This is a genomic window from Pseudaquabacterium rugosum, from assembly GCF_038066575.1.
Lineage (GTDB): Bacteria > Pseudomonadota > Gammaproteobacteria > Burkholderiales > Burkholderiaceae_C > Pseudaquabacterium > Pseudaquabacterium rugosum.
On the sequence record NZ_JBBUTF010000019.1, the window covers coordinates 1 to 56,653 of the forward strand.

Sequence of the window (56,653 nt, forward strand, 5' to 3'; positions counted from 1 at the left end):
GCAGTCCGATCCAGGCGTTCCGCGAGATGATGCAGACCGTTGCCGAACAGGACGTGGCAGCGGTTCATTGATGATGCAGCAATCCGGTGGGGTGTTGCATTTCGGACTTGAGACCGCCCACCCTAAACTGAACCGCCCGGGTCTCGCGGAGGCCTGTTGGTTTAAGTAGTCACGCCGCTTGGGCCGATGGCTCGGCGGGTTAGCGCCAGTAGTTTGCCGCGACCTCCGCCGGTGGGATGTAGCCCAGCGGGCCCATCAGCCGGTGGTTGTTGAGCCAGGCGACCCAGGTCAGGCTCACCAGCTCCACGGCCTCACGGACCAAGCCATCCAGCAGGATCACGTGTCGGTCCTCATGGCATTCAGATCGCCCTCCCAGCGCAGATGGCCGCGGAGCTGGCGCAACGCCTCTTGCTTGCGCAATCGCAGCAGCAGCGTGCGCAAGCCCATGTCGACAGCCTCCTTCCGGCTCTTCAGCCCGGTCAGGCGGAGCACTTCGCGCATCAGCGCGTCGTCAATCTCGAGGGTGATGCGCATGGTGGTGACCGTCAGGGACATGTGGACAGATGGTGGCCTCTGCAGGCCCAGGCCACAAGCAGTCGGCGGTCTTGCGCGTGGGCGATGCGTCGCTCGTCACAGCCGGCTCTTCCGTGGTGCAGCCTCCATCCCCCCAGGCACCACCTTCGTGCCAAGCCCAAAAAAAACCCCCGGACACGGCCGGGGGTGGACGAAAGGGCTGAGGCCCCGCTGAGGAGATAGAACGGTGCCGTTGCCGGCACAGTCTCACTTCAGCAAGCCGTGTGCCAGAGGCCTGTGCCCCGCATCAGGGCGCGCTCAGGGCCCTCAGGCCGCTTAGCGCGCTCAGGCCACCTTCACGCCGCCTTCTGCTGCGGCCGCCCGTGCCGGGTGTACAGAAAGTCCAGCACCGCCTTGCGGTAGTGCACGTACTGCGTGTCCTCGGCCAGCTCCACCCGGTTGCGCGGGCGCGGCAGTTCCACCTTCAGGATCTCGCCGATGGTCGCGGCCGGGCCGTTGGTCATCATCACGATGCGGTCGCTCAGCAGCACGGCCTCGTCCACGTCGTGGGTCACCATCACCACGGTGCTCTGGGTGCGGGCCACGATCTTCAGCAGCTCGTCCTGCAGGTGGGCACGGGTCAGGGCGTCCAGGGCGCCGAAGGGCTCGTCCATCAGCAGCACCTTGGGCTCCATGGCCAGGGCGCGGGCGATGCCCACGCGCTGCTTCATGCCGCCGGAGATCTCGTGCGGGCGCTTGGCCAGGGCGTGGCTCATGCCCACCAGTTCCAGCGCGGCGGTGGTGCGGTCGCGCAGCTGGGCCTTGCTCTCCTTGCCGCCGAAGACGCGCTCGACGGCCAGCAGCACGTTCTCGAAGCAGGTCAGCCAGGGCAGCAGGCTGTGGTTCTGGAACACCACCGCGCGCTCGGGGCCGGGGCCGGCGATCTCCTTGTTGTCGCACAGCAGGGCGCCGCTGGTGGGCAGCGTCAGGCCGGCGATCAGGTTCAGCAGCGTGCTCTTGCCGCAGCCGGAGTGGCCGATCAGCGTGATGAACTCGCCCTTGGCGACGTCGAGGTGGATGTCGCGCAGGGCGTGGAAGCGGCCCTTCTTCGTGTTGAAGACCATCTCGGCGGACTGGACCTGGATGAAGCGTTCCATGGGGACTCCTGGGGTGTCTGGCGGTGCGGTTGGCGGGGCAGGGCGGTGGGGTGTGCGGCGCGGTGCCGTGCCCGCTCAGTCGTCGAAGGAGAAGCGCTTGGCCAGGGCCATCAGCGCCTGTTCGAGCGCCAGGCCGACGATGCCGATGACGAAGATGGCGATGATGATGTGCTGGACGTTGAGGTTGTTCCACTCGTCCCAGACCCAGAAGCCGATGCCCACGCCGCCGGTCAGCATCTCGGCGGCGACGATCACCAGCCAGGCCGTGCCCACCGACAGGCGCACGCCGGTCAGCATGTAGGGCAGCACCGAGGGCAGCAGGATCTTGGTGATGACCTTCCACTCGGACAGGTTCAGCACGCGGGCCACGTTCAGGTAGTCCTGGGGCACGCGCTGCACGCCCACCGCGGTGTTGACCACCATCGGCCAGATCGAGCAGATGAAGATGGTCCAGATGGCGGCCGGGTTGGCGCTCTTGAACACCAGCAGGCCGATCGGCAGCCAGGCCAGCGGCGAGACCGGCTTGAGCAGGCTGATCAGCGGCGAGACCATGCGGCTGACGAACTCGAAGCGGCCGATGATGAAGCCCAGCGGGATGCCGACGAGGGCGGCCATGCCGAAGCCCAGGCCCACGCGCTGCAGCGAGTTCAGGATGTTCCAGCCGATGCCCTGGTCGTTCGGGCCGTTGCTGTAGAACGGGTCGGCGAACAGCTTGACCGCGGCGTCGAAGGTCTGTGCCGGGGTGGGGAAGGTGGTGCTGTTCATCGTCGCGACGGCCCAGATCGCGATCAGGGTGGCCAGGCCGAGCACCGGCGGCAGCACGGCCATCCAGAAGCCGCGCCAGTCGCGGGCCGGCCGGGGGGCGACGGGGGCCGGTGCGGTCGCGGTGGGTGCGTCGGCCGTGGTGGCGGCGGCAGCGCCGGTGGCGGCGGGGCGGGCCGCGGCGCCGGGCTCGACGGTGTTCAGCGGGGAGTGGAAGACGGCACTGACCATGGGGATCTCCAGTTGCTCGTGCGGGACACGTCAGGTGTGGATGGGCGGGGTCGTCCGCGGCGCTGCCGCACACGACCCGCGTCAGGCTCAGGCCTTGATCTTGAAACCGTCGGCGTACTTGGCCGGCTCCTTGCCGTCCCACACCACGCCGTCGATCAGCTTGCTGCTGCGCAGATCGCTCTTGGGCACGCTGATCTTCAGGGCGCCGGCGGCCTCCTTGTAGAGCGCCGTCTGGTTGATGGCCTTGGCCACGCCCAGGTAGTCCGGGTGGCTCTTGAGCAGGCCCCAGCGCTTGTGCTGGGTCAGGAACCACATGCCGTCCGACAGGTACGGGTAGGTCACCGCGCCGTCGCCGAAGAACTTCATGTGGTTGGGGTCGTCCCAGGTCTTGCCCAGGCCGTTCTGGTAGCGGCCCAGGATGCGCTGGTTGATCGCGTCGACGCTGGTGTTGATGTAGGCCTTCTGCGCCACGGTCTCGGCCATCTTCATCTTGTTCTGCAGGCCGGCGTCGATCCAGCGGCTGGCTTCGAGCACCGCCATCATCACCGCACGTGCGGTGTTGGGGTACTTCTGGACGAACTCGCCGGTGGCGCCCAGCACCTTCTCGGGGTGGTCCTTCCAGATGTCCTGGGTGGTGTTGGCGGTGATGCCGATGCCGTCGATGATGGCGCGGTGGTTCCAGGGCTCACCGACGCAGAAGCCGTCCATGTTGCCCACGCGCATGTTGGCCACCATCTGCGGCGGCGGCACGGTGATCAGCTTGGCCCCCGACAGCGGGTTGATGCCGGCGGCCGCCAGCCAGTAGTGCATCCACATGGCATGGGTGCCGGTGGGGAAGGTGCCGGCGAAGGTGTATTCACGCGGGTTGGCCGCCATCACCTTGGCCAGCGACGGGCCGTCGACGGCGCCCTTGTCGGCCAGCGCCTTGGACAGGCTGATGGCCTGGCCGTTGTTGTTCAGCGTCATCAGCACGGCCATGTCCTTCTTGGGGCCGCCGATGCCCAGGTGCACGCCGTAGACCAGGCCGTAGAGCACGTGGGCCATGTCGAGCTCGCCGTTGACCAGCTTGTCGCGCACGCCGGCCCAGCTGGCCTCCTTGGTCGGGATGATCTTGATGCCGTACTTCTTGTCGAAGCCCAGCACGCTGGCCATCACCACGCTGGCGCAGTCGGTCAGCGGGATGAAGCCGATCCGGACTTCTTCCTTCTCCGGCTTGTCGGAGCCGGCGGCATACACGGCGGCCTGCAGGCCGGGCACCATGCCGGAGGCGGTGACGCCGGCCACGCCTGCGGCGGCGGCCTTGATGACGGTACGGCGGCTCATGTCGGGGGTTTCCTTGGCGGGCTTGGACAGGGAAGACATCGCGGGGGCTCTCTCGCTACGACGGAAAAACAAAAAGGCGTCCGCACCGGACCGCCGCGGATGCCGCGACAGAGGGTGGGGACGCCGTCGTCCTGGGCGGGTCACTCCGACGTTGGAGTGGCCTGTCCTGTGAGGGAAGATCGCCGTTGACCTTCTTGCAGAGTACTAAGCACGGGGCGTGCCAGCCTGGATCTCCCGCGGTCCGGCACCCCATGCACCGCGGCAGGGAGGCCGTGCGCGGGCCGTGGCGCGCCGGTCCTGCTGCAATGCACCATCCCGGGGTGCCTGCGGTCGGCGCTGGTGCGTGGCCCGGCGCCGCAGGGGGCGGATCAGCCCAGCAGCTCGCTCGCGTCGATCAGGCGTTGGGCGAGGTCGGCCATCTTCAGGCCCTTGTCCATCGCCGTCTTGCGCAGGCGGGCGTAGGCCGCGTCCTCGTTCAGGCCGTGGCGCGTCATCAGCAGGCCCTTGGCCCGTTCGATGATCTTGCGCTCGCCGAGCTGGCTGCGGGCGTCGGCCAGCTCGCGGCGCAGGCCTTCCTCGACCTGGAAGCGGGCCATGGCCACGTCCAGCACCGGCTTGACCCGCTCAGCCGCCAGCCCCTGCACGACATAGCCCGTCACCCCGGCGGCGATGGCCTCGCGCATGTGGGTCGGGTCTTCCTCGTTGGTGAACAGCACGATGGGGCGCCGCGCATCCCGCGTGGCCATCACCACGTGTTCCAGCGTGTCGCGGGCCTGGCTTTCCGCATCCACGATGATCAGGTCGGGCTGGATCTGCGCGATGCGCTCGGGCAGGTAGATGTCCGAGGGCAGCACCGCCACGATGTTGTAGCCGCCCTCCAGCAGACCGATGCGCAGGCTGCGCGAGCGGTCGGCCTCTTCCAGCAGCTCGGCATCCATGTCCGGGCCGGGGCTGAGGTTCTCGGGGGCGACGATGACGATGCGCAGCGTGGAGACGGATGTCTTCATGGCGCAATCCCAAGCAAGTGACGCGCCAGTGGCCGGCCCGATGCACCAGGCCGGGCCGGTCCTGCATGGGTGTGGTGCGGTTCGGGTGCGGCGCTGGTGTGCGTTGGTGCGCCTGGGTGCGGCGCCGTCGCGACCCGCCATTGCGACCCGCCATCGCGGCCAGCCGGTGGCGGCGGTCTGGATACACTCGCGCGCCATGAATGTGCTGGGCATCGAATCATCATGTGACGAGACCGGGGTGGCGGTGGTGACCCTGGCGTCGCCGGCTACCGCCGGGGCAGGCACCGGGGCCGGTGGCGGGCCCATCGTCTGGCCGCGCCTGCGCGCGCACGCGCTGCACAGCCAGGTCGCGATGCACGAGGCCTATGGCGGCGTGGTGCCCGAGCTGGCCTCGCGCGACCACATCCGCCGCGTGCTGCCGCTGACCGACGAGGTGCTGGCCGAGGCCGGCCTGAGCCGCGCCGACATCGACGTGGTGGCCTACACCCGCGGCCCGGGCCTGGCGGGCGCGCTGCTGGTGGGTGCCGGCGTGGCCTGCGCGCTGGCGCTGGCGCTCGACCGGCCGACGCTCGGCGTCCATCACCTGGAAGGCCATCTGCTGTCGCCCTTCCTGTCGGCCGATCCGCCGGAGTTCCCCTTCGTCGCGCTGCTGGTCTCCGGGGGCCACACCCAGCTGATGCGGGTCGATGGCGTCGGGCAGTACGCGCTGCTGGGCGAGACCATCGACGACGCGGCCGGCGAGGCCTTCGACAAGAGCGCCAAGCTGCTGGGCCTGGGCTATCCGGGCGGGCCGGCGCTGTCGCGCCTGGCGCAGCAGGGGCGGGGCGATGCCTACGCCTTGCCGCGCCCGCTGCTGCACAGCAAGGATCTGGATTTCTCCTTCGCCGGCCTGAAGACGGCGGTGGCGGTGCAGCTGCGCAAGCTGGGCCCCGCGCCGACGGATGTCGAGCGGGCCGATCTGGCCGCCTCGACCCAGGCCGCCATCGTCGAGGTGCTGGTGCGCAAGAGCCTGGACGCGCTCAAGCGCACCGGGCTGAAGCGGCTGGTGGTCAGCGGCGGCGTCGGCGCCAACGCCGCGCTGCGCGCCCAGCTGGACGAGGCGACGCGCAAGCGCGGCTGGCGCGTGCACTATCCGGAGCTGTCGCTGTGTACCGACAACGGGGCGATGATCGCGCTGGCCGCGGCCATGCGGCTGCAGACCGGCATCGCCACCGCCCGGCCCGACTACGCCTTCGACGTGCGCCCGCGCTGGCCGCTGGATGAGCCGCAGGATCGGCCGCCGGTGGGGCCGGCTCCGGTGCCCGCCATCCCGTCCCATCCCCTGACCTGATGCCCGGCGGCCGCGTCGCGCCGGCCTGAACCCATGTCCGCCCAGACCGTCCAGACCGTCCTGTCCGACCTCCCGCCTTCCCGTCGCCGCTTCCTCGGTCAGCTCGTCGGTGCCGGCGCAGGGGCGGCGGCCGTGGTGGCCGCCCCGGGCGTGCGCGCCCAGACGGCGGCCCCCGGCGAGCCGATCCGGCTGGCCATGATCGAGGCCCTGTCCGGCCCGCTGGCCGCCGGCGGCGAGGCGGCCTGGCGCAACCTGCTGTGGGCGGTCGAGCGGGTGAATGCCCGCGGCGGCGTGCGCCTGCCCGGCGGCGCGCGGCCGCTGGCGCTGCAGCGCCTGGATCACCAGGGCAGCACCGACGAGGCGCTGAACCTGCTGCGCCTGGCGGCCGACCAGCGCATCGGCTGGGTGCTGCAGGGCAACAGCTCGGCCGTGGCCGGCGCGCTGATCGACGCCATCAACCGCCACAACCAGCGCGATCCCGAGCGCCGCCAGGTGCTGCTGAACTACGCCGCCGTCGAGCCCGCGCTGACCAACGAGCGTTGCAGCTTCTGGCACTTCCGCTTCGACGCCCATGCCGACATGCGGCTGGGCGCGCTGATGTCGGTGCTGCAGGACGACCGCCAGCTGCGCAAGGTCTTCCTGATCGGCCAGGACTACAGCTTCGGCCAGTACGTGAACCAGCAGGCGCGCGCCGAGATCGGCCGCCGCCGGCCCGACATCCAGATCGTCGGCGACGAGCTGCACCCGCTGGGCAAGATCAAGGACTTCCTGCCCTGGGCCTCGAAGATCCGCGCCAGCGGGGCGCAGGCGGTGGTCACCGGCAACTGGGGCCCGGACCTGACGCTGATGATCAAGGCCTGCCGCGAGCTGGGCCTGGACCTGCGCTTCTACACCTTCTACGGCAACGCGCTGGGCGCGCCGGCGGCCATCGGCGAGGCGGGCGTCGGCAAGGTGCTGGCGGTGGCCGAGTGGCTGCCCAATGTCGGTGGCGCGGCGGCCGATGCCCTGGTCGGCCAGTTCCGCCAGCGTTATCCGCAGCCGCGCGACGACTATCTGCACGCCCGCATGCAGGCGCTGATCGAGCTGCTGGTGCAGGCGATGGAGAAGGCGCGCAGCGCCGATCCGCTGGCGGTGGCCCGGGCACTGGAGGGTCTGCAGCTGGACACCACGCGGCTGGGCCCCCTGCGCGATTTCCACGAGGGCGTGATGCGCGCGTCCGACCACCAGTTCCAGCAGCCGCTGCTGGTCGGCGTGATGGACCGGGTCGGCGCGCGCGGGGTCAAGCACGAGGTCGAGGGCTCGGGTTACGGCTTCCGCGTGATGCGGCGCTTCGAGCCACGGCAGGTCGAGCTGCCCGCCAGCTGCAAGATGGTGCGGCCGGGCTGAGCCCGGTCGGCACCGTGCGCGGGCGCCCTGGGCGCGCAGTCAGCGGTGAGCGTCCCGGCGAGGGTGTCGGCGAGCGCGCCGGCGCGCCCGACCGGCTGTCGCCCCATCATCGACCACACCCTGTCATCCGCAGAACCTCCACCCCCATGAGTCCGCCCGTGCCGCATCTGCCCGATCTGCGTCCGACCATCGCCGCCCTGCCGGGCAGCCAGATCCGCGCCGTGGCCAACGCCGCGCTCGGCCGCCCCGACGTGCTGGCCTTCTGGTTCGGCGAGAGCGACCAGGTCACGCCCGAGCCGGTGCGTGCGGCCGCCGCCGAGTCGCTGGCCCGCGGCGAGACCTTCTACAGCCACAACCTCGGCCTGCCCGAGCTGCGCCAGGCCCTGCGCCAGTACCTCGCCGGCCTGCACGGCGACCCGGGCGACGAGCGCATCGCCGTCACCTCGTCCGGCGTGACGGCGCTGATGACGGCCATGCAGCTGCTGCTGTCGCCCGGCGACGAGGTGGTCTGCGTGGTGCCGGTCTGGCCGAACCTGCCGGCCCAGCCCGCCATCCTCGGTGCCCGGCTCACGCGCGTGCCGCTGGCGCCGGACGCCCACGGCGCCTGGCGGCTGGACCTGCAGCGCCTGCTGCAGGCCGTCACCCCGGCCACCCGCGTGCTGCTGCTGAACGCGCCGAACAACCCCACCGGCTGGACGCTGACGCGCGACGAGCAGCAGGCCATCCTCGACCACTGCCGCCGCACCGGCACCTGGATCGTCGCCGACGAGGTCTACGACCGCCTGTGGTACGGCGACGGCCCGGCGCCGGCCGCCGGTGGCGCGCGGCCGGCATCCCCGGCCTGTGCACCGAGCTTCGCCGATCTGGCCACGCCGCAGGACCGGGTGATCGTCGTCGGCAGCTTCTCCAAGGCCTTCCTGATGACCGGCTGGCGTCTGGGCTGGCTGCTGCTGCCGGCCGGGCTGATCGGGCCGACCGGCACCTTGATCGAGTTCAACAGTTCCTGCGCGCCGGTCTTCGTGCAGCGCGGTGGCCTGCAGGCGCTGGCGCTGGCCGACACGCTGGTGCCGCCGCTGGTGGCCCATCTGCACCACTGCCGCGACACGCTGTGCGATGCGCTGGCGACCGTGCCCGGTGTGCACCTGGCGCGTCCGCAGGCCGGCATGTACGCGTTCTTCAGCATGCCCGGCAGTGGCGACTCGCTGGCCTGCGCCCAGGCCCTGGTGGCCGAGCACGGCCTGGGCCTGGCGCCGGGCGCGGCCTTCGGCGCCGAGGCCCAGGGCTGGCTGCGCTGGTGTTTCGCGTCACGCGATCCACAGCGGCTGCTGGACGGCGTCGAGCGCCTGCGCGGCGCGCTGCGCATATAATCCGCCGGTTCTGCTCCGCAGGGGGCTTCGCGCGTGCGCCACCGGCCTGCGTGCGGGGTGCCACGGGGCAGGGCATCAGCACGGCGCGGGTCGGTTTCACCCGCTGCCGCAAGTCGTCAACGGAAACCGACATCGTCGCCCGCCGGCCTCCCGGCGTCCGTCCATCGCCCCGTGCGGTGCGGCGGTCGCTCCACAAGCCGGCAGCCACGCGGTTTCCACCCCACCAGGAAACACCACCATGTCCGTGGCCGACATCAAGCGCGCAGAGATCATCAAGGGCAACGCCCGCAGCGAGAACGACACCGGTTCGCCGGAAGTCCAGGTCGCGCTGCTGACCGCGCGCATCAACGAGCTGACCCCCCACTTCAAGACCCACGCCAAGGACCACCACGGTCGTCGCGGTCTGCTGAAGATGGTCAGCCGTCGCCGCAAGCTGCTGGATTACCTCAAGGGCCGCACTCCCGAGCGCTACACCGCCCTGATCCAGAAGCTGGGCCTGCGCAAGTAAGCCCGCCGCGGGCCGTTCGCGGCCCGCACCAGCGTCCGCCACACCACCGCCCCGTGCGGTCGGCGTGAGCGGTCGTGGCAGGTGGGGCGGGGCGCAGGCCCCGTCACCCGCCCGCCGATTCCGGAGTCCCTGTCCACCACCCCGCCACGGCCATGCTGTGTCATTCCAGGGCCGCCCGCTTCGGGTCGCGCTGGAATGGCATCGAAGCCAGCGGAAGGGTCCGCAGGTCAGCTCCCGGTTCTCAGCCGGCACCACCGCGAGCGTGCCGCCAACGCCCTGACGACGCCCCGCGTCAGACGGGCTTCCGGAGACCTTCCTGATGACCATGTTCAACAAAGTCACCCAGACCTTCCAGTGGGGCGCCCACACCGTCACGATGGAGACCGGTGAGGTCGCCCGTCAGGCGTCCGGCGCCGTCGTCGTCGACATCGACGGCACCACCGTGCTGGCCACCGTCGTCGCCCGCAAGGAAGCCAAGCCCGGCCAGGACTTCTTCCCGCTGACCGTCGACTACCTCGAGAAGACCTACGCCGCCGGCAAGATCCCGGGCAGCTTCTTCAAGCGTGAAGGCCGCCCGAGCGAGCTCGAGACCCTGACCAGCCGCCTGATCGACCGCCCGATCCGTCCGCTGTTCCCGGAAGGCTTCTTCAACGAAGTCCAGGTCATCATCCACGTGCTGAGCCTGAACCCCGAGGTGCAGGCCGACATCGCCGCGATGATCGCCTCCAGCGCCGCGCTGAGCGTCTCCGGCATTCCCTTCGCCGGCCCGATCGGTGCCGCGCGCGTCGGCTACATCAACGGCCAGTACGTGCTGAACCCGTCGAAGACCCAGCTGGCCGGCAGCCAGCTGGATCTGGTCGTCGCCGGTACCGAAGCCGCCGTGCTGATGGTCGAGTCGGAAGCCGACCAGCTCTCCGAAGAGGTGATGCTGGGCGCCGTGGTCTTCGGCCACGAGCAGGGCAAGGTCGCCATCGACGCCATCCACGCCCTGGTGCGTGCCGGTGGCAAGGCCGAATGGCAGTGGACCGCTCCGGCCAAGGACGAGCCCTTCATCGCCAAGGTCACCGAGCTGGCCGAGCCCAAGCTGCGCGCCGCCTACCAGATCCGCAGCAAGCAGGCCCGCACCCAGGCCTGCCGTGAGGCCACCGCCGAGACCCTGGCCGCGCTGAAGGCCGACGGTCTGACCGTCGACAGCGTCGCCGTCGAAGGCCTGCTGTTCGAGATCGAGGCCCGCATCGTGCGCAGCCAGATCCTCAACGGCGAGCCGCGCATCGACGGCCGTGACACCCGCACGGTGCGCCCGATCGAGATCCGCAACAGCGTGCTGCCGCGCACCCACGGCTCGTCGCTGTTCACCCGTGGCGAGACGCAGGCCCTGGTCGTCGCCACCCTCGGCACCGAGCAGGACGCGCAGAAGATCGACGCGCTGGCCGGCGAGTTCCAGGACCGCTTCCTGTTCCACTACAACATGCCTCCGTTCGCCACCGGCGAGACCGGTCGCGTGGGCAGCCCGAAGCGCCGCGAGATCGGCCACGGCCGTCTGGCCAAGCGCGCCCTGGTGCCGCTGCTGCCGAACAAGGAAGACTTCCCGTACACGCTGCGCGTGGTCTCCGAGATCACCGAGTCGAACGGCTCGTCGTCGATGGCTTCGGTCTGCGGCGGCTGCCTGGCGCTGCTGGACGCCGGCGTGCCGATGAAGGCCCACGTGGCCGGCATCGCCATGGGCCTGATCAAGGATGGCAACCGCTTCGCCGTGCTGACCGACATCCTGGGTGACGAGGACCATCTCGGCGACATGGACTTCAAGGTGGCCGGCACCACCGCCGGCGTGACCGCCCTGCAGATGGACATCAAGATCCAGGGCATCACCAAGGAGATCATGCAGGTCGCGCTGGCTCAGGCCAAGGAAGCGCGCATGCACATCCTGGGCGTCATGCAGTCGGCCGTCGGCGAGGCCAAGGCCGAGCTCAGCGAGTTCGCGCCGCGCCTCTACACGATGAAGATCAACCCCGAGAAGATCCGTGACGTGATCGGCAAGGGCGGCGCCACCATCCGTGCGCTGACCGAGGAGACCGGCACGCAGATCGACATCGGCGAGGACGGCACCATCACCATCGCCTCGACCGACGGCGACAAGGCCGCCCTGGCGAAGAAGCGCATCGAGGAGATCACGGCCGAGGCCGAGGTCGGCGCCATCTACGAAGGTGCCGTCACCAAGATCCTGGACTTCGGTGCCCTGGTCAACGTGCTGCCGGGCAAGGATGGTCTGCTGCACATCAGCCAGATCGCCCACCAGCGCGTCGAGCGCGTCGAGGACTTCCTGAAGGAAGGCCAGATCGTCAAGGTCAAGGTGCTCGAGACCGACGAGAAGGGCCGCATCAAGCTGAGCCTGAAGGCGCTGCTCGAGAAGCCGGAAGGCTACGAGGAGCCGCAGCGCGAGGAGCGCCCGCGCCGCGACCGTTTCGATCGCCCGGACCGTGGCCCGCGCCGCGACCGTGGTGACCGTCCGGAGCGTGCCGAGCGCGAGCCGCGCGCCGAGGCGCCGGCCGCCGACGCCTCGCCGGCTCCGGCCGCCGATGGCGGCGAGGGCTCGCAAGGCTGAGATCGGGCTGACGCACCGCAACGCCCAGCCGCAGGGATCGGGAGAGTCGAACGATGCGCGTGATCGAGCTGAGAGGCCACGGTGGCCCCGAGGTGCTGGTCCAGGGTGAGCGCCCTGATCCGGTGCCCGGTGCCGGCGAGGTCTTGATCGATGTGCGGGCATCGGGCGTCAATCGTCCCGACGTGCTGCAGCGCAAGGGCATCTATCCGCCGCCGCCCGGGGCCTCGGACCTTCCGGGTCTGGAGGTCGCCGGCGTCGTGATCGGCGGTGACCTGTCCGCGCTCGCGGCGGCTGGCCTGGGCCTGGGTGACCGCGTCTGCGCGCTGGTCACCGGTGGCGGCTATGCGACGCGCTGCGTCGCGCCGGTCGCCCAGTGCCTGCCGGTGCCGGCGGGGTGGAGCGATGTCGAGGCCGCGGGCCTGCCCGAGACCTTCTTCACCGTCTGGAGCAACGTGTTCCAGCGCGCGGCGCTGCAGCCTGGTGAGACCCTGCTGGTGCAGGGCGGCACCAGCGGCATCGGCGTCACCGCCATCCAGCTGGCCAAGGCCTTCGGTGCGCGGGTCATCGCCACCGCCGGCAGTCCGGCCAAGGTGGCCGCCTGCCTGGCCCTCGGCGCCGACGCGGCGATCGACTACCGACAGCAGGACTTCGTCGAGCAGACGCTGCAGGCCACGGCCGGCCGCGGAGCCGACGTGATCCTCGACATGGTGGCCGGCGATTACGTCGCGCGCGAGGTGGAGTGCCTGGCCGATGACGGCCGCCTCGTCATCATCGCGGTCCAGGGGGGCGTGCGTGCCGGCTTCAACGCCGGCGACGTGCTGCGCCGGCGCCTGACCCTCACCGGCTCGACGCTGCGCCCGCGTCCGGTGGCCTTCAAGGCCGCCGTTGCCCGGGCCCTGCGTGAGCGGGTCTGGCCCTTGCTGGACGCCGGACGCATCCGTCCCGTGATCCACGCCGTGTTGCCCGCGGCCCGTGCGGCCGACGCCCATGCGCTGATGGAGCAGGGCGAGCACGTGGGCAAGATCCTGCTCGACTGGAGTGCCTGAGCCCCGCGGATTCCGTGGGGTGGCCTCCCGGGCCCAGCTTTCCGCACACCGGAGCCCGCCTCGTGCCGGCACCGGTCTGACAGACATCATCAAGGAGTGACGACAGATGCGACGCAAGTTCGTGGCCGGCAACTGGAAGATGAACGGCAGCCATCCCGCCAACGCGGAACTGCTGGCCGGCATCCAGGCCGCGCGACCCTTCGGCTGTGACGTGGCCGTGTGCGTGCCTTACCCCTACCTGTCCGAGACGGCGGTCGCGCTGGCCGGCAGCGAGGTCCGTTGGGGCGCGCAGGACGTGTCGGTGCATGCCAACGGCGCCTACACCGGCGAGGTCTCGGCCGGCATGCTGGCCGAGTTCGGCTGCCGCTACGTGATCGTCGGTCACAGCGAGCGCCGCCAGTACCACGGCGAAACCGATCAGCAGGTGGCCGACAAGGCCAAGGCGGCGCTGGCCAAGGGCCTGACCCCGATCGTGTGCGTCGGCGAGACCCTGGCCGAGCGCGAGGCCGAGCAGACCGAGGCGGTGGTCAAGCGCCAGCTGTCGGTCGTCATCCATGCGCTGGGACCGTGCGCCGGCGAGATGGTCGTCGCCTACGAGCCGGTCTGGGCGATCGGCACCGGCAAGGTGGCCACGCCCGAGCAGGCCCAGGCCGTGCACGCGCTGATGCGGGCCCAGCTCAAGGCCGCGACGCCGCGTGCCGACGCCATGCAGCTGCTCTACGGCGGCAGCATGAAGCCGGACAACGCGGCTGCGCTGATGTCGCAGCCCGACATCGACGGCGGCCTGATCGGCGGAGCCTCGTTGAAGGCCGCCGATTTCGTCGCCATCTGCCGCGCCGCGGGCTGATCGCCCCGCGCCACGGCCCATCAGAAACAACAAGGATTTCCATGCAGATCTGGATGAACATCGTGCTGGTGCTGCAGCTGCTCGCCGCCATCGCGATGATCGGTCTCGTGCTGGTGCAGCACGGCAAGGGCGCCGACATGGGCGCCTCCTTCGGCAGCGGTGCCTCGGGCAGTCTGTTCGGGGCGACCGGCAGCGCCAACTTCCTGTCGCGCTCGACCGCCGTGTGCGCGGGCGTCTTCTTCGTCTGCACGCTGGCCCTGGCCTTCCTGGCCAACGGCCGTGGCCAGGCGGGTGTGCCGGCCGCCGAAGGCAGCGTGCTGGACAAGGCGCCGGTAGCGGCCAGTGCCCCGGCGCCGGTGGCGTCGGCCGCCATCGGTGCGATTCCGGTGCAGCAGGGTGCGGCGACCGTGCCCGCGCCGGTGGCATCGGCCGCCAAGCCCTGAACGCAGGCGGCCAGCCGGCCGCACCGGTTCGCGGTCCATTCCTGTGGGTCTCGATGGCCGGAAGCGCGGCACTTCGCCGTGCTTCCGGTGTTCGTCAAGACGGTGTCGCGTACTTGCCACGCTGTCCGTGACAACCCGCAAGAAGAAACCCGCAGAATCGACGCAAAGTTGGTATAGAATACGAGCTTCAGCAGTACAGCAATACCTCAAGCCCAACTGCTGAAACAGCGCCGAAAGGCGAACACGATTGCCGTCGTGGTGAAATTGGTAGACACGCTATCTTGAGGGGGTAGTGGCGAAAGCTGTGCGAGTTCGAGTCTCGCCGACGGCACCAGAACACGAGTACACCTAGAGCCAACCACGGCCACCCACAAAGTCCTGTCGTTCGCGATCCGAGCGACGGGGCGGCCCCTCCTGCAGCACGAGGGGCCTCCTGGCGGCGCGCTCTGCGGGCAGTTCAAGCTGCAAGCGGCGCGCCGTTTTCGTGGCCGGACGTCTTTCACTCCTCAGTCGCCGCACGCCATGGATCTGCAACAGTACCTTCCCGTCATCCTGTTCATCCTGGTCGGCGTCGGGATCGGCATCGCCCCGCAGGTACTCGGTTTCCTGCTGGGCCCGCAGCGCCCTGACGCCGCGAAGAACAGCCCCTACGAGTGCGGCTTCGAGGCCTTCGAGGACGCGCGCATGAAGTTCGATGTCCGCTACTACCTGGTGGCCATCCTCTTCATCCTGTTCGACCTCGAGATCGCCTTCCTGTTCCCCTGGGCTGTCGCGCTGCGCGACATCGGCGCGTCAGGCTTCTGGGCGATCATGGTCTTCCTCGCCATCCTCGTGGTCGGTTTTGCCTACGAATGGAAGAAGGGTGCTCTCGACTGGGAGTGAGGGCCTCGCATCCCGTCTCGCCATCCACCCATCGAGCACTCCCAGCGGTCTGTCCGGCATTGCGTCGTGGCGGTCCGCGGTCGGTGGGGCCGGTCATCCGAAGCGGGATGGCCGATCACAATCTACGCACGCGATAGCAAGCCATGGGCATTGAAGGCGTTCTGAAGGAAGGCTTCGTCACCACGTCGGTCGACAAGCTGATCAACTGGTCCAAGACGGGTTCCCTGTGGCCCATGACCTTCGGTCTGGCCTGTTGTGCCGTCGAGATGATCCATGCGGGCGCGGCCCGCTACGACATCGACCGCTTCGGCATGCTGTTCCGGCCCAGCCCGCGCCAGAGTGACCTGATGGTGGTCGCCGGCACGCTGTGCAACAAGATGGGCCCGGCGCTGCGCAAGGTCTACGACCAGATGGCCGAGCCCCGCTGGGTGCTGAGCATGGGCTCCTGCGCCAACGGCGGTGGTTACTACCACTACAGCTACTCGGTCGTGCGCGGCTGTGACCGGATCGTTCCGGTCGACGTCTACGTGCCGGGCTGCCCGCCGACCGCCGAGGCCTTGCTCTACGGCATCCTGCAGCTGCAGGCCAAGATCCGCCGCGAAAACACCATCGCCCGCGCCTGACGCGCCCCCACGCCTGACGCCAGAGGCACGCGACATGACCCAACGCCTGGACCAGCTGCAGACCGCCCTGCAGGACACGCTCGGCCAGAAGATCACCCACCTCCAGCGCGACCGCGGCGAGATCACCATCACGGTGGCCGCCAAGGACTGGCTGGAGGTCGCCAAGACGCTGCGGGACCATGCCCGGCTCAAGTTCGAGCAGCTGGTCGACCTCTGCGGCCTCGACTACAGCACCTACAAGGACCAGCCCTGGGACGGCCCGCGCTACTGCGCGGTGTCGCACCTGCTGAGCGTCAGCCTGAACCACCGGGTGCGCGTGAAGGTCTTCGCGCCCGATGACGACATGCCGGTCGTGCCTTCCGTGACCTCGGTGTGGAACGGCTGCAACTGGTTCGAGCGCGAGGCCTTCGACATGTACGGCCTGTTGTTCGAGGGTCATGACGACCTGCGGCGCATCCTGACCGACTACGGTTTCATCGGTCATCCGCTGCGCAAGGACTTCCCCGTGACCGGTCACGTGGAGATGCGCTACGACGCCGAGCAAAAGCGCGTGGTCTACCAGCCGGTGACCATCGAGCCGCGCGAGATCACGCCGCGCATCATCCGCGAAGACAACTACGGCGGACTGCACTGACGCGCAGCCTGCGCGGCCTGCACGGCCCCTATCGCGGCGACCGGTGCCGGTCGCGTACCTGACGGGGCAGGGTGGTCCGCACGCAGCGCCCACGTCACCTCGCTGATGGACATCTGACATGGCTGAGATCAAGAACTACACGCTGAATTTCGGGCCGCAGCACCCGGCCGCCCACGGCGTGCTGCGCCTGGTGCTGGAACTCGACGGCGAGGTCATCCAGCGCGCCGATCCTCACATCGGCCTGCTGCACCGCGCCACCGAGAAGCTGGCCGAGAGCAAGACCTACATCCAGAGCCTGCCCTACATGGACCGGCTGGACTACGTCTCGATGATGTGCAACGAGCACGCCTACTGCCTGGCCATCGAGAAGCTGGTGGGCATCGAGGTGCCGGTGCGCGCGCAGTACATCCGGGTGATGTTCAGCGAGATCACGCGTCTGCTGAACCACCTGCTGTGGCTGGGCTGTCACGGCCTGGACTGCGGTGCGATGAACATCGTCATCTACTGCTTCCGCGAGCGTGAGGACCTGTTCGATCTGTACGAAGCGGTGTCGGGTGCGCGCATGCACGCGGCCTACTTCCGTCCGGGCGGCGTCTACCGCGACCTGCCGGACAGCATGCCGCAGTACAAGGTCAGCAAGATCAAGAACCAGCGGGCCATCGACCAGCTCAACGCGAACCGCCAGGGTTCGATGCTGGATTTCATCGATGACTTCTGCAAGCGCTTCCCGGCCCTGGTCGACGAGTACGAGACCCTGCTGACCGACAACCGGATCTGGAAGCAGCGCACCGTCGGCGTCGGCGTCGTCACGCCCGAGCGCGCACTGCAGCTGGGCCTGACCGGCGCCATGCTGCGCGGCTCCGGCATCGCCTGGGACCTGCGCAAGACGCAGCCCTACGACGTCTACGACAAGATGGACTTCGACGTCCCGGTCGGCGTCAACGGCGACACCTACGACCGCTATCTGGTGCGTGTCGAGGAGATGCGCCAGTCCAACCGCATCATCCAGCAGTGCGTGGCCTGGCTGCGCGCCAACCCCGGTCCGGTCATCACCGACAACCACAAGGTGGCGCCGCCGTCGCGCACCGCGATGAAGAGCAACATGGAGGAGCTGATCCACCATTTCAAGCTCTTCACCGAAGGCATGCGCGTGCCCGAGGGCGAGGCCTATGCCGCCGTCGAGCATCCGAAGGGCGAGTTCGGCATCTACATGGTCAGCGACGGCGCCAACAAGCCGTACCGCCTGAAGATCCGTGCCCCGGGCTTCGCCCACCTGTCCGCGCTCGACGAGATGGCGCGCGGACACATGATCGCCGACGCGGTGGCGATCATCGGCACCATGGACATCGTGTTTGGCGAGATCGATCGATGACTGCATCCAACGTTCAGAACGCGTCCACCAAGCCGGTGGCGGCGCAGCTGTCCGAGGCGACGCTGGCGCGCTTCGCCCGGGAGGTCGCCAAGTACCCCGCGGACCAGAAGTCGTCCGCCGTCATGGCCTGTCTGTCGATCGTGCAGCAGGAGCAGGGCTGGGTCAGCGGTGAGGCCGAGGTCGCCATCGGCGATTACCTGGGCATGGCGCCGATCGCCGTGCGCGAGGTGACGACCTTCTACAACATGTACAACCAGCGGCCGGTGGGCAAGTTCAAGCTCAACGTCTGCACCAACCTGCCGTGCCAGCTGCGTGATGGCCAGCGGGCGCTGGAGCACGTGCTGAAGAAGCTCGGCGTCGAGGACGGCGGCACCACGCCGGACGGCCTGTTCACCGTGGCCAAGTGCGAATGCCTCGGCGCCTGCGCCGATGCGCCGGTGATGCTGGTCAACGACCGCCAGATGCTCAGCTACATGAGCGATGACCGCCTCGACGCCCTGGTCGAGACGCTGAAGGCCCAGGCCAAGTGAGCGCCGCACGATGACGACGATGCTCGACCTCTCCCAGTTCCAGGCCACCGGCCTGGAAACGTGTTTCCACGACCGCCACATCAACCCGCAGATCTACGCGGGTCTGAACGGTGGCAACTGGTCGTTGAAGGACTATGAGGCGCGTGGTGGCTACCAGGCGCTGAAGAAGATCTTCGCCAAGGACGGCGGCGAGGGCCTGAGCCCGGACCAGGTGATCGCCGAGGTCAAGGGCTCCGGTCTGCGTGGCCGCGGCGGCGCCGGCTTCCCGACGGGTCTGAAGTGGAGCTTCATGCCCCGCGCGCTGCCGGTGCAGAAGTACCTGGTGTGCAACAGCGACGAGGGTGAGCCCGGGACCTGCAAGGACCGCGACATCCTGCGCTTCAACCCGCACTCGGTCATCGAGGGCATGATCATCGCGTCGTACGCGATGGGCATCTCGGTCGGCTACAACTACATCCACGGCGAGATCTTCGAGGTCTACGAGCGCTTCGAAGCCGCGCTGGAGGAGGCGCGGGCCGCCGGTTATCTGGGCAACCAGATCCTGGGTTCGACGCACAGCTTCCAGCTGCACGCGCACCACGGTTTCGGCGCCTACATCTGCGGCGAGGAAACGGCGCTGCTGGAGTCGATCGAGGGCAAGAAGGGCCAGCCGCGCTTCAAGCCGCCGTTCCCAGCCAGCTTCGGCCTCTACGGCAAGCCGACGACGATCAACAACACCGAGACCTTCGCCGCGGTGCCCTGGATCATCCGCAACGGCGGCCAGGCCTACCTGGAGTGCGGCAAGCCGAACAACGGCGGCACGAAGATCTTCTCGATGGTCGGTGACGTCGAGCGCCCGGGCAACTACGAGATCCCGCTGGGCACGCCGTTCGCCAAGCTGCTGGAGCTCGCCGGTGGCGTCAAGGGTGGCAAGAAGCTCAAGGCGGTGATCCCGGGCGGCTCGTCGGCCCCGGTGCTGCCGGCCGCGGTGATGATGGACTGCACGATGGACTATGACTCCATCAGCAAGGCCGGCTCGATGCTGGGCTCGGGCGCCGTCATCGTCATGGACGAGACCCGCTGCATGGTCAAGAGCCTGCTGCGCCTGTCCTACTTCTACCAGCACGAGAGCTGCGGCCAGTGCACGCCGTGCCGTGAGGGCACGGGCTGGCTGTGGCGTCTGGTGCAGCGCATCGAGCACGGCGACGGCCGTCCGGAGGACATCGCGCTGCTGGACAACGTCGCCGAGAACATCATGGGCCGCACCATCTGCGCGCTGGGTGATGCGGCGGCGATGCCGGTGCGCGGCATGCTCAAGCACTTCCGTGACGAGTTCGTCCACCACGTCGAACACAAGACCTGCAAGGTCCCCGCCTACGTCTGACCGCAGCAGGGCAAGCACATGATCGAAATCGAACTCGACGGCCAGAAGGTCGCGGTGGCCGAAGGCAGCATGGTCATGCATGCGGCGGACGCCGCCGGCAAGACCATCCCGCACTTCTGTTATCACAAGAAGCTGTCCATCGCGGCCAACTGCCGCATGTGTCTGGTGGACATCGAGAAGGCACCCAAGCCGATGCCGGCCTGCGCCACGCCGGTGACGCAGGGCATGATCGTCCGCACCCAGAGTGCCAAGGCGATCAAGGCCCAGCAGTCGGTGATGGAGTTCCTCCTCATCAACCATCCGCTGGACTGCCCGATCTGCGACCAGGGCGGTGAATGCCAGCTGCAGGATCTGGCCGTCGGCTACGGCAAGGGCAGCTCGCGCTACGAGGAAGAAAAGCGCGTCGTCTTCCACAAGGACGTGGGCCCGCTGATCTCCATGGAGGAGATGAGCCGCTGCATCCACTGCACCCGCTGCGTGCGCTTCGGCCAGGAGATCGCCGGCGTGATGGAGCTGGGCATGGTCAACCGCGGCGAGCACTCGGAGATCACCACCATCACCGGTGGCACGGTCGACAGCGAGCTGTCGGGCAACATGATCGACGTGTGCCCGGTCGGTGCGCTGACCAGCAAGCCCTTCCGCTACAGCGCCCGGACCTGGGAGCTGTCGCGTCGCAAGAGCGTCAGCCCGCATGACTCCACCGGCGCGAACCTGATCGTCCAGGTCAAGAACCACCAGGTGCTGCGTGTCGTTCCGTTCGAGAACGAGAGCGTCAACGAGTGCTGGATCGCCGACCGTGACCGCTTCAGCTACGAGGCGCTCAACGGCGCCCAGCGCCTGACGCAGCCGATGATCAAGCAGGGCGGCCAGTGGCAGACGGTGGACTGGACCACCGCGCTGGACTACGTCGCCGACGGGCTCAAGCGCATCAAGGCCGAACATGGCGCCGCCGGCATCGGCGCGCTCGCCGCGCCGCACCGCAGCGTCGAGGAACTGCATCTGCTGGCCAAGCTGACGCGCGGCCTCGGCAGCCAGAGCGTCGACCATCGCCTGCGCCACGCTGATTTCAGCGCCCCGGCCGAGGCCGGCAAGGCCCGCTGGCTGGGCACCTCGATCGCCTCGCTGTCCACGCTGGACGCGGTGCTGGTCGTCGGCTCCTTCCTGCGCAAGGACCATCCGCTGTTCGCCTCGCGCATCCGCCAGTCGGCCCGCAAGGGTGGGGCGGTGTTCAGCCTCGGCGGCCGTCAGGACGACTGGGCGATGCCGATGGCCGGCCGCCTGCTGGCCGCACCGTCGGCCTGGGTGCAGACCCTGGCGGGTGTGGCGGCTGCCGTGGCCCAGGCCAAGGGCGTCGCGGCGCCGCTGGCCGCCGAGTCCGACGCGACGGCCCAGGCCGCCGCGCAGGCCCTGCTGTCGGGCGAGCGCAAGGCCGTGCTGCTGGGTAATGCCGCCGCGCAGCATCCGCAGGCTTCGGCGCTGCTGGCCCTGGCGCAGTGGATCGGCGAGCAGACCGGTGCGACCGTCGGCTACCTGGGCGAGTCCGGCAACAGCGTCGGTGCCCAGCTGGTCAAGGCGATGCCGGGCCAGGGCGGCCTGAACGCCGGCCAGATGCTGTCGCAGCCGATGAAGGCGCTGCTGCTGCTGGACGTCGAGCCGGCGCTGGACGCGGCCGATGCCGCCAAGGCGCGTGCCGCGCTGGCGGGCTCGGGCCTGGTCGTCTCGCTGACCTCGTTCAAGGATGCCGCGGCCGACGTCGCCGACGTGATGCTGCCGATCGCCCCGTTCACCGAGACCGCGGGTGCCTACGTCAACGCCGAAGGCCGGCTGCAGTCGGCCCACGGCGTCGTGCGCCCGCTGGGCGACAGCCGTCCGGCCTGGAAGGTGCTGCGCGTGCTGGGCAATCTGCTGGGCCTGTCCGGCTTCGAGCAGGACAGTGCCGAGCAGGTCCGCGCCGAGGCGCTGGGCGACGTGGCCGGTCTGGCCGCCCGCCTGGACAACCGCACTGCCGCGGGCGTCGCGGCCGTCGCCCCGTTCACCGGCATCGAGCGCCTGAGCGACGTGCCGATCTACGCCACCGATGCCATCGTCCGCCGCGCCCCGTCGCTGCAGCGGACCGCCGATGCGCGCGTCGCACCGGTCGGCCTGCCGACCGCGCTGTGGCAGCAACTCGGCCTGAAGGACGGCGACAAGGTCTGCCTGAGCCAGGGCGATCTGACGGCCGTGCTGTCGGCGGCGCACGAGCGCACGCTGGCCAGCGGTGTCGTGCGCGTCAGCGCTGCCCATCCGGACACGGTCGCCCTGGGCGCCATGTTCGGCCCGATCGCCGTGGAAAAGCTGCAGAAGCCCTGAAACCATGATCGAACAACTCAATCTTGCAGGCGGGGCCCTGCTCGGCGATGTGCTCTGGCCCGTGGTCTGGAGCATCCTCAAGATCCTGTGCGTGCTGCTGCCCCTGCTGGGCTGCGTCGCGTATCTGACGCTCTGGGAACGCAAGGCGATCGCCTGGACCCAGGTGCGTCCGGGTCCGAACCGCGTCGGCCCCAAGGGTCTGCTGACGCCGATCGCCGATGCGGTCAAGCTGATGTTCAAGGAGATCATCCGCCCGACCGCCGCCAACAAGGGCCTGTTCTTCCTGGGCCCGATCATGACGATCATGCCGGCCCTGGCCGCCTGGGCCGTCGTGCCCTTCGGCCCGGAAGTCGCGCTGTCCAACGTCAACGCCGGTCTGCTGTTCCTGATGGCCATCACCTCGCTCGAGGTGTACGGCGTGATCATCGCCGGCTGGGCGTCGAACTCGAAGTACGCCTTCCTGGGCGCGCTGCGCGCATCGGCCCAGATGGTGAGCTACGAGATCGCGATGGGCTTCTGCCTGGTCATCGTGCTGATGACCTGCAACTCGATGAACATGACGGACATCGTGATGAGCCAGGGCAAGGGCACGATGGCCGACGCCGGTCTCGGTTTCCTGAGCTGGAACTGGCTGCCGCTGCTGCCCGTCTTCGTCGTCTACTTCATCTCCGGTCTGGCCGAGACCAACCGCCACCCGTTCGACGTCGTCGAAGGCGAGTCGGAGATCGTGGCCGGTCACATGATCGAGTACTCGGGCATGTCGTTCGCGATGTTCTTCCTGGCGGAGTACGCGAACATGATCCTGGTCTCGACCCTGGCCGTGATCATGTTCCTCGGCGGCTGGCTGCCCCCGATCGGCGCGCTGTCCTTCATCCCGGGCTGGATCTGGCTGGCGATCAAGGTCTTCGTCGTCGTCACGATGTTCCTGTGGGTGCGTTCGACGTTCCCGCGCTACCGCTATGACCAGCTGATGCGTCTGGGCTGGAAGGTCTTCATCCCCGTCACCCTGGTGTGGCTGGTGCTGGTGGGCCTGTGGATCCAGTCCCCGCTGAACATCTGGAAGTGAGACAGGCCGAGCCCATGGCACAGACCGCATCATTCAAGGACTACCTGAACAGCTTCCTGCTCATCGAGCTGCTGAAAGGCATGAAGCTGACGGGCAAGTACTTCTTCTCCCGCACCATCACCGTCCAGTTCCCGGAAGAGAAGACACCGCAGTCGCCGCGCTTCCGCGGCCTGCACGCGCTGCGCCGTTACGAGAACGGTGAGGAGCGTTGCATCGCCTGCAAGCTCTGCGAGGCCGTCTGCCCGGCGATGGCGATCACGATCGAGTCCGACGTGCGCGACGACGGCTCGCGCCGCACGACGCGCTACGACATCGACCTGACCAAGTGCATCTTCTGCGGCTTCTGCGAGGAGAGCTGCCCGGTGGATTCGATCGTCGAGACGCACATCTTCGAATACCACGGCGAAAAGCGGGGCGACCTGTACTTCACCAAGGACATGCTCCTGGCGGTCGGTGACCGCTACGAAGCCGAGATCGCCAAGAACAAGGAGGCCGACGCCAAGTACCGCTGAAGCACGCGGGTCTGCCGGCTGCGCGACCCGATCTGCGTCCTGTGATGCTCGCCGTACCGATGTACGGCCGCGCTTCTCGGACGCACCTCGGGCCGCTCGCGACGGCATCCCCACGCGCTTGGCACAGGTGCTCAACCTGGCGCGCACACCATGAACACCATCGGTGCACTTTTCTACCTGTTCTCCGCCGTGCTGCTGTTTGCCTCGTTCCGTGTGATCACGGCGCGGAGCACGGTGCATGCGGCGCTCTATCTGGTGCTGGCCTTCGCCAACGCCGCCGTCATCTGGATGCTGCTCAAGGCCGAGTTCCTCGCGATCGCGCTGGTGCTGGTCTACGTCGGCGCGGTGATGGTGCTGTTCCTCTTCGTCGTGATGATGCTGGATCTGAATTCGTCCAGCGTCCGTGATGGTTTCTGGAGGCACTTTCCGCTGGCCGGCATCATCGGCGCGGTCATCGCGCTCGAGATGGCGCTGGTGCTGATGGGCGGCTTCCGTGTCACCGAGCCGGCGCCGATGGATCCGGCGATCGCGCAGATGAACAACACGCGCGCGCTCGGCCATGCGATCTACACGCAGTACCTGTATCCGGTGCAGCTGGCCGCCGTGCTGCTGGTGATCGCGATCATCGCGGCCATCGCGCTGACGCTGCGCAAGCGCAAGGACACCAAGGCCCAGGACCCGTCCCAGCAGGTGCTGGCGAAGAAGGCGGACCGCCTGCGCATCGTCAAGATGGCGCCGACCGTCGATCTGCCTTCGGTCGCTGCCGACGCCGCTGCCACCGCCACCCCGGCCGGAGACAAGAAGCCATGAATCTCGGACCCATCACGCTGGGCCACTACCTGTCGCTGGGTGGCCTGCTCTTCGCGCTGTCGGTGATCGGCATCTACCTGAACCGACGCAACCTGATCGTTCTGCTGATGGCCATCGAGCTGATGCTCCTGGCCGTCAACCTGAACTTCGTCGCCTTCTCCCACTACCTGGGTGACATGGCGGGTCAGGTCTTCGTGTTCTTCATCCTGACGGTGGCGGCCGCCGAATCGGCGATCGGCCTGGCCATCCTGGTCGTGCTGTTCCGCAACCGCGCGACGATCAACGTCGAGGAGCTGGACAGCCTCAAGGGCTGACGGCGAGGGACAGGAACAGACATGTCTGCACAACTCAATCAGAACCTGCTGCTGGCGGTGCCGCTGGCGCCGCTGGTCGGCGCCACGCTGGCCGGCTTCTTCGGCAAGGCCATCGGCCGGGCAGGGGCCCATACCGCGACGATCCTGGGCGTGCTCGTCGCGTTCGTGATCTCGGTGATGACGCTGATCGACGTGATCGACGGCGCGCGCTTCTCCGGCACCCTCTACGAGTGGATGGTGCTGGGTGACCTGAAGATGGAGGTCGGCTTCCTGGTCGACGGCCTGACGGCGATGATGATGGTCGTCGTGACCTTCGTGTCGCTGATGGTCCACCTCTACACCATCGGCTACATGCACGAGGATCCGGGCTACCAGCGCTTCTTCTCGTACATCTCGCTGTTCACCTTCTCGATGCTCATGCTGGTCATGAGCAACAACTTCCTGCAGCTGTTCTTCGGCTGGGAAGCGGTGGGTCTGGTGAGCTATCTGCTGATCGGCTTCTGGTACAAGAAGCCGACCGCGATCTTCGCCAACATGAAGGCCTTCCTGGTCAACCGGGTCGGTGACTTCGGCTTCATCCTGGGCATCGGCCTGATCGCCGGGTACGCCGGCACGCTCAGCTATGCCGAGACCTTCGCCAAGGCCAACGAGCTGGCCCAGCTGACCTTCCCGGGCACCAGCTGGATGCTGATCACGGTGACCTGCATCTGCCTGTTCATCGGTGCGATGGGCAAGTCGGCGCAGTTCCCGCTGCACGTCTGGCTGCCGGACTCGATGGAAGGCCCGACCCCGATCTCGGCGCTGATCCACGCGGCCACGATGGTGACCGCGGGCATCTTCATGGTCGCCCGCATGTCGCCGCTGTTCGAGCTGTCGGACACCGCGCTGAACTTCATCCTGGTGATCGGCTCGATCACGGCCCTGTTCATGGGCTTCCTGGGCATCATCCAGAACGACATCAAGCGCGTGGTCGCCTACTCGACGCTGTCGCAGCTGGGTTACATGACGGTCGCCCTCGGCGTCTCGGCCTACAACGTCGCCGTGTTCCACCTGATGACGCACGCCTTCTTCAAGGCGCTGCTGTTCCTCGGTGCGGGCTCGGTGATCATGGGCATGCACCATGACCAGGACATCCGCAACATGGGTGGCCTGCGCAAGTACATGCCGATCACCTGGATCACCTCGCTGCTGGGCAGCCTGGCGCTGATCGGCACGCCGTTCTTCTCGGGCTTCTTCTCGAAGGACTCGATCATCGAGGCGGTGCACGCCAGCCACCTGCCGGCCGCGCACTGGGCGTACTTCTGCGTGATCGTCGGCGTCTTCGTGACGGCCTTCTACTCGTTCCGCATGTACTTCCTGGTCTTCCACGGCGAGGAGCGTTTCGGCAAGGCCCATCACGACCATCATGGCCACGCTCATGACGACGCCCACGATGACCATGCCCATGACGAGCACCACGGTCTGGCACCGGGCCAGAAGCCGCACGAGTCGCCGTGGGTGGTCACGGTGCCGCTGCTGCTGCTGGCCATCCCCTCGGTGCTGGTCGGCTACCTGACGATCGGACCGCTGCTCTATGGCGAGTTCTTCAAGGACGCGATCATCGTCAACACGGACCTGCATCCGGCGATGAAGGAACTGGCCGAGCACTTCCATGGTGCCGCGGCGATGTCGATCCACGCGCTGGGCACGCTGCCGTTCGCGCTGGCCCTGGCCGGTGTGGTGGTGTCCTGGTTCTTCTATCTGAAGGCGCCGGCGATCCCGGCGGCCATCGGCCGCGCCCTGCGTCCGGTGATCGTCGTGCTGGAGAACAAGTACTTCCTGGACTGGATCAACGAGCACATCATCGCCAAGGCCGCCCGCGGTCTGGGCATCGGTCTGTGGAAGGCCGGTGACCAGGTGCTGATCGATGGCCTGCTGGTCAATGGCTCGGCCCGCCTGGTCGGCCTGCTGGCCAGCCTGAGCCGGCTGGTCCAGACCGGCCATGTCTACTGGTATGCCCTGGTGATGCTGCTGGGCGTGTTCGGTCTGCTGACCTGGCAGCTGTGGCCCGCGCTGACCGGCGTGGCCGGTCACTGACGAACGAGGGCGGAGAACAAGAAATGGGCTTCGGTCTACTGAGTGTTTCGATCTGGCTGCCGATCGCCTTCGGCATCCTGTTGCTGGCCGTCGGTCGTGAGGGCAACCCGGGCATGGCCCGCTGGCTCGCGCTGATCGGCGCCATCGCCAGCTTCGTCGTCACCATCCCGCTGATCACCGGCTTCGACGCCGGCAGCGCCGCGCTGCAGTTCCAGGAAAACCTGCCCTGGATCGAGCGCTTCAGCATCCGCTACCACCTCGGGGTGGACGGCATCTCGGTCTGGTTCGTCCTGCTGACCGCCTTCATCACGATCATCGTGGTGCTGGCCGGCTGGGAGGTGATCACCGACCGCGTGCACCAGTACATGGGCGCGTTCCTGATCCTGTCGGGTCTGATGGTCGGGGTCTTCTCGGCTGCGGACGCGATGCTGTTCTACGTGTTCTTCGAGGCGACCCTGATTCCGATGTACATCATCATCGGCGTCTGGGGCGGCCCGCGACGCGTCTACGCGGCGTTCAAGTTCTTCCTGTACACGCTGCTCGGCTCGCTGCTGATGCTGATCGCGCTGGTCTACCTGTACCACCAGTCGGGTGGCAGCTTCGAGATCACCGCGTGGCACAAGCTGCCGCTGCCGATGTCGGCGCAGACGCTGCTGTTCTTCGCCTTCTTCGCCGCCTTCGCGGTGAAGGTGCCGATGTGGCCGGTGCACACCTGGCTGCCGGACGCCCACGTCGAGGCGCCCACCGGCGGCTCGGTCGTGCTGGCCGCGATCATGCTGAAGCTCGGTGCCTACGGCTTCCTGCGCTTCTCGATGCCGATCGCGCCGGATGCCGCGCACAAGTTCGCCGGCTTCATCATCGCCCTGAGCCTGGTCGCCGTGATCTACGTCGGCCTGGTCGCGATGGTGCAGAAGGACATGAAGAAGCTGGTCGCGTACTCGTCGATCGCCCACATGGGCTTCGTCACGCTGGGCTTCTTCCTGTTCAATGAACTGGGCGTGTCCGGCGGTCTGGTCCAGATGATCAGCCACGGCTTCGTCTCGGGCGCCATGTTTCTGGCCATCGGCGTGCTGTACGACCGCGTGCACAGCCGCGAGATCGCGACCTACGGCGGGGTGGTCAACACCATGCCCAAGTTCGCCGCCTTCGTGCTGTTCTTCACCATGGCCAACTGCGGTCTGCCGGGTACCGGCGGCTTCGTCGGCGAGTGGATGGTGATCCTGGGTGCGGTCAAGGTGAACTTCTGGATCGGTGCGCTGGCCGCCACCGCGCTGATCCTGGGCGCCGCGTACTCGCTGTGGATGTACAAGCGGGTCTACTTCGGCGACGTCACCAATGACGATGTCCGCGGACTGACCGACATCAACGCCCGCGAGTTCCTGCTGATGGCCGTGCTCGCGATCGCCACCCTCTGGATGGGCGTCTATCCGAAGCCCTTCACCGACGTGATGCACGAGTCGGTGGACAGCCTGCTCAAGCACGTCGCCGTCAGCAAGCTGCCGACGCCCTGAACGCGCGAGGAGTTCCACAAGATCATGAATGAGCTGAACTGGTCCGTCGCCCAACCCGAGGTGCTGCTGCTGGTCGCGGCCTGCGTCGTCGCGCTGGCCGACCTCTTCGTCGAGGACGAACAGCGCCGTCCGACCTACTGGCTGACCCAGGCCAGCCTGGCCCTCGTCGGCCTGCTGCACTGGAATGCCTACGAGGCAGGCGCCACCGCCTACGGCATGAGCGGCATGTTCGTCGCCGATCCGATGGGGCATCTGCTGGCGGCCTTCGCCAGCGGCGCGATGATGGTGACGATCGCCTATGCGCGGCCCTACATCGGTGCCCGCGAGATGCTCAAGGGCGAGTTCTTCACGCTGTCGATGTTCGTCCTGCTGGGCATCTGCGTGATGATCTCGGCCAACAACTTCCTGGTCGTCTACCTGGGCCTGGAAGTGATGAGCCTGTCGCTGTATGCGCTGGTCGCGCTGCGCCGGGACCACGGCACGAGCACCGAAGCGGCGATGAAGTACTTCGTGCTGGGCGCGCTGGCCTCGGGCTTCCTGCTCTACGGTCTGTCGATGATCTACGGCGCCACGGGTTCGCTGCAGCTCAAGGAAGTCAGCGACGCGATCGCCGCCGGCCAGCTCAACCGCACCGTGCTGACCTTCGGCATCGTCTTCGTGGTCTCCGGTCTGGCCTTCAAGCTGGGTGTCGTGCCCTTCCACATGTGGGTGCCCGACGTCTACCACGGTGCGCCGACGGCCGTCACGCTGATGATCGGCGGCGCCCCGAAGCTGGCGGCCTTCGCGATGACGCTGCGTCTGCTGGTCGAAGGCATGTTCGGGCTGGCCGTCGATTGGCAGCAGATGCTGGTCGTGCTGTCGGTGTGCTCGCTGGTGATCGGCAACCTGGCCGCCATCGCGCAGACCAACCTCAAGCGCATGCTGGCCTACTCGACCATCGCGCAGATGGGCTTCATGCTGCTGGCCATGAGCGCCGGTGTCGTCAACGACAACCCGCTGTCGGCCGGCAACGCCTACTCGTCGGCGATGTTCTACGCGATCACCTACGTGCTGACGACCCTCGGCAGCTTCGGCCTGGTGATGTACCTGTCGCGTCAGGGCTTCGAGTGCGACGAGCTGTCGGACCTGGCGGGTCTGGCCAGGCGCTCGCCCTGGCTGGCCGGCGTGATGACGATCTTCATGTTCAGCCTGGCGGGCGTGCCGCCGATGGTGGGCTTCTATGCCAAGCTGGCCGTCGTCCAGGCGCTGGTGACCACGGGCGTGGCCTTCTACATCGGTCTGGCCGTCGTCGCCGTGATGCTGAGCCTGATCGGCGCCTTCTACTACCTGCGTGTGGTCAAGGTGGTCTGGTTCGACGAGCCGACCAGTGGCGCGTCGGCCGTCCAGAGCGCCGGTCTGACCGCGCTGCTGGCGGTCAACGGTCTGGCGGTGCTGGGCTTCGGCCTGATGCCCGGTGGTCTGATGGCCATCTGCCGCGACGCCATCGCGCGCACGCTGAGCACCTGATGTCCGGGTGCAGGTCCCGGTCGATCGCCTGAGGGCGCTCGGCAGGTGGCCTGGACCTCCACGGGCGGCAGCCTCCGGTCGGAGCCTGCCGCCTTGTCATTTTCCGTGTCCGTCTCCGGTGGGTTCGGCCCGCCGGGCCTGGCGGCCTTGTCGTCGCGGGTCCGCCTGCGGCGACGGGCGGCAGGGCACGTATCATCACGCCCCATCATGCTGGGAACCACCGCACCTGTCTGGGGACTGCTGCTGCTCGGGCTGCTGGCCGCCAATGCGCCTTTCCTCACCGAGCGCCGTCTGTTCGTGTTGCCCGCGCGTGGCAGCAAGCCGCTGGGCTGGCGCCTGCTGGAGCTGCTGCTGTTGACCGCGTTGATGATCGGCATCGGCACGCTGATCGAGATGCGCCTGGGTCAGCGCAGCCCGCAGGGCTGGGCGTTCTATGTGGTGATGATCAGCCTGATGCTGACCTTCGCCTTTCCCGGCTTCGTCTGGCGCTGCCTGCGCCGCGGGGGCTGACGCACCGCCGCTCAGGCCTGTCCATCCCCGGCACACGGTTGCCCGGTTCCGCAGGGTCCGGTGTGCCAACGACGATGATCAGGGTCCGGTCCGCCGCGTCCTGCGGCGCACGTTCATCCCAACACCCTCAGCGATGTCCGAGTCTTCCGTCACCGTCACACCGGGCATCCTGCCCGCCGCCGATCTGGATCCGTCCGAGCATCATCTGGTCGAGCGCTTCGAACAGGGGCGGCAGGCCTGGCGCGGCAAGATGCTCGACGTGCGCATCGACACCGTGACCTTGCCCGATGGCGGCCGCGCGACGCGCGAGTACATCGTGCATCCGGGGGCCGTGGCCGTGGTCGCGCTGCTCGACGACGGCCGGCTGGTGATGGAGCGCCAGTACCGCTATCCGCTCGGGCGGGTGGTGCTGGAGGTTCCCGCCGGCAAGATCGATCCGGGTGAAAGCATCTGGCGCTGTGCCCAGCGCGAGCTGGCCGAGGAGACCGGCTACCGGGCGCGGGAATGGGCGCGGGCCGGTGTGCTGCACAACGCCTGCGCCTACAGCACCGAGGGCATCGAGATCTGGTTCGCCCGCGGCCTGCATCCGGGCGAACGGCAACTCGACCACGGCGAGCTGATCGACATCCTGCCGATGTCGATGGACGAGCTCGATGCGCTGGCCTGCCGAGGCGAGCTCACCGACGCCAAGACGCTGATCGCACTGCAGTGGTTGCAGCGCTGGCGCGCCGGCGCCTGGGCGCTGGATTGGCAGCCGACGCCCTCGTCGGGGCCCGACAGCCTCTGACGGTCAGCGGACCGCGCTTGGCCGGAGCGCGCCGGCGCCGAAGTCGTTTGACGATAATCGCTCCATGAAAGTGCTGAATCTGCAGTGCTCGCACGGCCATGGCTTCGAGGGCTGGTTCGGCTCCGAGCAGGACTATCTGGACCAGCAGGCCCGCCGCCTGGTGCGCTGTCCGGTCTGCGATGGGGACCAGATCGAGAAGCTCCCGAGCGCGCCCCGGCTCAACCTGTCGGGTGGACGGCCGCCTGCGTCGCGTCGTGCGGGGCAGGCGGATGAGCGGGGTGCCGAGCGTTCCGCAGGGCAGGGCGCCGCGGTGCCGACGAAGCGGCCGGCGCCTTCGCGCGACGCGGCAGGTCAGCGGGCCGAATCCGCCGCGCCCCTCGATCCGGCCGTGCAGGCTCGGCTGGAGCAGCTGCACGCGGCCTGGATCGAGACGGTCAAAGCTGTGGTCGAACGCACCGAGGACGTCGGCGAACGCTTCACCGAAGAGGCGCGGCGCATCCATTACGGCGAGACCGAGGCCCGCGGCATCCGTGGCACCGCATCGCCGGAGCAGCGTGCCGAGCTGGCCGAGGAAGGGGTGGAGGTGGTGAGTCTGCCGATGCCCGCGGCCCTCAAGGGGCCTCAGCACTGAATCTGCACACCCAGTGCCTTGGCATGCAGAGGCATTTAAACGAACTAACGCCAGAAGCACTCAACACGATCCATCTCCAACGCCTCGACAAGAAGGGCTCGTCTTTGTCGCTGACGCAGCCCCGCCTGTCTCCCGGCATCAGAGCACCCGCCCCGGATTCATCACGCCCTGCGGATCCAGCGCCTGCTTGATCCGGCGCATCAGCGCGAGGGCCACCGCGGACTTGCGGCGGGGCAGTTCCTCGCGCTTGAGCTCGCCGATGCCGTGCTCGGCCGAAATGCTGCCGCCGCAGGCCTGGACCGCGTCGTAGACCAGGGCGTTGATCGCGTGTTCGTGCTCCCGCAGGAAGCTCGGCGCATCGCCGCCCTCGGGGCACTGCACGTTGAAGTGCAGGTTGCCGTCGCCAAGATGGCCGAAGTTCACCAGGCGCACGCCCGGGAAACGCTGCTGCAGCGCGGCCTCGGTGTCCGCGCTGAAGTCCGGGATCGCCGAGACCGGCAGCGAGATATCGTGCTTGATGTTCAGGCCTTCCTCGCTCTGGGCCAGCGAGATCGATTCGCGCACGTGCCACAGGCCGTGCGACTGGGCCAGGCTCTCGGCCAGTGCGGCATCGTCGATCAGGCCATCCTCCAGGGCCTGACCCAGCAGGCCCTCGGCCCGCTCGCGCAGCCGGGCTTCACCGTCACCGTCGGTGCACTCGATCAGCACCGTCCAGGGGCAGGGCGCCAGCGGCTGGGGCAGTTGCGGGAAATGCCGCCGCACGAGGTCGAGGGAGAAGCGGTTCATCACCTCGAAGCCGGTCAGATCGGCGCCCAGGCGTTGGCGGGCCAGCATCAGCAGCGCCACGCACTGGCGCAGCGAGCCGGTCGCACACAGCGCGGTCAGGCTGGCGGCCGGTTGCGGATGGAGTTCGAGCGTGGCCGCGGTGATCACGCCGAGCGTGCCTTCGGCGCCGATGTAGAGGTCCCGCAGGTCGTAGCCGGTGTTGTCCTTGCGCAGGCCGGAGAGATCGGTCCAGATCTCGCCGTCGGCCGTCACGACCTCCAGGCCCAGGCACAGCTCACGCGCATTGCCGTAACGCAGGACCTGCGTGCCCCCGGCATTGGTCGACAGATTGCCACCGATGGTGCAGCTACCCTCGGCCGCCAGGCTCAGCGGAAACAGCAGGCCGGCATCGGCCGCCGCCTGCTGCACCTGCTGCAGCACCATGCCGGCGTCCACCGTCAGCGTCAGGTTGGCTGGATCCAGCCGGCGCACGCGGTTCATGCGCTGCAGGCTCAGCACGATCTGGCGCCCGCTGGCATCGGGCACGCCCCCACCGACCAGGCCGGTGTTGCCACCCTGTGGCACCAGGCTCACGCCGTGGCGGACACAGGCCCGCACGACGGCGGCCACCTCCTCGGTGCTGCCGGGGCGCACGACGGCCAGCGCGCGGCCCTGCCAGCGGCGGCGCCAGTCGCGTTCATGGGCCGGCAGGTCGCCGCCGGGCAGCACCTGGGCCTCGCCGAGGATGCGTCGCAGATCGTCCAGCAGGTCGGTGCTCATGGCGCGGGGGGATCGATGAGGAAGGAGGGCTCGCGCATCCTGCGGAACAGCGGCGCGGGCGGGAAAAGGTGATGGGGGCCGTGCGCCCGTGGCCTCAACGGGCCGGCTGCACGGCCTGTGGCGGGTTCACGCGGTGCTTGAGCCGCCAGCGGATGTGGGCGGTGCAGACCACGAACAGCAGCACCGACAGGCCCACCTGGGCCCAGGCCAGCCCACGGCCGAGCGCATCGCCCGGGCCGGGCCCGCGCACCAGGCCTTCGGTCACGTAGAGCCACACCAGCAGGCTCAGCCAGCGGTAGGTGTAGAGCCGGTAGCGCCACAACCCGGCCAGCACCGGCAGCAGCGGCAGCACCTTGACCGCCCAGGTGCCGCGCCCGGTGGGCGCCAGCCACAGCTCCCAGGCCAGGCCGAGACCGATCAGTCCGAGCGTCAGGCCCAGGGCCAGGGCACGGCTGTGGCGCACGAACGCAGAGGGCGGGGGCGGGGCGCCCGTGGCCGGATCGATCACGGGTACGGTGTGGTCGTCGGTCGTCGCCTGACGGTGGTCCTGAAGCGTGGCGTCCGGCTGGACGTGCGCCCCGGAGCCGGTGGCCACGCCGACAGGCCCGTCGGGAGCACCGCCCGGAAGCGGGCGGGAGGAGGGCGAAGGCTTCATCGGCCGCCCCGCGCGCAAGGCAGGGCCGGTCCGGCAGGGACGGTCGGGCGGTTCACGGCTGGCATGATAGACGGATGCACAGCCTCGCCCCCGTCCGGGCCGGGTGGCGTGGACGGCTGGCGCTGGGCGCCCGCGTGCTGCGCACCTGGCCGTGGCTCAACACCCTGCAGACGCTGCGTCAGCGCCTGCGCGAAGACCGCCTCTCGCTGACCGCCTCCAGCCTGACCTTCACCACCCTGATCGGCCTGGTGCCGATGATGACGGTGGTGCTGGCGCTCTTCACCGCATTTCCGGTGTTCGGCCGCTTCCAGGTCGCGCTGCAGAAGTACTTCCTGCAGGCGCTGGTGCCCGACACCATCGCCCGGCCGGTGCTCAACGCGCTGACGCAGTTCGCCGGCAAGGCCAGCCGCATGGGCGGCGTCGGCCTGGTGGTGCTGCTGATCACCGCCGTCGCGCTGGTCTTCACCATCGACCGCACGCTCAACGCCATCTGGCGCGTGCCGCGGCCGCGGCCGCTGGCCCAGCGCCTGCTGATCTACTGGGCCGCGCTGACGCTGGGCCCGCTGCTGCTGGGCGGCGGCCTGGCGCTGACCCAGATCGCCATCAGCGCCAGCCGCGACGTGGTCGACGACCTGCCCGGTGGGCTCGCACTGCTGCTGGCGCTGCTGGAGGTGGCGCTGCTGAGCAGCGGCGCGGCGCTGATGTTCCGCTTCGTGCCCAACACGCCGGTCAAGGCCGGCCATGCCTGGGCCGGGGGCCTGTTCGTCGGCATCGGCCTGGCGCTGGCCAAGCGCGGCCTGGCGCTGTACGTCAAGAGCGTGCCGACCTATTCGGTGGTCTACGGGGCCTTCGCCACGCTGCCCATCCTGCTGCTGTGGATCTATCTGGGCTGGCTGATCGTGCTGCTGGGCGCGGTGCTGGCGGCCTATGCGCCGACGCTCAGCCTGCACGTCTCCCGCCTGTCGGCGCACCCGGGCTCGCGCTTCACGCTGGCGGTCGAGCTGCTGCAGCTGCTGCAGGCCGCACGGCGCGAGAACGGCCGCGGGCTGCGCAGCACCGAGCTGGCCGCACGCACCCACATCGATCCGCTGCAGGTCGATCCCCTGCTGGAGGAGATGCACGCGCTGGACTGGTGCGCACGCCTGGACGAGGACGGCGAGCCGCGCTGGGTGCTGCTGATCGAGCCGCGGCACACCCCGGCCGCGCCGCTGCTCGATGCGCTGCTGCTGGAGCCCTCGGCCCCCACCGAGGGCCTGCGCCGTGCCATCGGTCTGCCCGGGCTGATGCTGTCGGACCTGCTGGGCGAGCCGGGCACCGGGCGCGGCGGATAATCCGCGCCCCGTGAATGCCGCCAGCCCGCCGCCGATGCCCCCGTCCAGCCCCGCGTCCCCGCCCGCACCGCCGCGCCCGCCCCGGCCACCGCGGCCGACGGAGCGCGCATCGGCCCGCCCCCCGCGTCCCGCCACGCCGGTGCCGCCGATCACCTACCCGGAATCGCTGCCCGTCTCCAGCCGCCGCGACGAGATCGCGCGCGCGATGCGCGAGCACCAGGTGGTCATCGTCTGCGGCGAGACCGGCTCGGGCAAGACCACGCAGCTGCCCAAGATCGCGCTGGAACTCGGCCGCGGCTGGGGCGCCGGCGGCCACGGCCTGATCGGCCACACCCAGCCGCGCCGGCTGGCGGCCACCAGCGTGGCCAAGCGCATCGCCGAGGAGCTGCAGACCCCGCTGGGCGAGATCGTCGGCTACAAGGTCCGCTTCAACGACCGGCTGCAGCCCGGCGCCAGCGTCAAGCTGATGACCGACGGCATCCTGCTGGCCGAGACCCAGGGCGACCCTGATCTGCGCCGTTACGACACGCTGATCATCGACGAGGCGCACGAGCGCAGCCTGAACATCGATTTCCTGCTCGGCTACCTGCGCCAGCTGCTGCCGCGCCGGCCCGACCTGAAGATCGTCATCACCTCGGCCACCATCGACGCCGAGCGCTTCGCCCGTCATTTCGAGTCGATCAAGGGGCCGGCGCCGGTGATCCAGGTCAGCGGCCGGCTCTACCCGGTCGAGCAGCGCTGGCGCCCGTTCGAGGAATCCCGCGAGTACGGCCAGGAGCACGCGATCGCCGACGCGGTCGACGAGCTCTGGCGCGAGGGCTCGGGCGACATCCTGGTCTTCCTGCCCGGCGAGCGCGAGATCCGCGAGACCGCCGACCACCTGCACAAGCACCTGGCCCAGCACGGCGTGGGCGGCCAGCGCGGCGGGCCGCCGCCCGAGGTGCTGCCGCTGTTCGCGCGGCTGAGCCCGGCCGAGCAGGACCGGGTGTTCTCGGCCAGCAACGGCCGCCGCGTGGTGCTGGCCACCAACGTGGCCGAGACCTCGCTGACGGTGCCGGGCATCCGCTACGTGATCGACGCCGGCCTGGCCCGCGTCAAGCGCTACAGCTACCGCAACAAGGTCGAGCAGCTGCAGATCGAGGCCATCAGCCAGGCGGCGGCCAACCAGCGCGCCGGCCGCTGCGGCCGCGTGGCCAACGGCATCTGCATCCGCCTGTACGACGAGAAGACCTTCCTCGGCCGGCCGCGCTTCACTGATCCGGAGATCCTGCGCAGCTCGCTGGCCGGCGTCATCCTGCGGATGAAGAGCCTGCGCCTGGGCGAGGTCGAGCAGTTTCCCTTCATCGAACCGCCGCGGGCCAAGGCGATCGCCGACGGCTACGCGCTGCTGGGCGAACTCGGCGCCGTCGACGACGACAACCAGCTGACGCCCATCGGCGTCGAGCTCAGCCAGCTGCCGCTGGACCCGCGCGTGGGTCGCATGATCCTGGAAGGGCGCGAGCGTGGCGCGCTCGACGAGGTGCTGATCATTGCCAGCGCGCTGTCGGTGCAGGACGTGCGGGACCGCCCGCTGGACAAGCAGCAGGCCGCCGACGAGAAGCACAAGCTGTTCGACGACGAGAAGAGCGAGTTCATCGGCACGCTCAAGCTCTGGCGCTGGATCGAGGAGGGGCGCACCGGCCACGATGCGCATCTGGCCGAGCCGCTGGCCACCGCGCGCCCGCTGGCCGCGGCGCTGCAGCGCGCCGGCTCGGACGGCTCGGACAACGCAAGCCCGGCCGCCGCCGGCAAGACTCGACATCACCCCGCACAACGCGGCTCCGGGCCCGCCGCCGCCGGCGAACGCCCGCACCACAAGCTCAGCCACCGCCAGCAGGAACAGCGGCTGCGCGAGCACTTCATCAACGTGCGCCGGGTGCGCGAGTGGCGCGACACCCACAGCCAGTTGCACACGGTGGTGGCCGAGCACGGCTGGCGCCTGAACGGCAGCCCGGCCACCTACGAGCAGCTGCACCTGTCGATGCTGGCCGGCCTGCTGGGCAACGTCGGCTGCAAGAGCGACGACGAGGAGTGGTATCTCGGCGCGCGCGGCATCAAGTTCTGGCGCCATCCGGGCGCCAACCTGAGCAAGAAGCCCGGCCGCTGGCTGATCGCCGCCGAGCTGGTCGAGACCACGCGGCTGTACGGCCGCGGCCTGGCCACCATCGAGCCGCAGTGGATCCCGGCCATCGCCGGCCACCTGCTGAAGACCCAGCTGCTGGACCCGCACTGGGAGCGCAAGGCCGCCGAGGTGGTGGCGCTGGAGCGGGCCACGCTCTACGGCATCGTCATCTACAACAACCGCAAGGTGAACTTCGGCCGCATCGATCCGAAGGCCGCGCGCGAGATCTTCATCCGCCGTGCGCTGGTCGAGGGCGACTGGGACTCGAAGCTGCCCTTCCTGGCCCACAACCGCAAGCTCGCGGCCCAGGTGCAGGAGCTGGAGCACAAGTCCCGCCGGCAGGACGTGCTGGTCGACGACGAGCTGATCTACGGCTACTACGATGCCCAGCTGCCGGCCGAGGTGTGCTCGGGCGCGTCGCTGGAGAAGTGGTTCCGCGAGGCCGTGCGCGCCAACCCCAAGGTGCTGCAGCTCAGCCGCGAGGAGCTGATGCGCCACGAGGCCGCCGGCATCACCAGCGAGGCCTTCCCCAAGCTGCTGCGCCTGGGCGGCGTGGACTGCGCCGTCCACTACCTGCACGAGCCCGGCGACGCCAAGGACGGCGTGACGGTGACGGTGCCGATCTACGCCCTCAACCAGGTCAGCGAGGAGCGCTGCGACTGGCTGGTGCCGGGCATGCTGACGCCCAAGGTGACGGCGCTCGTCAAGAGCCTGCACCAGAAGCCGCGCGCCCGGCTGCAGCCGCTGGCCGACTTCGTCGCCGAGTTCTGCGAGCTGGCGCCGTTCGCGCAGGGCGGACTGCTCGACGCGCTGCTGAAGGCCGTGCGCGAGCGCACCCAGCTGGCCGTGCAGCGCAACGACTTCAAGCTCGACATGGTGGCGCCGCACCTGTTCATGAACGTGCGCGTGGTCGACGAGCACGGCCGCCAGCTGGGCATGGGCCGCCACCTGCCCACGCTCAAGAGCGAGCTCGGCGGCCAGGCCCGCAGCGCCTTCCAGGCCCTGGCCGCGCTGAAGCTGGGGCAGGGCGGTGCGGCCGCCACGGCCGGAGGCAGCGCCCAGGCGGGTGCCGCGCCGGTGGGCGGCACGGCCCGCGGCGGCCCGGCCGCCGGCCCCCGTTCAGACGCGGCAGCCGCGGGCACCGTGGGTGCGGCCGGTCCCGCCGGCAGCCAGAGCCGGCCGGGCCCGGCCGTGCGCGGCCGGCCGCCGGCGCCGCCAGCCACCGGCCCGAACGCAGCCCCGCACGCCGCACCCACGGCCGTCTCCGGCCCCTACACCGCCTGGACCTTCGGCGAGCTGCCCGAGCTGATGGAGATCCACCAGCGCGGCCAGACCCTGGTCGGCTTCCCGGCGCTGATCGACAAGGGCACGCATGTCGAGATCGAGGTCTTCGACGAGCCCGAGGCGGCCGCCGCGAAACACCGTGCCGGCCTGCGCCGGTTGGTCGCGCTGGGGATCAAGGAGCCGCTGAAGTACCTGGACAAGAACATCCCGGACTTCACCCGCATGGCCGCGACCTTCATGCCGCTGGGCACGGCCGAGGAGCTCAAGGCGCAGATCATCGAGCTGGCCATCGACCGCGCCTTCCTGGCCGACCCGCTGCCCACCGACGCCAAGGCCTTCGAGGCCCGGCTGGCCGATGGCCGCGGCCGCCTGAACCTGATCGCGCAGGAGGTCGCCCGCCTGTGCCTGACGCTGCTGACCGAGTGGAGCGCGGCCACCCGCAAGCTCAAGGACGCGCGGGCGGCCAAGGACATCGCCGAGGACATCACGCAGCAGCTGCAGCGCCTGATGCCCAAGCGCTTCCTGCTGGCCACGCCCTGGGCCCCGTTGCAGCACCTGCCGCGTTATCTGAAGGCCATCGTCACCCGGCTCGACAAGCTGCGTGCCGATGCCGCGCGCGACGCGCAGCGCATGGCCGAGCTCAAGCCGCTGGAGCAGCGCTGGGTGCGCCGCGTGGCCGAGCGCAAGGGCGTGGCCGACGCGCGGCTGGACGAATACCGCTGGTTGCTGGAGGAGCTGCGGGTCAGCTTCTTCGCGCAGGAGCTGCGCACGCCGCAGCCGGTGTCGGCCAAGCGGCTGGACAAGGCCTGGCAGCAGATCAGCCAGTGAACCGCCCCGCGTCCGCGGCCTGGCACGCGGACGCGGGGCCGCGGTCCCGCAGCCGGCCCTTCAGCTGGCCCTTCAGCCGGCGGTCTTGGTCGGGGCCGCGCGGGGCACGAAGCTGGCCACCAGATCGAGCAGCTCGCGCCCGCCGGTGGGCTTGATCAGCCAGGCGGTGGCACCGGCGCTCTTGCCCTGGTCGCGGTAGTGCCGCTGGCCCTGGGTGGTCAGCGCGACGATCGGGGTGAAGCGCAGCAGCTGCCGCGCCGCGCGGATCAGCTCGACGCCGTCCATCTCGGGCATCACGATGTCGGTCAGCAGCAGGTCCGGGCGCAGCCCGCCCTTCAGCCGGGCCAGCGCCTCGGCACCGTTCTCGGCCAGCACCACGCGGTAGCCGCCGCGCTCGAGCGTCATCATCACGCTGCGGCGCATCGTGGCCGAATCGTCGACGACCATCACCAGCGGCTCCTGGCTGCCGGCCACGTCAGAAGAGCTCGATGCGGGGGCCATACGCGGTCGCCAGGGTGAGTTGATCGGGGGGCAGGGCACCACCGTTGGCCGGCGGCTCCGGCGGCGGTGGCGGTTCCTCGGCGCCGGTCGCACGGGCATGGGCCACCCGCTGCGAATGCATCACGTAGTTCTCGGTCCAGCGCGCCAGCAGTTCCTCCAGCATCATCGGCGGCGGCGGCGCGTTGCCGTCGATCAGCTGGTAGATCTGCGAGAAGTGCTCGGACAGGCTGTTGAGCGCGCCGTTGATCTGTTCGAGCAGCTGGCGGTTGATGTCCTGGAACTGCATGTCGCCCAGGGTGTTGATGATGTCCTCGGTGACCTCGGCCATGCCGCTGTCCATGCGGCCGGACAGGGCCCCCAGATACGGCACGACATCGCCCAGCGTGTCGCTCATCGACTGGATGTGGGCGGCGATCGCGCTGAGCTGGGCCGCGGCGCTGTCGCCCTGGCCGACGTCGGCGCTCTGGCCCATCTGCACGTCGATGGCCGCCGCGGCGGCCTGGATGCCGTCGGTGATCTGGCGCGCGGCCTCGGCGGTCTGCGTCGACAGCCGGCGCACTTCGGCCGCGACGACCTTGAAGCCGGCCCCCTCGCGTCCCGCGCGTGCGGCCTCGACGCTGGCGTTGATCGCCAGCAGGTTGGTCTGGCGCGAGATGTCGGCGATCAGCGAGGCCAGCGGCGTGAGCTGACGGACCTGCTCGGCCACGGCACGCACGCGCTGCTGGCCCTGCTGCTGGGCCTGTTCGAACTGGCGCTGGTGCTCGGCCAGACTGGCCACGGCCTGGCCGTGCTGGCCGGCCTGCGCCAGCGAATCAGCGGACAGGCTCTGCGAGCGCTCGACCGCGTCGATGATGTGCTCGCGCAGCCGGTGGGCGTTGCCGTGCACGCGGTTCATGCGGTCCATCATCGACATCACGGCCGTCTCGCTGGTCGAGATCGTCGCGTCGACCTGCTGGCGCAGCACGCCGAAGGCCTGGCGCAAGGTCTGGATGTCCTGCACCACGACCTGGGTCGTGTGCCGCGAGGATCCGAAGCGCAGCGGGGCATCGCGCCGCGCCAGCCACAGCCCCAGCGCGGTGCCGCCGGCCGCGGCCGCCAGCACCGGCCATGTCAGGTGCTGGGGCCAGATCGCCTGTGCGCCCGCCGCGGCACCGACGGCGGTCAGCAGACCGATGTCCCTGACCTTCAGGCGCCGCCACCAGGCGACGCCCCCCTCTTGCGCCCCGTCATCGTCCATGGCCACCCCTCGTCTCGTCAGCCCGGAATCACCTGCTTGATGACCTTGACCAGATCGGCACCACCGACCGGCTTGACCAGCCAGCCGGTCGCGCCGTTCTTCTTGGCCTCGTCGCGCTTGAGCTGCTGGCTCTCGGTGGTCAGCGCCAGGATGGGGGTGAAGCGCAGCAGCTTGCGCGCCTCACGGATCAGGCCGATGCCGTCGAGCCGCGGCATGTTGATGTCGGTGATGATCAGGTCGGGCTTCAGCCCGGCCTTGAGCTTCATCAGCGCGGCCTCGCCATCGCTGGCGGTGTCGACCTTGTAGCCGCTGATCTCCAGCGTGCCTTTCAGGCTCATCAGCATGGTGGCCGAATCGTCGACGAGAAATACGCTTTTCATGCGCACATCCTTGGGGAGGTGAACCAGGGTGGATGTCTCGCCCGCCGACTGCTTTGCGGGCCCTGTGGGGATATCGGCTCGGCCGGCTCCCACCTTGAGACGGCGGCGCCGCGCGGGCCGTGTCACATGTCGCAGCGTTCGGGCGCGACGCTCAGAACAGCTCGATGGCGGGCTCGCCGGCGGCCACGCCACGACCGGCACCGGCCTGGCTGGCGGCCGGGGCGGCCTCGGCAGGCAGTTCGCGCAGGCGGCCCAGCAGGTCCTGCAGCCGCTGGCCGTCGGAGGCCGGCGCGGCCAGCGCCGCCAGCAGCTCCTCGAGTCCGGCCAGGGCATCGCCGGCGCGACGCACCCGCTGCTGCATCAGGTCCTGCACCTGCAACTGGTCGAGGGCATCGGTCAGCCGGCTGCGCATGGCCTCGTGGCCGGTCTTGACGCCGTCGATGACCCGCGGCAGATCGAGCTGGCCCATCGACTCGGCGAAGCGCTTCTGCATCGCCTCGATGTCGGACAGCACATTGCGCATGTTGTGGCTCGTGGTCTGGCGGCCCGACGCGTCGACGGCCTGGGCCAGCTCCTGGTCGATGCCGCTGGTGGCCGCCTCGATCTTGGCCGCGATGTCGACCGCCACGGCCGCCGTGCGGTTGGACAGCTGGCGGATCTCCGCGGCGACGACGGCGAAGCCGCGGCCGGCCTCGCCGGCCCGCGCGGCCTCGATGGCCGCGTTGATCGACAGGTAGTTGGTCTGCCGGGCGACCAGCGCGATGACGTCGACCATCGGCGTCAGCTCCTTGACGCCCTGCAGACGCCGGATGCGTTCGACATTGGCCAGCAGATCGGATTCCTGCTGCTGCACGAACATCGCCAGGATCGCGCCCAGCTGGGCATCGGCCATCAGCTTGTCCTTGACGACCTGGGCCAGCTGGGTGCCGTTGTCCTCGGTCGACCGGATGCGGGCGAACTGCTCGTTGGACAGCTGGTGGATCGACTGCATGCGCTCGATCAGCTGCGCCGCGCTGTGTTCGGACTGGAGCGCGGCCTGGTCGAGCTGGCCGCGCAACGCACGCAGCGAGGGCACCAGCTCACCCGCCTCACGGACCGCGCCGTGCAGGGTGTCGGCGGCCGGCCGGGCGCCGGGCCGCCAGCGCTGGCTCAAGGAGGCGGCGCCAAGGGCACAGACCGCGCCCAGCAGTCCGACCTGGTCCGCGGCCAGACCGGCGGCACTGGCCGCCGCCACCGCCGGCAGGCTGACGGCCAGACCGATCACCGGCGCCGACAGACACCGCTGCAGCAGCCCGGCGCCGTGCACGGACCAGGAGCGGGGAGGGGGATGGGTGCTCACGACAGGTTCCTGGAAAGCATGGGACATCGGGGCGACCGTGGCAGCGGACGGGTCCGCTCAGGCCGCGGCGGCCGGGTCGGCCAGCAGACGGTCGACCAGCTCCAGCAGCTGCCATGGATCGAAGGGCTTGACCAGGTAGGCCCGGGCACCCGCGCCCAGACCGGCCTCGACGTCCTGCTGCTGGCCGAGGGCCGACAGCATGACCACCGGGATGCCGGCCAGCTGCGGATCGGCGGCCAGCGTGCGCGACAGGCTGAGGCCGGATTCGCCCGGCATCATCACGTCGAGCAGGATCAGCTGCGGCCGTTCACGCCGTGCCGTGGCCAGGCCCTGGGCGGCATCGCCGGCCTCGACCACCCGCAGGCCCTTGAACTCGAGCGTCATGCGGATCAACCGACGGATGTCGGGCTGGTCCTCGATGGTCAGCACGGTGGACGGAGTGCTCACTGGATCTCCAGGACAGGTGGCGCAGAGACCGTGCCGCGCCGCAGGGGCGCCGCGGCCGCGGCCGGCAGCTGCAGGTGGAAACAGGATCCGCCGCCCAGATGGGCCGCACGGTTGCTCGCGTGGATCGAGCCCGCGTGGGCATGCATGATCTTGCGGCAGATGGTCAGGCCCAGGCCGCTGCCGCCGGACCCGTCACGGGTGCGGCTGGACTGTGCGAAGGGATCGAAGATCAGTTCGAGCTCATCGGCGGGAATGCCCGGGCCGCAGTCGGTGACCGTGAGCTCCCAGCGCTCGCCGTCGAGCCAGCGGCCGTCCAGCGTGATCGCGGTGCCCGCCGGGGCGAAGCGCAGCGCATTGGCCAGCACGTTGCGGATCACCTGCTGCAGCCGGAAGGCGTCGACCTCGACATCCATGCGGGGCAGGGGATCGGGCAGTTCGAGCCTCAGCTGGCGTTCGCCGGCCAGCACCCCCAGCTCGCCCACCACCTCGGCCGCCAGGCGCATCAGGTCGTGCCGCTGCACGGACAGGTCCTGCAGCGTGTTGTCGGTGCGCGAGATGTCGAGCAGGCCGTTGACCAGGGTCAGCATGCGCTCGCCGGCCGCATGGATGTCGTTGAACATCGGGCCGAACTGCGCGTGGGTCTCGGCGAACCGCCGCCCCAGCGACGAGAAGCCGAGGATGGACTGCAGCGGCGTGCGCAGCTCGTGGCTGACGGTGGCGATGAACTCCGACTTGGCGCGGTCGGCGCTCTCGGCCGCCTCGGTCGCGCGCACCAGGTCGGTGATGTCGATGCGGAAGCCCACGGTGTGGCCGTCGGGCAGGCGCTGCTCGATGATGCGCACCACCCGGCCATCGCTGAGCTGCTGGATGGTCGGCACGCCGTTGGCACCGCGATGGCGGCGCATCCGCTGGTCGACCCATTCATCGACCCGGCCGACGGCGGCCTGGTACTGCCCGCGCCCGGCACCGATGCGGATGATCGATTCGAAGGAGGCGCCCGGCACCATCAGGTCGGACGACAGGGCGTACATCTGGCGGTACTTGTCGTTGCACAGCACCAGCCGGTCCTCGGGATCGAAGAGCACGAAGGCCTCGTCGATGGCATCGATGGCCGCGCGCAGCAGACGGGCGTTGCGCTCGACCTCGGCACGCAGCCCGCGCCGGGACGTGATGTCCTGCAGCGCTCCGACGATGCGCACCGGACCACTGTCGGCATACTCGATCTCGGCCGACACATGGACCCAGATCACGCGGCCCCGCACGGTGCGCAGCGACAGTTCCATGTCCCAGGCCGTGGCCTGTTCGAGGCCGCAGGCGATCACCTCCTCGACCTCGCGCCGGGCCGGGCCGTCGAGCAGGGCCAGACAGGTGTCGAGCGTGATCGTGTGGCCGGGCTCCAGGTCCAGGATGCGGCAGGTCTGGTCGGTGAACTGCACCTGCCCGCTGGCCAGGTCGTAGCCCCAGCCGCCGACGCCGGCGATGCGACCCGCCCGGTCCAGGAACGCCTGACTCGCGCGCAACGCGGCCTCTGAATCACGCCGCTCGGTGATGTCGGACTGCACGGCCATGAAGCCCGTCAGCGTGCCACGGCCGTCGCGCAAGGGTTGGATCTCGATGGCCAGCCAGTAACGGCGGCCGGTGCGCGACTGGTTCAGGATCTCGCCGGTGAAGCTCTGCCCCGACGCCAGCGCCTGGCGTATGCGCTGGACCGTGACCGCATCGGTCGCCTCACACTGCAGCAGCCGGCCGGGTGACTGGCCGACGACCTCCTCGGCCGCATAGCCGGTCAGCCGTTCGAACCCGGCATTGACCCAGACGATGAGCCGCTGGGGATCGGTGATCACCACCGCGTTGCTGGTGCGCCGGGCGACCACGGCCAGGCGGTCCCGCTCGGCCACCAGCGACAGGTTGTGGTCGACCGACGCGCTGTCGCCGGCAGCGGCCACGCGCTGCACGGGCCTGCGCCCGGCCAGCGTGAAGACCCCTGCGGCGGCACAGGCCAGGCCCGCCAGCCCACCGGCCAGCGCGCCCACCAGTGCCGCGTTCGACAGCAGCGGATCCACGGCTCAGCGCAGGCCGAGTGCGGCCGCCAGCCAGGGATCGGTCGGGCGGCCCTGCAGCGCCGGCCGCAGGGCCAGCAGCACCTGCAGCACGGCCGCATGGACCTGTTCGCACTTGTCGAGCGCGACCGCCGGCTTGGCCTGGGCGCGCAGCCACTGCTGCAGGCCTTCGGCATCCTCGGCCGCGATGCGGCCTTCCAGCGCCGCGTGCTTCTTCAGGTAGCGGATCGGCATCAGAGCAGCTCCTTGGGGTTGAGGATCATCAGCACCGAGCCGTCGCCCATCAGCGCCGTGCCGGCAAAGCCGGTGATGCCCTGCAGCACGCCCTCCAGCGGCTTCAGGATGATGTCGCTGGTGCCGTGGAAGTCGTCGACCAGCAGGCCGATCGTCTCGTTGCCCAGGCGCACGACCAGCACCGCATGTTCGCGGTCCGCATTCAGCCGCGGCGGCACGTCCAGCGTCAGCAGCTCGTTGAGCGCGCGCAGCGGCACGATGCGTCCGCGCAGGACGACCGTCTGGGCGCTCTTGAAGTGGTGGATGTCCTCGGCCGGCACCCGCACCGTCTCGACGATCAGGTCCATCGGCACGCCGAAGCGGCGCCCCGCGGTCTCGATCATCATCACGTTGGTGACGGCCATCGACAGCGGCAGGGCCAGCCGGATCTGCGTGCCCTGGCCCAGGGTCGAGCTGAGCTCGACCGCGCCGTTGACCCGCTCGACCGCCGAGCGCACCACGTCCATGCCGACGCCGCGGCCCGACAGGTCGCTGATGGTCTCGGCGGTCGAGAAGCCGGGCAGGAACACCAGCTGCACCGCCTCGTGCTCGGTCAATGTGTCGGCCCGGTCGGCCGGGATCAGGCCCCGCTCGACGGCCTTGGCCCGCACCCGCGTGGTGTCGATGCCGGCACCGTCGTCGCTGATGTCCAGGATCACCCGGTCGCCTTCCTGGCGGGCGGCCACCCGCAGCGTGCCCACCCGCGGCTTGCCCGCGGCCACCCGCACGTCGGGCAGCTCCAGGCCATGGTCCAGGCTGTTGCGCAGGATGTGGATCAGCGGATCGGCCAGGCTCTCGATGACGTTCTTGTCGGCCTCGGTGTCCTCGCCCTCGATGACCAGCTGGACCTCCTTGCCCAGCTTCTTCGAGATGTCGCGCACCAGGCGGCCGAAGCGCTGGAAGACCGTGCCGACGGGCAACATGCGCACCTGCATGATGGCGTGCTGCATGTCCTCGGCGATGCGGTTGATCACCGAGTACTGGGTCTTGATCTCGCGCGCCAGCTCGCGCTGGTTGAACACGGTTTCCGCCCGGTTGGCCAGGTAGGGCAGGGCGTTCTTGGCCACCACCATCTCGCCGATCAGGTCCATCAGGCGGTCGATCTTGTCCTGCGCGACGCGCAGCACCTTCTGGCCACCGGCCGCTTCGTCGTGCACCGGCGCGGCGGGACCGGCCGCCGGAGCCGCCCCCCGGCGCGGCTCCGGCGCGGCCACGGTGGCGCCCGCCGACAGCGGCTCGCCACCGGCCTCGCCCACGGCCTGGGCCGGATCGTGGCGCTGCGCCCAGGCCGCCAGCGGAGCGGCACCCGGCGGCAGGGCATCGAGCGAGGCCCGCGCCGTCGCGGCGGCGCCACTGTCGCGCAGCACCCCCAGCAGGTTCTCGAAGGTGCGCCGCGCCGCGGCCACGGTGCCGGCGGCCAGGCTCGGGCGTGCCAGCAGCGCGCGCTGCTCGGCCCAGACCCGCTGCAGGCGCTGCTGCACCAGCTGGCCGACGGCATCGTCGGCCACGGCCGCTGCGGCCGCCACAGGGCTTGCCGGTGCGGCGCCTGCCGCGGCCGGGGCCACGGGCGCGGCCGGCCGGGGCGGGCGCAGGCTGGCCAGCTCGATCTGCTCGGGCACGTAGCGGAAGTGCTCCTCGAGGTAGGCCCGCGGGGCATCGCTGACCATCACCAGTTCGAGGTTGCAGCGGTAGCAGTCGAGATCGGACGGCTCCGGCCAGGGCTGCCGGGCCAGCACCACCAGGTGCTGCAGGCCCGGCACCTGGCAGGCCATGTACCAGGGGTCCTCGCCCTTGAAGAAGCATTCGGCCTCGGGTTGGTAGCGCACGGCCGTCAGGCCGTCGCGCAGCCAGGCCGCGCCCAGGGCCTCGGCCCAGGCCGGCAAGGGGGCGTCGGCCGCCGGGGTGGCCGACGCCGCGGTCAGGTCCGGCGCCGCCTCGCCGGCCTGCAGATGGCGGCGCAGCGCGATCGCCAACGGCGCGGCACGGCCATCGGCATCGGCCGACAGCACGCCGTCCTTGGCGATGGCGTCGATCATCTCGCCGGCGAAGTCCATCGCCTCCAGCAGCGCATCGGCCAGTGCCGGGCCGTAGCCCAGCGTGCCGTTGCGCACGCGGTCGAGCAGGTCCTCGCCGGCGTGGACCACCGTCTCGAGGGCCTTGAACTCGAACAGGCCGCAGTTGCCCTTGAGGGTGTGGACCTGGCGGAAGAGGTCGTTGAGCAGTTCGGTGCGCGTCGGGTCCTTCTCGACGTCGAGCAGGCGCTGACCGATCTGTTCCAGGCACTCGCGGGCCTCGAGGATGAACTGCTCGAGCAGTTCGCTGGCATGCAGACTCATCTCAGCGGCCTCCGGCTTGCAGGTGCAGCTGCCCTGCGCGCTGCGCGGCGGCACCGTCGCCGAGCATCAGCGCGGCGGTCAGCACCAGTTCGGCCGGCTTGGCCGGCTTGACCAGATAACAGTTGGCCCCGGCGTCCTGCGCGGCGGTGGCGTCCTGGACCTGGGCCTCGGTGGAGACCATCAGCACCGGCGCCTGCGGCACACCGGCCTGTCGGCGCAGCTCCCGCACGAAGGTGTAGCCGTCCATCTTGGGCATGTTGATGTCGACCACGTAGAGATCGAAAGGCTTGTCCTTGGGCTGGTTGGCCACCTTCTCCAGGGCCTCCACGCCGTTGATCGCCTCCTCGATGTGCCAGCCCGCATCGCCCAGCATCTTGCGGTGGTACATGCGGACCGTGGCCGCGTCGTCGACGACCAGGATGTGCGCGCTCATGCTCTGTCTCCGGACAGGGGTTTCTGGTAGACCATCGCGTCGCGGAAGCGGCGCACGTCGAACAAGGAGCTGATGCGGCTCATCGACTCGCTGTGGCCGAGACAGATGAAGCCGCCCGGGCTCATGGCGTCGAACATGTTCTCGGCTGCCACGCGCCGGGACAGATCGTCGAAATAGATCAGCAGGTTGCGGCAGAAGATCAGGTCGATGTCGCGGAAGCGCCGCGTGTCGGCCGGATCACTGAGGTTCACGCGGGAGAACTCGACGGCCGCCACCAGGTCGCGCGAGATGGCGAACTCGTTGTCGTTCAGGCGCCTGAAGTACTTCGTCAGGTAGTCCTTGGGCAGCTGTCCGACCGAGCGCGCCGAGTACACGCCCCGGTGGGCCGAGGCCAGCACGCTGGTGTCGATGTCGGACGACAGGATCTCGACCTCGTAGTCGTTGATCAGCGCCCAGCGTTCGAGCAGGTAGATGGCGATCGAGTACGGCTCCTCGCCGGTCGACGAGGGGATGCTCCAGATCTTGATGCGCCCCCCCGGCTTCTTGCGCTTGACCACCTCGTTGAGCATGTCGTTGACCATGCAGTCGAACTGGTAGCTCTCGCGGAAGAAGTAGGTCTCGTTGACCGTCATCGCGTTGACGAGCTGCTGCAGCTCCTCGCCCTTGGCCTCGAAGCGCAGCGCGATGAACCAGCTGCGGAAGTCTTCCGCGCCGGTCGCCTCGATGCGTTCGACCAGGCGCTTGTCGACGAAGTAGCGCTTGCTGTCGTCGAAGTAGATGCCGGTCTTGCGGTAGAAGAAGTCGCGGAACTTCTCGAAGTCCGCGGGGGTGATGCTGGGCGCGCGTTGGGACGCGGAAGTCGCCGTGCGGGTGTTCATGTGCGTGCGCCGCGGCTCAGATGGACTGGATCCGGCTGGCCGCCATGTCGATGGCGAAGCCGATGAAGACATCGTCGGCATGGCGGGCGCGCACCGCCTGCAGGGCGGCCAGGTCCTCGGGCTGACCGACTTCGGCCAGCACCTCGATGGCGGCGGCCACCACGTTGATCGAGCCATCCTCGGCCAGCACCTGCAGCAGCCACTGGCGCACCCGCTCGTGGCGCAGCTCGCCCATCAGGTTGACCGTGAAGATGCGCACATCGGGGTCGGCATCGTGCAGCAGGCTGTGGATGCGCGGGGCCACCGCCTGCGGCATGGCGGCCAGCGCCTCGATCGCGCCGTTGCGCAGCGGCGCCTCCTCGCTGCGCAGCAGGGGCAGCAGGGCGCCTGCGGCGTCCTCGCTGGCGAGCGCCGTCAGCGTCAGGAACAGCGCGTCGCGCACGCGGGCATCGCGCTCGCCCACCAGGGCTTCGCCGAGGACGGTGGCGGCCTGCGGGTGGGCGCCCAGATCGCGCGCCGCCCAACGCCGCTCCTGAGCGTCACTGCTGCGCAGCTGGGTCAGCAGGCCCGGCAGATCGCGCGGGGGTTGACGTTCGACCACCTCGCGCAGCGGCTCAGGGGTCGCGGTCTTGCGCAGTCCCATGTTCGACCTTTCTCGACGCTCGCCGTCGTTGCAGGAATCGGAAGAGGAGAGAGAGAGACTTCAGGCCGCGGCGCAGTGGGGCCTGCGCTGGGACCAGGCGATGATCTGGCGGGCGATGTCCTGGCAGGGCAGGACCACGCTCGCGCCACCGGCCTCGATCAGCTCGGCCGGCATGCCGAACACCACCGCGGTCTCCTTGGACTCGGCGATCGTCCGCCCGCCCGCGCGCTTGAGCGCCGTCATCGCGGTCGCGCCGTCATTGCCCATGCCGGTGAGCTGCACGCCGACGATGCGGTCGGCCGGCAGCAGCTTCATCGCGCTGTCGACCATCACGTCGACCGATGGATGCCAGGGATGGCCGGGGGTCTCCGGCCGGGGCTGCACGGCCAGACGGCCGAGCCGCTCACAGATCACGATATCGGTGCCGCCCTTGCCGATGTAGACCTTGCCGGCCTCCAGCGGCACGGTGGCCGCACATTCCTGCACGCGCAGACGACACAGGCTGTCCATCCGGCGTGCGAAGGCGTCGGTGAAGTTCGGTGGCATGTGCTGGGCGACCACCACCGGCCAGGGGAAATCGGCCGGCAGCTGCGGCAGGATGTCCTCCAGCGTGCGCGGCCCGCCGGTGGACACCCCGACCAGCACCAGGCCGGCCAGGTGCGCGGCACTGCTGCCGGCGCCGGTGCGGATGGCCGGTCGCGGCGCAGGTGCCGGCACCGGTGCCACAGGCGCCGGCAGTGCCGGCCGCGTGACGACCTTGCCGCTGCGCATGCGCGCCCGGGCCGCCGCCTTCACCTTGGCGAGCAGCTGCCCGGCGATGTCATCGACGGACAGCGAGATGGTGCCGCCCGGCTTGGCGATGAAGTCCACGGCGCCCAGCGCCAGCGCCTCGAACGTGGCCTGCGCCCCCTTCTCGGTCAGCGACGAGACCATCACCACCGGCGTCGGCCGGGCCTGCATCATCAGCGAGAGGGCGGTCAGGCCGTCCATCTCGGGCATGTTGATGTCCAGCGTCACGACGTCCGGTTGCCAGTCGGTCAGCTGCTGCACCCCTTCCGCACCATTGCGGGCGGTGGCGACCTCGAAGCCGTTGTCACGCAGCAGGCCGGTGAGCAACCGGCGCATCAGTGCCGAATCGTCGACCACCAGAACCTTCGTCATCTCGCATTCACCTCCAAAGGCAGGACGGGATCGCCGCGGCGGTGTCCCGTCGTGTCATCTCAGGCCATCTCAGGCCGCACGGGCCAGCGCCGGTGGCAGCTCGTCACCGTCGACCAGGTGCTCGACCACCGCGGTCTCGCGCGCGCCGAGCAGGTGGCTGGGGTCGATCAGCATCACCAGGCGCTTGTCGCCGTCGAGCTTGGCCACCTGGGTGATCAGTCGGCCCTGCTCGTCGGAGAGCTCCGGCGCGGGCTCGATCTGGCTGCGGGCGATGCGCAGCACCTCGGCCACCGAATCGACGATGAAGCCGGTGCGCAGTCCCGACAGCGTGAAGACCATGATGCGCTGGCGGTCGTTGCGCTCGATGGCCGGCATGCCCAGGCGGGTGCGCTGGTCGATGACCGGCAGCACCGTGCCGCGCAGGTTGATCACGCCCTCGACGAAGTGCGGGGTCTTGGGCACCCGGGTCAGCACCTCGGGCACGCGCACGATCTCCTGCACGCTCATGATGGGCACCCCGAACTCCTCGGCCCCGAGGCGGAAGATCACCACCTGGGCGTCGTCGTCCGTGGCCACGCCCTGCATCACACGGCTCATCGTGTTCTCCTGGTCTTGCGCACGGCCGTCGGCATCGCCCGCCGCCTGGACCGCCTCGCGGATCGCCTGCAGGCCCAGCAGGCGGTCGGCGGCGATGATCGACACCAGCCGCTTGCCGCCGTCGAGGCGGCAGATGGACTCGAACTCCTGCAGCTGGCCGTCGCGCGCCAGCGTGCCGGGCATCGGATCGGCCTGGGCCCGAGGCACCGAGAGCACCTCCTTGACCGCGTCGGTCACCAGACCGACCTGGCCGCCGCCGGGCAGCGCGACGACCACGATGCGGTGGTGCTCGTCGAGCTCCAGCGTGTCGAGCCCGAACAGGCTGCGCAGGCTGACCAGCGGCAGCAGGCGCTGGCGCAGCGAGATCAGGCCCAGCACATGGGACGGCGTGTTCGGCACCGCGGTGATCGAGCCCGGGCCCTGCGGCACCTGGACGATCTCCTGCACGTGCGCGATGTCGATCGCGTACTCCTGGTCACAGACGGTGAAGCTGACGAGCCGCAGTTCGTCGGCGACCGCCGCGGCCGCCGTCGCGCCGTGGAAGGACTCGCTGAGCGCGCCCGTGGCGATCTGGCCCGCGCCGCCGACGCCGGTGAACTGGTCATCGACCAGGCGCTGGAAGTCCAGCACCAGCATCAGCTGGCGGCTGCCATCCGGATTGGGCCGGTTGATCACGCCGGTCAGGTAGTCGGTCTGCACCACGCTCTGGATCGCGCGGGCGGGCTCGATCTCGCCCGGCTCGACGCTGAGCACGCTGGCCACGCGATCGACCACGAAGCCCAGCGGCTGGCCGAGGTTGATCACCAGGGCCCGCGTGGAGTCGTCGTTGACCCGCTCGTCGGTGGCGAACATGCGCCGCAGGTTCATGATCGGCAGCACACGGCCGCGCAGGTTGGCCAGGCCTTCCAGCGCGGGCGGCGCCAGCGGCAGCCGGGCCACCTCGGGCACGCGGATGATCTCCTGCACCGGCGCCATCGGCACGGCGAACATCTCGCCGGCGACGTTGAAGGTGACGAACTGGTTGTCCTGGATCGTGTGGTCGACCGGCGCGCCCGCGGCGCTGCCGGCCGGCGCATCGGCCGTCACCGCGCGCGCGGACGCTTCAAGGATGTCGCTCAAGGCACACCTCCTTCAGAAGTTGAGGGGAGGGTGCGGGCGTCAGTTGCTCTGCAGCTCGTCGGCCAGCGAGGCGATCTCCTCGATCGCCGCGGCCAGCTCCTCGGCGCCCTGGGATTGCTGCTTGGCCGCGGCCGAGGCCTGCTCGGCGGCCTTCTCGGCCTGCTGCGCGGCGGCGCTGACCTGGTCGACGCCGATCTTGACCTGGGCGATGGCGGTGACGATCTCCTGCGAGGCGCGCACGGCCTCGGTATTGCCCTGTTCGACCGCCGCGATGTCGCTCTCCATCGAGACCAGGTTGCCGGTGATGGTCTTGGCCTTCTCGACCTCGGTCAGCGCCGAGGTCATGATCTCGCCCAGATCCCGGCCGACGGCCCCGATCTGGTCCTGGATGCCCTTGACCAGGTCCTTGATGCGGTCGGCGTTCTCGGCCGAATCGTGGGCCAGGTTGCGGATGTCGGTGGCCACCACGACGAAGCCCTTGCCGTACTCGCCGGCCCGCGCCGCCTCGATCGAGCCGTTGACCGCCAGCATGTTGGTCTGGATCGAGACCTGGGTGATGGCGTCGACGATCTTGTCGATGCGCCGGCTGACCAGCTCCAGCTCCTTGATCTGCTGGGCGCTGGTGCGGGTGGCCTCGACGCCGCTGGAAATGCTGGTGACCAGGCTGTCGATGTGGGTCTTGTTCTCGCCCATCAACTGCTTGATGGCGCCGGCCTTCTCGCGGCCGACGGTGGCACGCTGCTCGGCCACCTGCGAGCCCTTCTCGATCTGGGCCACGGCGGCGGCCGACTCGGTGGCGGCGGCGGCCTGCTGCTGCGAGCCGCGGCGGATCTGCTCCAGCGCGGCCATGATCTGCGAGGCCGAGCGGTTGATCTCGTTGACGGCGCTGCTGAGCTCCTCGGCCGACGAGGCCACTTCCTCGGCGCTCTTGGCAACGTCGGTGGAGTTCTTCAGGTCGTCGGCCAGATCCGACAGCTGCTGTGCCGTCTGCTCGCATTCGGCCAGCGCGGCCGACTGCTCTTCAACGGTCTTGGCCGCTTCCTCGGCGGCCGAGCTCTGCTCCTGTGCGGCCGCGGCGATCTGCTCGCTGCCCTTGAGCGCCTGCTGCGAGGCCACCTGGCCCTGCTGCGCAGCGCTGGCGATCTCGGACGCGCCCGCGACGATGTCGGCGGCGTCGGTGCGGATCTGTTCGAGCTGCTTGAGGATGACGTCGCTCTTCTCGACTTCGGCCTGGATGGTCTCGGCCGCCTCGTTGATGCCGGTGGCGATGGTCTTGACCTCGCCCTGGATCTGGCCGACCAGGTCCTGGATCTGCTTGGCGCTCTTCTCGCTGGTCTCGGCCAGGGTGCGCACCTCGTCGGCCACCACGGCGAAGCCCTTGCCGTGCTGGCCGGCGCGGGCGGCCTCGATGGCGGCATTGAGCGCCAGCAGATTGGTCTGGTCGGCGATGCGGGCCACCGCCTTGACGATGTCACCGATGCTGGCCGCCTGCCGCTCCAGCTCGGCCACCATCTTCACGCTCTCGGCCTGGCGCTTGGCGGCCACGCCCACATTGGTGACGGTGGTCTGCACCTCGTGGTTGATGCGACCGGCCAGCTGCTGCATGCCCTCGGCCTTGGTCTGGGCGATCGTGGCCGAGTTCAGCTGGCGGGTGATGGCGCCCGAGACCTGGGTGACGGCCGCCAGGCTTTCCTGCGCGGCGCCCGAGGCCTCCTCGGCACCGCTGGCGATCTGGTCGGACGCCCGCTTGAGCTCCTCGGCCGCCGAGGCCGCCTCGTTGATGCCCGCGGACAGCTGGCTGGACGCGCTGGCCACCCGTTCGGCCGCCTGCTGCTGCTTGGCCAGCGTGCGCGCCCGCTTGCGGTTGGCCTCGGCGTCGCGGGTCATGGTCTTGGTCAGACCTTTGGCGGCAGGGGCGGCGGCGGGAGCGGCGGCGGCGTCGCGGTTCTTCATCACCAGGGACATGGGGCACTCTCTTTGCGGAGCGATGGGCAGGCCGGGCCTGCCGTCGATCGCCAAGGTCCGGTTCGGCCGGACCGCCGGCTCCGACACGCCGGAGACCTCCATCCCTACCCGTGGAGGATCTCCGTATGCGGATACGACACCGTCGGTGTGTGCCAGGACAAGCCACGCCACCCGACGCCGTGTCCACGTGCCGAGAGCAAACGCGATTGAATCCGTCCTGCCCGGCCGTTGCTGCAGGAAGAAGCGCAACGGAGCCGGCCAGTTCAGAACAGTCCTGGCAACTTCGGCCCGGGTCGCCGGGGACTGAGCGCGGCCCCCTCCACCACGCTCGCCTGCGGCTGTAGGGAAACATCGACAGCCTGTGCGGCCCGCACCGGCCGGCGCCCTGCACGGCCGTTCCAGGCCGCCGCCGCCAGCGCCCAAACGCGAACTAGCTCACGCCGGGCAAGGCCGCCGGACGCCGCCGGATTCAAGTCCGCCGTGCCGGCGCCGATCCCCGACCCATGCGGCGAAGGGACCGCACGACCGGGCCCATCGGCGATGGGCACGGACGGGCGTATCCCATGCCCCGGAGACAGAGCGACCCACGGGCCTTCCCGTCGGTCATGCCGCGGACAGGACAGCAGTCGGAGCCTGTTCCCCCGGAACCGAACACCGTCAGACGGAGCCGACACCGTGAGTGATGCAAGCGCGGGCGCAGACGCACTCGATCAGCTGGATGAACGCGTCAAGCGCCTCGGCGCCACCCTGGCCGAACTCGGCTGGGACCAGGCGTTGCGGCAATTGACCGCCGAGATACCGGATGCCCGGGAACGCCTGCGTTATGTGGGTCAGATGACCGAGGACGCGGCGATGAAGGTGCTGAACATGGTCGACGAGACCCAGCCGGGCTGCCAGGCGGTGGCCCGGCAGCAGGGCGCATTGGCCGACGAGCTGCAGACCGCGCTGGCCGATCCGGCGCTGTCCGCCGAGGACTGCCGTGCGCTGCTCGGCCGGGCCGCGCAGACCCTGCGCGAGGGCCAACGCACCGCGACCAGCCATGCCGAGACGCTGACCTCGATCATGCTGGCCCAGGACTTCCAGGACCTGTCCGGCCAGGTGATCAAGAAGGTGGTCGGCATCATCAGCCATGCCGAGGAGCAGCTGCTGCGCCTGCTGGCCCAGAGCGCCGGCGAGCCGCTGGCCGCGCCGGTGGCGAGCACCACGCTGGCCGGCCCCCAGGTGCCGGACAAGGCCGTCTCGCAGGCCGACGTCGACGACCTGCTGGCCTCGCTGGACTTCTGAGCGACCCGCCGCCGCCGGTCCGCCGGCGGTCGGGGCCCGGCACCCTCAGGCGCCGAAGACCTCGAGCGCGCGGTCCATGCCGCCGTCCTCGATCGAGATCATCGCCTGGCCGCGCACGGCCGGCTTGGCGTGATAGGCGATCGACAGGCCGGCCGCACCCATCATCGGCAGGTCGTTGGCCCCGTCGCCGACGGCGAT

At 69.5% G+C, this 56,653-nt stretch carries 50 protein-coding genes and 1 tRNA gene (1 of these 51 cut by a window edge); 29 read left to right on the forward strand and 22 right to left on the reverse strand.

The window, feature by feature from the left end:
• Positions 1 to 336: 336 nt before the first annotated feature.
• The 5 genes from AACH11_RS18890 to AACH11_RS18910 form a co-directional block, all read right to left on the reverse strand.
• Complete coding sequence (locus AACH11_RS18890; protein ID WP_341375818.1) at positions 337 to 555, reverse strand: type II toxin-antitoxin system VapB family antitoxin; 219 nt, start codon at positions 553 to 555, stop codon at positions 337 to 339.
• Between the two features lie 314 nt (positions 556 to 869).
• Entirely contained in the window at positions 870 to 1,670 is an 801-nt protein-coding gene (locus AACH11_RS18895; protein WP_341375819.1) for an ABC transporter ATP-binding protein, read from the reverse strand.
• A 75-nt stretch (positions 1,671 to 1,745) separates the two neighbouring features.
• Complete coding sequence (ntrB, locus tag AACH11_RS18900; RefSeq protein ID WP_341375820.1) at positions 1,746 to 2,663, reverse strand: nitrate ABC transporter permease; 918 nt, start codon at positions 2,661 to 2,663, stop codon at positions 1,746 to 1,748.
• A gap of 87 nt (positions 2,664 to 2,750) precedes the next feature.
• The gene (locus AACH11_RS18905) at positions 2,751 to 4,025 is read right to left on the reverse strand and encodes a CmpA/NrtA family ABC transporter substrate-binding protein (RefSeq protein WP_341375821.1); all 1,275 of its coding nucleotides are present in this window, start codon (positions 4,023 to 4,025) and stop codon (positions 2,751 to 2,753) included.
• 329 nt (positions 4,026 to 4,354) lie between these two features.
• Positions 4,355 to 4,993, reverse strand: coding sequence for an ANTAR domain-containing response regulator (locus tag AACH11_RS18910; RefSeq protein ID WP_341375822.1), 639 nt, complete (start codon positions 4,991 to 4,993; stop codon positions 4,355 to 4,357).
• Positions 4,994 to 5,189: 196 nt separating this feature from the next.
• Here AACH11_RS18910 and tsaD point away from each other — a divergent pair, with 196 nt between their 5' ends.
• The 26 genes from tsaD (at position 5,190) to AACH11_RS19040 (ending at position 31,998) form a co-directional block, all read left to right on the forward strand.
• Complete coding sequence (gene tsaD / locus AACH11_RS18915; protein ID WP_341375823.1) at positions 5,190 to 6,323, forward strand: tRNA (adenosine(37)-N6)-threonylcarbamoyltransferase complex transferase subunit TsaD; 1,134 nt, start codon at positions 5,190 to 5,192, stop codon at positions 6,321 to 6,323.
• 33 nt (positions 6,324 to 6,356) lie between these two features.
• Positions 6,357 to 7,709, forward strand: a complete 1,353-nt coding sequence (locus AACH11_RS18920; RefSeq protein WP_341375824.1) for a branched-chain amino acid ABC transporter substrate-binding protein — start codon at positions 6,357 to 6,359, stop codon at positions 7,707 to 7,709.
• A gap of 146 nt (positions 7,710 to 7,855) precedes the next feature.
• A complete protein-coding gene (locus AACH11_RS18925) occupies positions 7,856 to 9,076 on the forward strand; it encodes a pyridoxal phosphate-dependent aminotransferase (RefSeq protein WP_341375825.1) in 1,221 nt (406 codons plus the stop codon).
• Positions 9,077 to 9,314: 238 nt separating this feature from the next.
• Complete coding sequence (rpsO, locus tag AACH11_RS18930) at positions 9,315 to 9,584, forward strand: 30S ribosomal protein S15 (RefSeq protein WP_341375826.1); 270 nt, start codon at positions 9,315 to 9,317, stop codon at positions 9,582 to 9,584.
• 319 nt (positions 9,585 to 9,903) lie between these two features.
• A complete protein-coding gene (gene pnp / locus AACH11_RS18935; RefSeq protein ID WP_341375827.1) occupies positions 9,904 to 12,186 on the forward strand; it encodes a polyribonucleotide nucleotidyltransferase in 2,283 nt (760 codons plus the stop codon).
• Positions 12,187 to 12,239: 53 nt separating this feature from the next.
• On the forward strand, positions 12,240 to 13,232 hold the full coding sequence (locus AACH11_RS18940; protein ID WP_341375828.1) for an NAD(P)H-quinone oxidoreductase: 993 nt from the start codon (positions 12,240 to 12,242) through the stop codon (positions 13,230 to 13,232).
• 106 nt (positions 13,233 to 13,338) lie between these two features.
• Positions 13,339 to 14,079 carry a triose-phosphate isomerase gene (gene tpiA / locus AACH11_RS18945; protein WP_341375829.1) on the forward strand — a complete coding sequence of 247 codons (741 nt, stop codon included), beginning with the start codon at positions 13,339 to 13,341 and terminating at the stop codon, positions 14,077 to 14,079.
• Positions 14,080 to 14,120: 41 nt separating this feature from the next.
• Positions 14,121 to 14,522, forward strand: coding sequence for a preprotein translocase subunit SecG (secG, locus tag AACH11_RS18950; protein ID WP_341375830.1), 402 nt, complete (start codon positions 14,121 to 14,123; stop codon positions 14,520 to 14,522).
• A 249-nt stretch (positions 14,523 to 14,771) separates the two neighbouring features.
• Positions 14,772 to 14,856: transfer RNA gene (locus tag AACH11_RS18955), tRNA-Leu, on the forward strand.
• Positions 14,857 to 15,044: 188 nt separating this feature from the next.
• A complete protein-coding gene (locus AACH11_RS18960) occupies positions 15,045 to 15,404 on the forward strand; it encodes an NADH-quinone oxidoreductase subunit A (RefSeq protein ID WP_341375831.1) in 360 nt (119 codons plus the stop codon).
• Positions 15,405 to 15,547: 143 nt separating this feature from the next.
• On the forward strand, positions 15,548 to 16,027 hold the full coding sequence (locus tag AACH11_RS18965; RefSeq protein ID WP_341375832.1) for a NuoB/complex I 20 kDa subunit family protein: 480 nt from the start codon (positions 15,548 to 15,550) through the stop codon (positions 16,025 to 16,027).
• A 34-nt stretch (positions 16,028 to 16,061) separates the two neighbouring features.
• The gene (locus AACH11_RS18970) at positions 16,062 to 16,661 is read left to right on the forward strand and encodes an NADH-quinone oxidoreductase subunit C (protein WP_341375833.1); all 600 of its coding nucleotides are present in this window, start codon (positions 16,062 to 16,064) and stop codon (positions 16,659 to 16,661) included.
• A 118-nt stretch (positions 16,662 to 16,779) separates the two neighbouring features.
• Positions 16,780 to 18,033 carry an NADH-quinone oxidoreductase subunit D gene (locus tag AACH11_RS18975; protein WP_341375834.1) on the forward strand — a complete coding sequence of 418 codons (1,254 nt, stop codon included), beginning with the start codon at positions 16,780 to 16,782 and terminating at the stop codon, positions 18,031 to 18,033.
• On the forward strand, positions 18,030 to 18,563 hold the full coding sequence (gene nuoE, locus AACH11_RS18980; RefSeq protein ID WP_341375835.1) for an NADH-quinone oxidoreductase subunit NuoE: 534 nt from the start codon (positions 18,030 to 18,032) through the stop codon (positions 18,561 to 18,563). The genes AACH11_RS18975 and nuoE overlap by 4 nt, the downstream gene beginning before the upstream one ends.
• Before the next feature lie 10 nt (positions 18,564 to 18,573).
• Complete coding sequence (gene nuoF, locus AACH11_RS18985) at positions 18,574 to 19,926, forward strand: NADH-quinone oxidoreductase subunit NuoF (RefSeq protein WP_423228777.1); 1,353 nt, start codon at positions 18,574 to 18,576, stop codon at positions 19,924 to 19,926.
• An 18-nt stretch (positions 19,927 to 19,944) separates the two neighbouring features.
• On the forward strand, positions 19,945 to 22,275 hold the full coding sequence (gene nuoG, locus AACH11_RS18990) for an NADH-quinone oxidoreductase subunit NuoG (protein WP_341375837.1): 2,331 nt from the start codon (positions 19,945 to 19,947) through the stop codon (positions 22,273 to 22,275).
• Positions 22,276 to 22,279: 4 nt separating this feature from the next.
• On the forward strand, positions 22,280 to 23,341 hold the full coding sequence (nuoH, locus tag AACH11_RS18995; protein ID WP_341375838.1) for an NADH-quinone oxidoreductase subunit NuoH: 1,062 nt from the start codon (positions 22,280 to 22,282) through the stop codon (positions 23,339 to 23,341).
• Positions 23,342 to 23,355: 14 nt separating this feature from the next.
• Positions 23,356 to 23,853 (forward strand): NADH-quinone oxidoreductase subunit NuoI, encoded by a 498-nt coding sequence (nuoI, locus tag AACH11_RS19000; protein ID WP_341375839.1) that lies wholly within the window; start codon positions 23,356 to 23,358, stop codon positions 23,851 to 23,853.
• A gap of 150 nt (positions 23,854 to 24,003) precedes the next feature.
• The gene (locus AACH11_RS19005; protein WP_341375840.1) at positions 24,004 to 24,663 is read left to right on the forward strand and encodes an NADH-quinone oxidoreductase subunit J; all 660 of its coding nucleotides are present in this window, start codon (positions 24,004 to 24,006) and stop codon (positions 24,661 to 24,663) included.
• Positions 24,660 to 24,977, forward strand: a complete 318-nt coding sequence (gene nuoK / locus AACH11_RS19010) for an NADH-quinone oxidoreductase subunit NuoK (protein WP_341375841.1) — start codon at positions 24,660 to 24,662, stop codon at positions 24,975 to 24,977. Before AACH11_RS19005 ends, nuoK begins: the two co-directional genes overlap by 4 nt.
• Positions 24,978 to 24,998: 21 nt before the next feature.
• Positions 24,999 to 27,053, forward strand: a complete 2,055-nt coding sequence (gene nuoL, locus AACH11_RS19015) for an NADH-quinone oxidoreductase subunit L (protein WP_341375842.1) — start codon at positions 24,999 to 25,001, stop codon at positions 27,051 to 27,053.
• Positions 27,054 to 27,076: 23 nt separating this feature from the next.
• On the forward strand, positions 27,077 to 28,564 hold the full coding sequence (locus tag AACH11_RS19020; protein WP_341375843.1) for an NADH-quinone oxidoreductase subunit M: 1,488 nt from the start codon (positions 27,077 to 27,079) through the stop codon (positions 28,562 to 28,564).
• A 24-nt stretch (positions 28,565 to 28,588) separates the two neighbouring features.
• On the forward strand, positions 28,589 to 30,070 hold the full coding sequence (nuoN, locus tag AACH11_RS19025) for an NADH-quinone oxidoreductase subunit NuoN (protein WP_341375844.1): 1,482 nt from the start codon (positions 28,589 to 28,591) through the stop codon (positions 30,068 to 30,070).
• A 207-nt stretch (positions 30,071 to 30,277) separates the two neighbouring features.
• On the forward strand, positions 30,278 to 30,580 hold the full coding sequence (locus AACH11_RS19030) for a DUF2818 family protein (RefSeq protein ID WP_341375845.1): 303 nt from the start codon (positions 30,278 to 30,280) through the stop codon (positions 30,578 to 30,580).
• A gap of 133 nt (positions 30,581 to 30,713) precedes the next feature.
• The gene (locus AACH11_RS19035) at positions 30,714 to 31,367 is read left to right on the forward strand and encodes an NUDIX domain-containing protein (protein ID WP_341375846.1); all 654 of its coding nucleotides are present in this window, start codon (positions 30,714 to 30,716) and stop codon (positions 31,365 to 31,367) included.
• A gap of 64 nt (positions 31,368 to 31,431) precedes the next feature.
• Positions 31,432 to 31,998, forward strand: coding sequence for a DUF1178 family protein (locus AACH11_RS19040; RefSeq protein WP_341375847.1), 567 nt, complete (start codon positions 31,432 to 31,434; stop codon positions 31,996 to 31,998).
• Positions 31,999 to 32,136: 138 nt separating this feature from the next.
• Here the strand turns inward: AACH11_RS19040 and AACH11_RS19045 are convergent, their stop codons facing one another.
• Together AACH11_RS19045 and AACH11_RS19050 are read right to left on the reverse strand one after the other, a co-directional pair.
• Positions 32,137 to 33,543, reverse strand: coding sequence for an FAD-binding oxidoreductase (locus AACH11_RS19045; protein WP_341375848.1), 1,407 nt, complete (start codon positions 33,541 to 33,543; stop codon positions 32,137 to 32,139).
• 94 nt (positions 33,544 to 33,637) lie between these two features.
• A complete protein-coding gene (locus AACH11_RS19050) occupies positions 33,638 to 34,006 on the reverse strand; it encodes a DUF2069 domain-containing protein (protein WP_341375849.1) in 369 nt (122 codons plus the stop codon).
• A 266-nt stretch (positions 34,007 to 34,272) separates the two neighbouring features.
• On the opposite strand from AACH11_RS19050, the gene AACH11_RS19055 reads away from it, so the two are divergent.
• Together AACH11_RS19055 and hrpA are read left to right on the forward strand one after the other, a co-directional pair.
• Positions 34,273 to 35,529: a YihY family inner membrane protein gene (locus AACH11_RS19055; RefSeq protein WP_341375850.1), complete on the forward strand. Its 1,257-nt coding sequence runs from the start codon at positions 34,273 to 34,275 to the stop codon at positions 35,527 to 35,529.
• 34 nt (positions 35,530 to 35,563) lie between these two features.
• Positions 35,564 to 39,802, forward strand: coding sequence for an ATP-dependent RNA helicase HrpA (gene hrpA / locus AACH11_RS19060; RefSeq protein ID WP_341375851.1), 4,239 nt, complete (start codon positions 35,564 to 35,566; stop codon positions 39,800 to 39,802).
• Positions 39,803 to 39,874: 72 nt separating this feature from the next.
• Here the strand turns inward: hrpA and AACH11_RS19065 are convergent, their stop codons facing one another.
• From AACH11_RS19065 to AACH11_RS19130, 14 genes are all read right to left on the reverse strand, one after another.
• Positions 39,875 to 40,303, reverse strand: coding sequence for a response regulator (locus AACH11_RS19065; protein WP_341375852.1), 429 nt, complete (start codon positions 40,301 to 40,303; stop codon positions 39,875 to 39,877).
• Positions 40,278 to 41,540 (reverse strand): methyl-accepting chemotaxis protein, encoded by a 1,263-nt coding sequence (locus AACH11_RS19070; RefSeq protein WP_341375853.1) that lies wholly within the window; start codon positions 41,538 to 41,540, stop codon positions 40,278 to 40,280. The genes AACH11_RS19065 and AACH11_RS19070 overlap by 26 nt, the downstream gene beginning before the upstream one ends.
• Positions 41,541 to 41,557: 17 nt before the next feature.
• Positions 41,558 to 41,920, reverse strand: coding sequence for a response regulator (locus AACH11_RS19075; protein WP_341375854.1), 363 nt, complete (start codon positions 41,918 to 41,920; stop codon positions 41,558 to 41,560).
• A gap of 151 nt (positions 41,921 to 42,071) precedes the next feature.
• A complete protein-coding gene (locus AACH11_RS19080; protein WP_341375855.1) occupies positions 42,072 to 43,259 on the reverse strand; it encodes a methyl-accepting chemotaxis protein in 1,188 nt (395 codons plus the stop codon).
• Positions 43,260 to 43,316: 57 nt separating this feature from the next.
• Complete coding sequence (locus AACH11_RS19085) at positions 43,317 to 43,706, reverse strand: response regulator transcription factor (protein ID WP_341375856.1); 390 nt, start codon at positions 43,704 to 43,706, stop codon at positions 43,317 to 43,319.
• On the reverse strand, positions 43,703 to 45,769 hold the full coding sequence (locus AACH11_RS19090; RefSeq protein ID WP_341375857.1) for a PAS domain S-box protein: 2,067 nt from the start codon (positions 45,767 to 45,769) through the stop codon (positions 43,703 to 43,705). Before AACH11_RS19090 ends, AACH11_RS19085 begins: the two co-directional genes overlap by 4 nt.
• Before the next feature lie 3 nt (positions 45,770 to 45,772).
• A complete protein-coding gene (locus AACH11_RS19095; RefSeq protein WP_341375858.1) occupies positions 45,773 to 46,000 on the reverse strand; it encodes a hypothetical protein in 228 nt (75 codons plus the stop codon).
• Positions 46,000 to 48,375, reverse strand: coding sequence for a chemotaxis protein CheA (locus AACH11_RS19100; protein ID WP_341375859.1), 2,376 nt, complete (start codon positions 48,373 to 48,375; stop codon positions 46,000 to 46,002). Before AACH11_RS19100 ends, AACH11_RS19095 begins: the two co-directional genes overlap by 1 nt.
• Position 48,376: 1 nt before the next feature.
• Complete coding sequence (locus AACH11_RS19105) at positions 48,377 to 48,808, reverse strand: response regulator (RefSeq protein ID WP_341375860.1); 432 nt, start codon at positions 48,806 to 48,808, stop codon at positions 48,377 to 48,379.
• On the reverse strand, positions 48,805 to 49,686 hold the full coding sequence (locus AACH11_RS19110) for a CheR family methyltransferase (RefSeq protein WP_341375861.1): 882 nt from the start codon (positions 49,684 to 49,686) through the stop codon (positions 48,805 to 48,807). The genes AACH11_RS19105 and AACH11_RS19110 overlap by 4 nt, the downstream gene beginning before the upstream one ends.
• A 16-nt stretch (positions 49,687 to 49,702) precedes the next feature.
• Positions 49,703 to 50,329, reverse strand: coding sequence for a HEAT repeat domain-containing protein (locus AACH11_RS19115; RefSeq protein ID WP_341375862.1), 627 nt, complete (start codon positions 50,327 to 50,329; stop codon positions 49,703 to 49,705).
• A gap of 60 nt (positions 50,330 to 50,389) precedes the next feature.
• Positions 50,390 to 51,490 carry a chemotaxis-specific protein-glutamate methyltransferase CheB gene (cheB, locus tag AACH11_RS19120; RefSeq protein ID WP_341375863.1) on the reverse strand — a complete coding sequence of 367 codons (1,101 nt, stop codon included), beginning with the start codon at positions 51,488 to 51,490 and terminating at the stop codon, positions 50,390 to 50,392.
• A 69-nt stretch (positions 51,491 to 51,559) separates the two neighbouring features.
• Positions 51,560 to 53,206 carry a chemotaxis protein CheW gene (locus AACH11_RS19125; RefSeq protein WP_341375864.1) on the reverse strand — a complete coding sequence of 549 codons (1,647 nt, stop codon included), beginning with the start codon at positions 53,204 to 53,206 and terminating at the stop codon, positions 51,560 to 51,562.
• Positions 53,207 to 53,245: 39 nt separating this feature from the next.
• The gene (locus AACH11_RS19130; RefSeq protein ID WP_341375865.1) at positions 53,246 to 55,171 is read right to left on the reverse strand and encodes a methyl-accepting chemotaxis protein; all 1,926 of its coding nucleotides are present in this window, start codon (positions 55,169 to 55,171) and stop codon (positions 53,246 to 53,248) included.
• 675 nt (positions 55,172 to 55,846) lie between these two features.
• On the opposite strand from AACH11_RS19130, the gene AACH11_RS19135 reads away from it, so the two are divergent.
• Complete coding sequence (locus tag AACH11_RS19135; RefSeq protein WP_341375866.1) at positions 55,847 to 56,455, forward strand: protein phosphatase CheZ; 609 nt, start codon at positions 55,847 to 55,849, stop codon at positions 56,453 to 56,455.
• Between the two features lie 45 nt (positions 56,456 to 56,500).
• Here the strand turns inward: AACH11_RS19135 and serB are convergent, their stop codons facing one another.
• A protein-coding gene (gene serB / locus AACH11_RS19140) for a phosphoserine phosphatase SerB (RefSeq protein WP_341375867.1) crosses the window boundary here: on the reverse strand, positions 56,501 to 56,653 show its end. 600 nt of this gene lie beyond the right edge of the window; only the last 153 of its 753 coding nucleotides appear in the window; its start codon lies off the right edge, out of view; it ends in the stop codon at positions 56,501 to 56,503.

What these genes read in the sequence shown, in the direction of transcription:
- AACH11_RS18890 (WP_341375818.1), bottom strand. Translation starts at nt 555, where the DNA reads ATGTCCCTGACGGTCACCACCATGCGCATCACCCTCGAGATTGACGAC.
- AACH11_RS18895 (WP_341375819.1), bottom strand. Translation starts at nt 1,670, where the DNA reads ATGGAACGCTTCATCCAGGTCCAGTCCGCCGAGATGGTCTTCAACACG.
- ntrB (WP_341375820.1), bottom strand. Translation starts at nt 2,663, where the DNA reads ATGGTCAGTGCCGTCTTCCACTCCCCGCTGAACACCGTCGAGCCCGGC.
- AACH11_RS18905 (WP_341375821.1), bottom strand. Translation starts at nt 4,025, where the DNA reads ATGTCTTCCCTGTCCAAGCCCGCCAAGGAAACCCCCGACATGAGCCGC.
- AACH11_RS18910 (WP_341375822.1), bottom strand. Translation starts at nt 4,993, where the DNA reads ATGAAGACATCCGTCTCCACGCTGCGCATCGTCATCGTCGCCCCCGAG.
- tsaD (WP_341375823.1), top strand. Translation starts at nt 5,190, where the DNA reads ATGAATGTGCTGGGCATCGAATCATCATGTGACGAGACCGGGGTGGCG.
- AACH11_RS18920 (WP_341375824.1), top strand. Translation starts at nt 6,357, where the DNA reads ATGTCCGCCCAGACCGTCCAGACCGTCCTGTCCGACCTCCCGCCTTCC.
- AACH11_RS18925 (WP_341375825.1), top strand. Translation starts at nt 7,856, where the DNA reads ATGAGTCCGCCCGTGCCGCATCTGCCCGATCTGCGTCCGACCATCGCC.
- rpsO (WP_341375826.1), top strand. Translation starts at nt 9,315, where the DNA reads ATGTCCGTGGCCGACATCAAGCGCGCAGAGATCATCAAGGGCAACGCC.
- pnp (WP_341375827.1), top strand. Translation starts at nt 9,904, where the DNA reads ATGACCATGTTCAACAAAGTCACCCAGACCTTCCAGTGGGGCGCCCAC.
- AACH11_RS18940 (WP_341375828.1), top strand. Translation starts at nt 12,240, where the DNA reads ATGCGCGTGATCGAGCTGAGAGGCCACGGTGGCCCCGAGGTGCTGGTC.
- tpiA (WP_341375829.1), top strand. Translation starts at nt 13,339, where the DNA reads ATGCGACGCAAGTTCGTGGCCGGCAACTGGAAGATGAACGGCAGCCAT.
- secG (WP_341375830.1), top strand. Translation starts at nt 14,121, where the DNA reads ATGCAGATCTGGATGAACATCGTGCTGGTGCTGCAGCTGCTCGCCGCC.
- AACH11_RS18960 (WP_341375831.1), top strand. Translation starts at nt 15,045, where the DNA reads ATGGATCTGCAACAGTACCTTCCCGTCATCCTGTTCATCCTGGTCGGC.
- AACH11_RS18965 (WP_341375832.1), top strand. Translation starts at nt 15,548, where the DNA reads ATGGGCATTGAAGGCGTTCTGAAGGAAGGCTTCGTCACCACGTCGGTC.
- AACH11_RS18970 (WP_341375833.1), top strand. Translation starts at nt 16,062, where the DNA reads ATGACCCAACGCCTGGACCAGCTGCAGACCGCCCTGCAGGACACGCTC.
- AACH11_RS18975 (WP_341375834.1), top strand. Translation starts at nt 16,780, where the DNA reads ATGGCTGAGATCAAGAACTACACGCTGAATTTCGGGCCGCAGCACCCG.
- nuoE (WP_341375835.1), top strand. Translation starts at nt 18,030, where the DNA reads ATGACTGCATCCAACGTTCAGAACGCGTCCACCAAGCCGGTGGCGGCG.
- nuoF (WP_423228777.1), top strand. Translation starts at nt 18,574, where the DNA reads ATGACGACGATGCTCGACCTCTCCCAGTTCCAGGCCACCGGCCTGGAA.
- nuoG (WP_341375837.1), top strand. Translation starts at nt 19,945, where the DNA reads ATGATCGAAATCGAACTCGACGGCCAGAAGGTCGCGGTGGCCGAAGGC.
- nuoH (WP_341375838.1), top strand. Translation starts at nt 22,280, where the DNA reads ATGATCGAACAACTCAATCTTGCAGGCGGGGCCCTGCTCGGCGATGTG.
- nuoI (WP_341375839.1), top strand. Translation starts at nt 23,356, where the DNA reads ATGGCACAGACCGCATCATTCAAGGACTACCTGAACAGCTTCCTGCTC.
- AACH11_RS19005 (WP_341375840.1), top strand. Translation starts at nt 24,004, where the DNA reads ATGAACACCATCGGTGCACTTTTCTACCTGTTCTCCGCCGTGCTGCTG.
- nuoK (WP_341375841.1), top strand. Translation starts at nt 24,660, where the DNA reads ATGAATCTCGGACCCATCACGCTGGGCCACTACCTGTCGCTGGGTGGC.
- nuoL (WP_341375842.1), top strand. Translation starts at nt 24,999, where the DNA reads ATGTCTGCACAACTCAATCAGAACCTGCTGCTGGCGGTGCCGCTGGCG.
- AACH11_RS19020 (WP_341375843.1), top strand. Translation starts at nt 27,077, where the DNA reads ATGGGCTTCGGTCTACTGAGTGTTTCGATCTGGCTGCCGATCGCCTTC.
- nuoN (WP_341375844.1), top strand. Translation starts at nt 28,589, where the DNA reads ATGAATGAGCTGAACTGGTCCGTCGCCCAACCCGAGGTGCTGCTGCTG.
- AACH11_RS19030 (WP_341375845.1), top strand. Translation starts at nt 30,278, where the DNA reads ATGCTGGGAACCACCGCACCTGTCTGGGGACTGCTGCTGCTCGGGCTG.
- AACH11_RS19035 (WP_341375846.1), top strand. Translation starts at nt 30,714, where the DNA reads ATGTCCGAGTCTTCCGTCACCGTCACACCGGGCATCCTGCCCGCCGCC.
- AACH11_RS19040 (WP_341375847.1), top strand. Translation starts at nt 31,432, where the DNA reads ATGAAAGTGCTGAATCTGCAGTGCTCGCACGGCCATGGCTTCGAGGGC.
- AACH11_RS19045 (WP_341375848.1), bottom strand. Translation starts at nt 33,543, where the DNA reads ATGAGCACCGACCTGCTGGACGATCTGCGACGCATCCTCGGCGAGGCC.
- AACH11_RS19055 (WP_341375850.1), top strand. Translation starts at nt 34,273, where the DNA reads ATGCACAGCCTCGCCCCCGTCCGGGCCGGGTGGCGTGGACGGCTGGCG.
- hrpA (WP_341375851.1), top strand. Translation starts at nt 35,564, where the DNA reads ATGCCCCCGTCCAGCCCCGCGTCCCCGCCCGCACCGCCGCGCCCGCCC.
- AACH11_RS19065 (WP_341375852.1), bottom strand. Translation starts at nt 40,303, where the DNA reads ATGGCCCCCGCATCGAGCTCTTCTGACGTGGCCGGCAGCCAGGAGCCG.
- AACH11_RS19070 (WP_341375853.1), bottom strand. Translation starts at nt 41,540, where the DNA reads ATGGACGATGACGGGGCGCAAGAGGGGGGCGTCGCCTGGTGGCGGCGC.
- AACH11_RS19075 (WP_341375854.1), bottom strand. Translation starts at nt 41,920, where the DNA reads ATGAAAAGCGTATTTCTCGTCGACGATTCGGCCACCATGCTGATGAGC.
- AACH11_RS19095 (WP_341375858.1), bottom strand. Translation starts at nt 46,000, where the DNA reads ATGCCGATCCGCTACCTGAAGAAGCACGCGGCGCTGGAAGGCCGCATC.
- AACH11_RS19100 (WP_341375859.1), bottom strand. Translation starts at nt 48,375, where the DNA reads ATGAGTCTGCATGCCAGCGAACTGCTCGAGCAGTTCATCCTCGAGGCC.
- AACH11_RS19105 (WP_341375860.1), bottom strand. Translation starts at nt 48,808, where the DNA reads ATGAGCGCGCACATCCTGGTCGTCGACGACGCGGCCACGGTCCGCATG.
- AACH11_RS19110 (WP_341375861.1), bottom strand. Translation starts at nt 49,686, where the DNA reads ATGAACACCCGCACGGCGACTTCCGCGTCCCAACGCGCGCCCAGCATC.
- AACH11_RS19115 (WP_341375862.1), bottom strand. Translation starts at nt 50,329, where the DNA reads ATGGGACTGCGCAAGACCGCGACCCCTGAGCCGCTGCGCGAGGTGGTC.
- cheB (WP_341375863.1), bottom strand. Translation starts at nt 51,490, where the DNA reads ATGACGAAGGTTCTGGTGGTCGACGATTCGGCACTGATGCGCCGGTTG.
- AACH11_RS19130 (WP_341375865.1), bottom strand. Translation starts at nt 55,171, where the DNA reads ATGTCCCTGGTGATGAAGAACCGCGACGCCGCCGCCGCTCCCGCCGCC.